The organism is Halopseudomonas salina, from assembly GCF_008641105.1.
Genome location: NZ_VTTI01000004.1, coordinates 223,831 through 281,501, shown reverse-complemented (window position 1 = coordinate 281,501; position 57,671 = coordinate 223,831). Strand labels below are relative to the sequence as shown.

Below are 57,671 nucleotides of genomic sequence, written 5' to 3'. Positions count from 1 at the left end.
TGCTGTCTGAGGGGCAGCTGAACGCGCTTGGCGAGCTGGACGCTATCAGCCTGAGTCGCGGCGCAGATCAGGTTGTATTGGAGCGCGTGGAGGGCGCCTGGGGTGTCGTCAGTCGGGATGGATTTCCTGCTCAGCCGGAACGTGTCGCTGCGCTCCTGCACGCGGTGCGTGGTGCGCGGGTGACCGAGAAGCAAACCGCTGACCCGCAATATCATGCACGCCTTGGCCTGGCTTCAGAGGCGCCCGAGGCGCCGCCCCTCAGGTTGCAGCTGAATGCCGGCGCAGACCAGACGGCCCTATTGTTCGGCAACCCTGTGGGCAGTGGTCAATTGGTCCGTTTTGCAGATGAGGACCAGGTGTGGTTGATCAATCGGCCCTTTGGCATGACATTGAATCCCCAGCAATGGCTGGACCTCAAGGTCGTGCGCATTCCGATGGAATCGGCGGCCACGGCACGCTGGGAACATGCAGATGGCGAGGTCCTGGAACTTGAGAAAGGCAAGGAAGGTGATTACAACTTCCATCTGGCAGGCCTGGATCTGGCAGAGCAGCAGGGGAGCGAGCGGTGGATCAACAGCATGGTTCTCGCTTTGACTGGTCTCAACGCCCAGGATGTGGCGCTGCGTGGCACACTGGAGCTCGAAGCACCTGTATTGCGGATGCAGGTGAGCACCTGGCAGGGGGCCGAAATCGCGGCCAGCCTCTACGACATTGCGGGGCGCTACTGGCTGACCATAGATGATTTTGAACAACCAGAGGATAGCAACCTAGACGTGAATGCTGATAATCGCTGGGCGTTCCAGCTGGGCGTTGCCCAGGTCGAGGACCTGCTCAAACGTCGTTCCGATATCATTCGTGGTGAAACGTCCGAGTAACTGCAACGCTTCCCAAGCAACTGTGACTGCGAAAAAACAAGCCCGCCGCGATTCATATCCGGCGGGCTTGTGCATTTCTGGTCGCTGGGTTCAGCCCAGTTGTTGGTTGACCCACTGGATGAATTGCCCGGGTGGCATGGCACCAGCAACCCGGGCCAGCTCTTTTCCGCCGCGCATGATCAATAAGGTTGGAATACTGCGGATGCCGAAGCGTGACGCCAGTGCTTGCTGCTCTTCGGTGTTGACCTTGGCCAGACGAACCCGTGGCTCAAGTTCGCCGGCTGCCTTGGCGAATGTAGGTGCAAACTGACGGCAGGGGCCACACCATGGGGCCCAGAAATCGACTACCAATGGCAGATCAGAGCCGGCGTGCGAGTTGAAGCTGCCAGAGTCCAGGTCCACAGGCTCACCCATGAAGAGGGCCGCTTTGCAGACTCCGCAACGGGGTGACTCGTCGAGTCTGGCTGCCTCAATTCGGTTTTTGCGGTGGCAATGGGGACAGGCAACGATCATCAGCTGCGACATGGCATGTTCCTCGAAAAAGGGTCTGACTCTGATATGGGGCCTTGGTGCCGGGATTCAACGGCTGTCACTATTTTCCAGATCCTGCCAATGCGTGCGAATTTCTACGAAGGTCAGAGACGCCGTCCAGGTCAGCAGCATGAATCCGACCAGCGATTCGGTGCCGAACAGGAAGCGAATGTGTCCGAGGGGAAAGATATCCCCGTAGCCCACTGTTGTGTAGCTGGCAGCCGAGAGGTAAACATAATCCAGAAATTGGATATGCGGGATCCCGCCAAGGGTGCCGGTGTAATCGAACAGCTTGATTATCACCCAGGCCCCTGCGCCAAATAGCCATATCTGGGCCACGTGGGAGCAGAACAGGCCACTGGTCAAGGTCATGATGCGGGCGCGGCGAGACAGCGACTTGCGGCTTTCAAGGACAAGTCGCAGGTAAAAAGATGCCTCGTAGTGGATCAGCATCGACAGCATGGCCAACGCCAGGGTGCCGCCAATCACGACTAGATGCTCCTGCATCACAGGGTCAGGCCTTGATTTGCCAGGTAAACTCCACCTCACCACTGGCGTTGATCTTGATCCAGCGATCGGCATCAGGATCGTCCTCTTCCTCCGACCAGCCACCCACTGAACAGCGGACTTCTTCCTGCAGCCCCAGATAAACCGCACGGGCGCAGTCCAGATCCGACTCCCAGGGTGTGTGTGCGCTGTCAAACCAGACGCTGGCCCATTTGCCGGCGGCCTTGCGCACTATCATCAGCGGAATCCGGTGTTCACCGCAGGTCAGGGTGCCGCGCCGTACAAGTTCGTTCCAGGGCTTGAGCTCGAGACTGCCGAGCTCCTGCCCCAGCCAGGTGGTCAGTGCATCCAGGTTTTCTTCACGTACGTAGATCTCAATATCGGGTTGGCGCACTTAGTGTCTCCTCAGGAGCGTTGCAGCAGGACCAGTCGCATGGCCACTTCCAGGCCGCCCAGGCCCTTCTCGATTACAGCCCGCTGACGCTCCGGACTGCTGCGAAAACCATGGGGCGTCATGCCAATCAGATTGGCCAGGTCGGCTGATGTCAGATCCAGAGCATAGCGCAGGGTCTGATCGTTGACGATTGCCAACCCCTCGGGCAGGGACTTTATCAGTTCTGGTGTGTGGTGCACGCTGTCATAGAGTGCGGTGCGCAGACTCAGCAGGTGATCGGCATGGGGGCCAACCAGCAGTACCTGGCCCCCGGGCTTGAGACAGCGCAGGCATTCATCCCAGGACCAGGGGCTGAAGACACAGAGGGCCGCATCCAGACTGGCATCGGGTACTGGCAGTCTGGCAGTAGAACCGACCAGCCACTGGATGTCGCGAGAACGGCGACAGGCCTTGATGATCGCATCCTTGCTTATATCCAGGCCGCCGATTGCGCAGCCGGCAATGGCCTGCTTGAGGCGCGCGGTGTAGTAGCCCTCACCGCAACCCATATCCAGCAGGGCGGCAGGATTACCAAGGGCAAGCAATTCATTGATTCGATCGCTCACCGGTTGGTAGTGGCCGGCATCCAGAAAAGCCTGCCGGTAGGCGAGCATGGTTGGCGTATCACCGGGCTGCCGGCTGTTCTTGTATTGCACCAGCAACAGGTTGAGATACCCCTGGCGTGCCTGGTCGTAACTGTGGTTGTTCGAGCATGACCAGCTCTTGTTGTCTGGTTGCAGGGCTTCTTGGCAAAGTGGACAGATTAGCGGGAGCATCAGGTTAGCAGCTGCTCCATGGTGGCCTGGTAAATCTCGGTAAGCGTATCCAGGTCGTTGGCACTGACGTGCTCGTTCAACTGGTGGATGGTTGCATTGATCGGTCCGAGCTCCACGACCTGGGTGCCCATTGTCGCGATAAAGCGTCCGTCGGAAGTTCCGCCGGTGGTGGAGGGTTGCGTCTCACGGCCGGTCACCTTCCGAATTGCCGCGCTGACGCCATCAAGCAGCGCGCCGGGCTCAGTCAGAAAGGGCAGGCCGGAAAGCGTCCAGTCCAGCTCATAGTCCAGCCCATGCTGGTCAAGCAAATCGCGTACACGTTGCTGAAGACCTTCAGCGGTGGACTCGGTGGAAAAACGGAAGTTGATTAGCGCAACCAGTTCGCCGGGGACGACGTTTGTCGCGCCGGTGCCCGCATTGATGTTGGATACCTGGAAGCTGGTCGGTGGAAAAAAGGCATTGCCAGCATCCCAGTTTTCCGCCGCCAGCGCCGCCAACGCAGGTGCTGCCAGATGAATCGGATTGCGTGCCAGATGCGGATAGGCTACGTGCCCCTGCTTGCCCTTGATGGTCAGCCGGGCATTGAGTGAGCCGCGGCGGCCATTTTTGACTACGTCGCCAACCAGCTCGGTGCTGGAGGGCTCACCGACAATGCACCAGTCGACCTTTTCGCCGCGCTCAACCAGGGTTTCCACGACTTTGACCGTGCCTTCAGTGGCCGGCCCTTCTTCGTCGCTGGTGATCAGAAAAGCGATGGAGCCCTTATGGTCTGGAGCGTCAGCAATAAAGCGTTCCACGGCAACAATCATTGCCGCCAGGCTGCCTTTCATGTCAGCTGCGCCGCGCCCGTGGAGCATGCCGTCGCGCACCACCGGCGAGAACGGCGGGTTATCCCAACGCTCTATGGGTCCGGTGGGTACCACGTCGGTGTGGCCGGCAAAGCACAGGACTGGGCCCTCGGTACCCCGACGGGCCCAAAGATTGTCTACCTCACCAAAACGCATGGACTCGAGTTTGAATCCGCATGCAGACAGGCGCTCGCCCATCAGCTGCTGGCAGCCAGCGTCATCGGGCGTGGTCGAGTTGCGGGCGATCAGATCGCAGGCGAGGGTCAGGGTCGGGGAGAGCTCGGTCATGGTGATTTCGCAGTGGCTGAATTACCGCGCCATGATAGCAGACTGGCGTCGGAAACCTCATCTCCAGACGCCTGCTGCTCCGGCCCGGGCAGAGCTTCAAACTTTGTGTGGTTGTGGCCAGCGCGCCTTGCGCCAGGCCCGGCGCTGCTTCTTGTCGAGGAAGGTCCAGGCCAGGAGTCTGCTGTGTTTTTCCCCCTGGGCCATGTCCAGGGCACGGACGTCTGTCGCGCCCAGTTCGCGCAGTTGCTTCTCCAGCGCGGCTACATTGGCAGCCTTGGATACCAGACTGCTGAACCAGAATACCTGCTGCGCCAGTCCGGCGCTTTCGGTGATCATGCGGGCCAGAAATCCGCTTTCTCCACCATTGCAGATCAGCTCGGTGCTCTGTCCGCCGAAATTCAGGCCCGGGTTGTCATCCAGCGCCTTGCCCTTGTTGAGTTTTTGCCATTTTTGCCGATTGGCATCCTTGGCCGCGCCTGCGCTTGGGTGAAATGGCGGATTGCAGAGGGTAAAGTCGAACCGTTCATCCAGCTCGATAACGCCCCGGAAAATGCTGTCGGGATGGGACTGGTGGCGCAGGCTTATATGCGGTTGCACCTTGGGATTATCAGTGAGAATGCGTTTGGCATTGTCCAATGCCTTCTGATCAATGTCGCTGCCGACAAAACGCCACTGATATTCATGCTGACCGATCAGCGGATAGACCAGATTGGCTCCGGTGCCGATGTCCAGTCCCACCAGGGTCGGGCCCGTGGGTATCTGACCGTCGTGGCTGTCGCCCAGCAGGTCGGCCAGGGTGTGCAGGTAATCGGCGCGACCCGGTATCGGTGGGCACAGGTAACCCGCGGGTATGTCCCACTTCTGTATCCCGTACTGGGTAGCCAGCAGCGCCCGGTTGAGTTCAAGGACAGCCTCTGCTTTGCTGAAGTCCAGCGTGCGCTCCCCGGTCTTGCCGGGAATAATCAATGGCTTGAGCGCCGGATTGGCGGCCGCCAGGGTGCCAAGGTTGTAATGCCCCTTGTGCTTGTTGCGGGGGTGGAAGGGCATCAGGCTTTGACTCCAACATAGATGGTATTGGTGGCTTCACCGTTCTGGAACGGATTGAAGAAAGGGACTACATGGGCAGTGCTACTGTGAAATACCGCCTCCATCACCTGCATGAACTCGGCGTCCGGCGGGTCCTGTGACCAGAGTGCAAATACGCCACCGGTTCTCAATTGGCGGCTCATTGCGCGGAGATTGTCGACCGTGTAGAAGCTGGCATTGGAGTGGTGCAGCAAGGCGCGTGGTGAATGGTCGATATCCAGCAGTATCGCATCGAATAGCCTGCCTGGCTGCTGCGGATCGAACCCCGCGCCCGCCTCGACGGCGAGATCGAAGAAGCTGCCGTGCACATAGCGGCTGCGTGGGTCTGCGTTGAGCTCCTTGCCGAGGGGGACCTTCTCCTCCTGGTGCCAGCGGATAACCGTATCCAGATAATCAACGATCAGCAGTTCGCTGACGCGCTTGTCCTGCAGTGCTGCAACAGCGGTATAGCCGAGCCCGAGGCCACCGATGACGACATCCAGATTTGCCCCCGCTAATGCAGCCAGACCCAGATCGGCGAGGGCGATCTCGGCCTCGTAGAACATGCTCGACATCAGAAACTCTTCGCCGAGCTTGACCTCGTAGATGTCCCGGTCGCCGAGTGCCGGTATGCGGCGTCTTCGCAGGGAAATCTCACCGATGGCCGAAGGCTGGATATCGATTTCTTCAAACAACAGGCCCATGGGAGCTCCAGACGAATAGTGGCGGCCGCTATCTTAACACCTGAGGGTCCTGAGGGTTTGAGCCGGGTCGAGTCTGGTGGGTTATAATCTTCCGGTATTTTTTCAGAGGTGCCCATGGCCAAAGATATCGCGATAGCTGACCCGACCACCGACGACCCGCGCTTTGGCGGGATAGCGCGGCTGTATGGGCGTGAGGCGTTCGAGCAACTGCGGCGCACTCATATTGCCGTGGTCGGCATCGGCGGGGTGGGCTCATGGGCTGCTGAGGCATTGGGACGTACGGGGATCGGCCGTATTACCCTGATCGATCTGGACGAGGTTTGCCAGACCAATACCAATCGTCAGCTACCAGCGATGACCGGTCAGATTGGCCGGCCCAAGGTCGAGGTGATGGCCGAGCGCCTCAGGGCGATTAATCCTGATTGTGATGTGCGGGCGGTGATGGATTTTGTCACCGACCGTACGCTGCCTGACTACATCACCGAGGACCTGGACGGGGTCGCCGATTGTATCGATAGCGTGAAGTCCAAGGTGGAATTGATTGCCTGGTGTCGGCGCAGGCGCATCCCCATTGTGACGGCCGGCGGCGCTGCAGGCCAGATCGACCCGACCCAGGTTACCGTATCCGATCTGTCCAGAACCACCAATGACCCGTTGGCTGCCAAGGCGCGCTCCCAGCTGCGGCGCAATCATAATTTCCCCAAAGCGGGCAGCAAACGCAGCTTTGGCGTTCCGTGCGTCTACTCCACCGAACAGCTGCGCTACCCCGCGCCGGATGGCAGCGTATGCCACGAGAAAAGCTTTGCTGGTGACTCGGTCAAACTCGACTGTGAAGGCGGTCTCGGCGCGGTATCGATGGTTACCGGGACTTTCGGGCTGGTGGTTGCGGCGAGGCTGGTTGACCGGATTCTCAGCCGCAAGCGCTGAGCCGCAAGCCGCAAGCTACAAGCCTCAAGCGGCAAGCCACAAGCCACAAGCCACAAGCCAGAAGCTAGACACCAAAGTCAAAAACAAAACCCCCGAGAAAGAGCAGAGTGTTTTTTCATGCACTGAGGGGTTAGGTAACGCGATCAGCTTGTAGCTTGCGGCTTGAGGCTTGCAGCCCTCGAATAAAAAAGCCCGCCCGACAATTCGGAGCGGGTCTTTTCACGGTGCGTGCAGCACACTCGGTCAACTTGCGGCTTGTAGCTTGAAGCTTGCCGCTCTCAGTTATGCGCGTGCAGCATCTCGTTCAACTGGATCGAACTCTTGTTGGTCTTGCACTCGATCGAGCCGGTCTGGGAATTACGGCGGAACAGCAGGTCCGGCTGGCTGGCCAGATCGCGGGCCTTGACGATTTCCACCAGGTTGTCGGCGTCATCCAGTAGTGCAACCTTGATACCGGCGGTGATGTACAGACCTGCCTCGATGGTGCAGCGGTCACCCAGGGGAATACCGATACCGGCGTTGGCACCGATCAGGCAGCCCTCGCCGATGGAAATGACGATATTGCCGCCGCCCGACAGGGTACCCATGGTCGAGCAGCCGCCACCCAGGTCGGAACCCTTGCCAACGAATACGCCAGCGGAGATACGGCCTTCGACCATGCTGGTGCCCGCAGTGCCGGCATTGAAGTTGATAAAGCCTTCATGCATCACCGTTGTACCCTCGCCGACATAGGCGCCTAGACGCACACGTGCGGTATTGGCGATACGTACGCCGGTAGGCACCACGTAGTCCGTCATCGAGGGGAACTTGTCGATGCTCAATACATTGAGCATCTGGCCTGCCATACGAGCGGCGAGTTGACGCTGGGGTAGCTCGTTAATGTCGATGGCGCCCTGGTTGGTCCAGGCGACATTGGGCAGCAACGGGAATATGCCGGCCAGCACTACGCCGTGGGGTTTGACCAGGCGGTGCGACAGCAGATGCAGTTTGAGGTAGGCCTCAGGTGTAGAAACTGGTGCAGCGTCGGTTTCCAGTACGGTGGCAACCAGCGGACGGCTGCTGCCCTCAAGTTGGCTGACCAACGCTCCCGCTTCGGCGAAGTCAGCTTTCTTCAAAGCGTCGGCGAGCGCGCTGCACTGGCTGGCGGTCAGGTCGATGGCCTGATTGCCACCGCTGTAACCAAGCACCTCGGCTACTACCTTGACCATTGCCGGCTCGGGGTTGAGCAGCGGCTGGGGGTAGTAAACCTCGAGCCATTCACCTGCAGTGTTCTGGGTACCGATACCAAAGGCCAGGCTGAAACATTCGCTCATTCGTTATTCCTTGGATTCTGTTGGTGCATGGGTCATTCGAATTCGGCGGCATAGAGGTCGGGCTTGAAACCCACCAGACGCTTCGAACCGATATCGAGTACCGGTCTCTTGATCATTGACGGATTGAGCTGCATCAGGGCGATAGCCTTTTCCGTATCGATATCGCTTTTTTCGTCGTCACTCAGCTTGCGATAGGTTGTACCCTGACGGTTGAGGATGGTCTCCCAACCATGCTCTGCGCACCAGGCGGCCAGCCTTTCAGTGTCGATGCCGTCTTTCTTGTAGTCATGAAACTGATAACTCACGCCCTTTTCATCCAGCCAGGCGCGAGCCTTTTTCATCGTATCGCAGGCCTTGATGCCGTAGAGGGTGATCATTTTTCCAGGTCCTCGATGAACTGACGGATGCGCTGCGCCGCCTCGATACAGTCGGCGAGCGGGGCTACGAGCGCCATGCGAACTCGTCCAGCGCCGGGATTATACCCGTCAATTTCCCGGGAAAGGAAACTGCCGGGTACCACAGCCACATTCTGCTCAGCGAGTAGGCGCCGGGTAAACTCGCAGTCATCGATCAATGTTCGTGGCCAAAGGTAAAAGCCGGCGTCCGGTCGTTCGACGTCCATCACGCCATTCAGTATATCCAGCACTGCATCAAATTTTGCCTGATATTGGCGGCGATTTTCGACCACATGGTCTTCGTCCCCCCAGGCGGCAAGACTGGCCATTTGGCTCTGAATCGGCATTGCGCAGCCGTGATAGGTACGGTATGTCAGATAGGGCCGTAGCAGGTTGGCGTCGCCGGCGACAAAGCCCGAGCGCAGACCTGGCAGGTTGGAGCGCTTTGACAGGCTGTGGAACACCACGCAGCGTGCGTAATCATCCCTGCCCATTGCCGCGCAGGCCTGGAGTAGTCCGACCGGGCCGATTGCCCCGGGGGCATGAATCTCGCTGTAGCATTCATCCGAAGCGATAAAGAAGTCGTGCAGGTCTGCCAGCTTGATCAGTTTCTGCAGCGTGGCGAGTGGCATTACGGCGCCGGTTGGGTTGCCGGGTGTGCAGATGAACAGGACCTGGCAGCGCTGCCAGATCGACTCAGGCACCTTGTCGAAATCGGGTACAAAGCCATTGCCCGCGTCACAGGCAAGGTAATGGGGCTCCACTCCGGCGAGAAAGGCTGCTCCTTCGTAGATCTGGTAGAACGGATTGGGACTGACGACCAGGCCTTCAGGATCGCGCCTGACCATCGCCTGAGTGAAGGAAAACAGCGCCTCGCGGGTGCCGTTGACCGGGATTATCTGTGTTGCAGGGTCTACATGCGTGAGCTGGAAGCGACGCTTGAGCCAGTCGGCAATGCCCTGGCGCAGCTCCGTGATACCCAGAGTTGTTGGGTAGACTGCTGCCTTGTCCAGATTGTCAGCCAGTGTCTGCAGCACAAAGGGCGGTGAGGGATGCTTGGGCTCACCAATCGAGAGCGCAATCGGGCGCAGCCCGGGGTTGGGCGTCACATCTGCGATCAATGCGCGCAGCTTTTCAAAGGGATAAGGCTGCAAGCGGTCCAGATCGGTATTCATTATATGTCTTCCTCAGATCAGGATCTGGCTGGGCATGGAGGGTTGCGCCTGGCCACTGGAGTTGCCGAGCGTTTCCACGATGGTGTTTTGTAGTCGGCGACACAGCTCCGGATCAGACAGGGCCTGATTGTTTGCATCGGTTATCACAAACACGTCATCCACGCGCTCGCCCAGGGTGACGATCTTGGCGTTCTGCACGTTGATGTCAAAGTCCAGCAGAATGCGACCCATTCGTGCGAGCAGTCCCGGCCGGTCCGGTGCGCTGAGCTCGAGAATCGTATGCTGGCGCTCCGGGGCATTGAAGATGGTTACCTCGGGCGCAAAAGAGAAGTGCTTGAGCTGGCGCGGTACCAGGCGCTGGATAATCGAGGGGTAGGCATCTGGGTCGGCCAGGGCCTCGATCAGATCATGCTTGATCTGGCGAATGCGCTCGGGGCTGTCGCCGATCGAGCTGCCATCGGCGTCCAGCACAATGTAGGTGTCCAGGCTGAAGCGGTTGGTCGAGGTAATGATGCGCGCATCCTGAATGCTCAGGTTGAGCTGGTCCATCGCCGCCACGGTCACGGCAAAGAGGTCGTGTTGCTCGGGGGTGTAAATGAATATCTGCGTGGCACCCTCGAACTCGCGCTGGGCAGTTTCCTTGATCAGCACCAACGGCCCGTTACGGTCAGGATGCTGGACAATGGCCTCGGTATGCCAGGCGACGTCGCTGGCGGTGTGGCGCAGGAAGTAATCCTCGCCCAACTGCTCCCAGAGTTCTTCGGCGTCCTCTTCCTCGACGCCACTGCGCACCAGAATGTCGAGGGCCGCATGCTGCGTCTGGCGTACGTGCTCCTCGCGATCCGGTGGGTTTTCCAGGCCGCGGCGCAGGGCGCGCTTGGTTTCGGTATAGAGCTGACGCAGCAGGGATGCACGCCAGGAATTCCATAGCGTCGGGTTGGTCGCATTGATGTCGGCGATAGTCAGTACATACAGGTAGTCCAGCCGCACCTGATTGCCGATGTGCACGGCAAAGTCGTGGATCACCTGCGGGTCGGAAATGTCCTTGCGCTGGGCGGTAGTCGACATGATCAGATGGTTTTCCACCAGCCAGCTGATCAGGTGCGAGTCCCAGGCCGGCAGCTGGTGACGCTGACAGAACGCCATTGCGTCCACCGCGCCGAGTTCCGAGTGATCGCCACCGCGGCCCTTGGCGATATCGTGGTAGAGGCCCGCCATATAGAGCAGGTCAGGTTTAGGCAGCCGACAGAAGATACGCCAGGCCAGGGGGTACTTTTCCTGATACTCGGGCTGATTCAGCTTGCGCAAGTGCTTGATCAGATTGAGTGTATGGGCATCGACGGTGTAGATGTGGAACAGATCATGCTGCATCTGGCCGACAATCTTGCCGAACTCGGGCAGATAGCGGCCGAGAATGCCGTAACGGTTCATGCGGCGCAGATTGCGGTGAATGCCTTCTTTGCAGCGGAAGAGCTCGACGAACAGACTGGTATTGCGAATGTCGGCACGGAAGGCATCGTCGATCAGGCGCCTATGGTCGCGCAGCAGACGAATGCTGTCGGCGCGCACACCGCGGATCTCAGGGTTCTGCGCCATCAACAGGAAAATTTCCAAAAGGGCAAAAGGGGTGCGTTTGAATACCTCGGGGTGCGTTACTTCAATATAGTGGTTGCGTATCTGGAATCGCGAGTTCAATGGTTCGATTTCGGTCGTTTCGGCATCGCGCAGCAGTATCTCCTCGAAATGCTGCATAAGCAGATCGTTGAGTTCTGACAGGGACATTACGATCCGGTAGTACTTCTGCATGAAACGTTCGACTGCTAGCTTGCTGTCGTTATCTTCATAGCCCAGCTGTTTGGCCAGAGTGCGCTGGTAGTCAAATAGCAGCCGGTCTTCCGCCCGCCCAGCCAGATTGTGCAGGGCGAATCGCACCTGCCAGAGAAAAGCCCTGCCTGCCGTGAGAATGCCGTACTCCGGTTCGTTGAGAAATCCCCTGTCGACAAGCTCGCGCAGATCGTTGGTGCCGAAATGCCGCAGTGCCACCCAGCCGATGGTCTGGATGTCGCGCAGGCCGCCGGGTGAGCTTTTAACGTTGGGCTCAAGGTTGTATTCGGTATCGTTGAACTTGGCGTGGCGTCGCTGTTGTTCTGCCCGTTTGGCTCGAAAGAACTCGGCGTCGGTCCACATGTGCTTGGCGCTGAGCGCCTCGATCATCGCCTGGCGCAGGCTTTCGTCTCCAGAGAGGGTGCGTGACTCCATCAGGTTGGTGATCACAGTGATGTCGTTGCGCGCCTCATCCTGGCATTCGCTGATCGAGCGCACACTTTGGCCGACCTCTAGGCCGATGTCCCAGAGCAGCATGAGAAACTGTTCAATCGAATCGCGATAGGCATCGGTATTGCTTTCGCGCAGCAGAATCAGCAGGTCGATATCCGAGTGTGGATGCAGTTCGCCACGTCCATAACCGCCTACCGCCAGCAGCGCAATACCTGGCGTGTCAGTAGTAGCCTGGATCGACCACGCCTTGCGCAATATCTGGTCGGTGAACCAGGCGCGCTCGTGGATCAGTTGGTGAATATCGCGACCGCTTTCAAAGCGTGCCCGCAAAACCGTATCCGCATTGCGAATGACCTTTTTGAATGCGCCTACAGGGCTGCTCTTCAATGCCAGTTCAGCCTGAAACTGGCCCGGGTCGAACAATTCGTTATCCACAGGACTACCCCGATTGTCGTTTACTGGAAGGTCTCTTCCTGGCGACGTGTGAGTACCTCATAACCGTCCGCGGTTACCAGGATGGTGTGTTCCCATTGGGCGGAAAGCTTGCGGTCCTTGGTAATCGCAGTCCAGCCATCGCCGAGCAGGCGGGTTTCGTGCCGGCCCTGATTGATCATTGGCTCGATGGTGAAGGTCATGCCTTCCTTGAGCTCCATCCCGGTACCGGGACGGCCGTAATGCAGCACCTGCGGGTCCTCGTGGAAGACCTTGCCGATGCCATGGCCGCAATATTCGCGGACCACGCTGAAATGATTGGCGTGGGCGTGCTCCTGGATCACGTGGCCGATATCCCCCAGGCGCGCGCCAGGGCGAACCACTTCAATACCCTTGTACATGCATTCCTGGGTCACCCGTGCAAGGCGCTGAACCCATTCGGGTGTTTCGCCGACCAGAAACATCTTGCTGGTGTCGCCGTGATAGCCATCCTTGATGACGGTAACATCGATATTCAGGGCGTCGCCGCTCTTGAGCTGCTTTTCGTTCGGGATGCCGTGACACACTACGTGGTTGATCGAAGTGCAGATCGATTTCGGGAACGGAATGCGGCCGGGTGCGCCGCCGTAGTTGAGTGGAGCCGGGATGGCCTTTTGCACATTGACAATATAGTCGTGGCAGATGCGGTCCAGTTCTTCGGTGGTAACGCCGGGTTTGACATGCTCACCGATCATTTCCAGCACCTCAGCCGCCAGGCGTCCGGCTACGCGCATGCCAGCGATATCTTCCGGGGTCTTGATGGTAACGGTCATTGCGGGATTCTCTCGTTTGGGCGCTGTCGGTTGTCACGCCGGCTGACGCGGTAATCAATCGCGCAGTTTAACAGACATGCTGCGCGCTGTTGAGGGCTGCCGGGCGTGACCGCCGGGCATCTGCGCCTTTATCTGTTTCCGGTTGTATGGTATAAAGCGCCGCGCCTGAACAAAGATCATCAGGCTAAAACTGAAACCACACACGTATCGACACGGTGTCCTGGGTGCCCTCCGGGGTTGGACACTGGGATGCGTGGAGGCTCAACCCGAAATACATTGGAGCTGTCATGACTCAAGTATCTATGCGCGATATGCTGAAGGCCGGTGCGCACTTCGGCCACCAGACCCGTTACTGGAACCCGAAAATGGGCAAGTACATTTTCGGCGCTCGTAACAAGATTCACATCATCAACCTCGAAAAAACCATGCCGATGTTCCACGATGCCCTGACCTTCGTAGAGAAGCTGGCATCCGGCAAGAACAAGGTTCTTTTCGTCGGCACCAAGCGCGCTGCCAGCAAAATCATTGCTGAAGAAGCAACCCGCGCCGGCATGCCCTACGTCGACCATCGCTGGTTGGGCGGCATGCTCACCAACTACAAGACCATCCGCGCCTCTATCAAGCGTCTGCGTGATCTTGAAATCCAGGCTGAAGACGGCACCTTCACCAAGCTGACCAAGAAAGAGGCGCTGATGCGTACTCGCGACCTGGAAAAGCTGGACCGTAGTCTGGGCGGTATCAAGGATATGGGCGGCCTGCCTGACGCGATGTTTGTTATCGATGTCGAGCACGAGCGCATTGCCATCACTGAAGCCAACAAGCTGGGCATCCCGGTTATCGGCATTGTGGATACCAATAGCAGCCCGGACGGCGTCGATTACGTCATCCCCGGCAACGATGACGCGATCCGCGCCATCAAGCTTTACGCTGCTGCCATGGCTGATGCCGTACTGAGTGGCAAGAACAACGGTGGCGCCGGCGACGAGTTTGTCGAAGAGGCCGCTCCGGCCGCTGCCGAGGCTACGCAGGGCTAAGGATGTTTATTGGCCGTTTGACGCCGTAACGAAAAGGGGGCCATGCCCCCTTTTTGCAATATAGTGAAAGCAACATGATACGGCTGCCAGCCAATGAACAGGCAGCCTCAAATCAAGCAAGCTAGAGGAACAACCCATGTCACAGATTTCTGCAGCTATGGTCAAGGAACTGCGCGAGCGCACCGGCCAGGGCATGATGGATTGTAAAAAAGCCCTGGAAGCCGCTGGTGGCGATATCGAAAAAGCGATCGACGACATGCGCTCCGCCGGTGCCATCAAGGCTGCCAAGAAGGCTGGCAACATCGCCGCCGAAGGCGCCATCGCTGCCAAGGTAGCCGATGACGGCAAGAGCGGCGTGATCATCGAAGTCAATTCCCAGACCGACTTTCTGGCTCTGCAGGATGACTTCAAGAACTTTGTTGGCGAGAGTCTGGACAAAGCGATCGCAGCTGGCTATTCCGACGCTGCGCCGCTGATTGCCGATCAGGAAGCTGCCCGCGAGGCATTGATCGCCAAGTGCGGTGAGAACGTCAATATTCGTCGCCTGACCCGCGTTGAAGGCGATGTGATCGGCGCTTATCTGCACGGTCACCGTATTGGTGTACTGGTCACTCTGAAGGGTGGTAACGCAGAGTTGGCCAAGGATATCGCCATGCACGTGGCTGCCAGCAATCCGCAGTTTCTGGATCCGACCCAGGTCTCCGATGACGCCGTAGCCAAGGAAAAGGAAATCTTCCTGGCGCTTAATGCCGAGAAAATTGCCGGCAAGCCGGAGAATATTGTTGAGAACATGGTCAAAGGCCGTATCAACAAGTTTTTGTCCGAAGCCAGCCTGGTCGAGCAGCCCTTCATCAAGGATCCTGACGTCAAGGTCGGTGAGTTGGCGAAGAAGGCCGGCGCCGAGATTATCGACTTCGTACGCTATGAAGTGGGTGAGGGCATCGAGCGCGCTGAAGTCGATTTCGCTTCCGAAGTAGCCGCACAGGTCGCGGCGACCAAACAGTGAACATGCGATTGGAACGGCGCATGACGGGCCACCCGCGAGGTGGCCTGTAATACAGTTTCAAATAGAGGCTTCCCGCGCAGGCGTGAAGCCTCTTTTTTAGGAAACTCTGAACAAGTGGTAACCGGCACCGTCAGAAAATTTGCCAGGTTGTTCCGGTTGTAACTTGTTGAGCGTTTCGCCATTCCCAGCAGGAGAGTCCAGATGGCCCAGGTACCCAGTAGTCGCCAGCCCAAGTACAAACGAATTCTACTCAAGCTAAGCGGTGAGGCCCTGATGGGCACCGAGGGTTTTGGTATCGACCCCAAGGTGCTGGATCGGATGTCACTTGAAATCGGCCAGTTAATCGGTATCGGTGTGCAGATCGGACTGGTCATCGGTGGCGGTAATCTCTTCCGGGGCGCTGCCTTGCACGCGGCGGGCATGGACCGCGTTACCGGCGATCACATGGGTATGCTCGCTACTGTGATGAACGCTCTGGCCATGCGTGACTCGCTGGAGAGATCCAACATTCAGACCCGCGTCATGTCCGCTATTACAATGGAAGGTGTGACCGAGCATTACGACCGCCGCAAGGCGATGCGCTATCTTGCCGGTGGGGACGTGGTAATATTCTCCGCAGGTACGGGCAATCCCTTTTTTACCACGGATACAGCAGCTTGCCTGCGGGGTATCGAGGTTGATGCCGATCTGGTGCTCAAGGCTACCAAAGTGGACGGGGTGTATAACGCCGACCCGATGAAGGACCCCAATGCCGAGCGGTTTGACAGTCTGACCTACGATCAGGTCCTGGACCTCAAGCTTGGCGTAATGGACCTGACCGCGATCTGTCTGATACGCGATCACAAGATGCCCCTGCGGGTATTTAACATGAACAAACCCGGTGCGCTGCTCAATGCGGTGGTAGGTAGCGCCGAAGGGACATTGATCGAGGGTTGATAATGATCAACGAAATCAAGAAAGATGCGCAGGAGCGCATGAAAAAGTCAGTTGAATCCCTGGGCGGCGCCTTCGCCAAGATTCGTACTGGCCGGGCTCACCCGAGTATTCTCGACAGCGTAATGGTGTCCTATTACGGCAGTGACACGCCCCTCAAGCAGGTGGCTAACGTCAACGTCGAGGATTCCCGTACGCTGGCTCTGACGGTGTTTGACAGAAGCATGATCCAGGCCGTAGAGAAGGCCATCATGACCTCCGACCTTGGCCTCAATCCAGCTACTGCGGGAACCACTATTCGTATTCCGATGCCGGCGCTGACAGAGGAAACCCGCAAGGGCTTCACCAAGACTGCGCGATCTGAAGCGGAGAATGCCCGGGTTGCTGTCCGCAATATTCGTCGTGATGCGCTGAGCTCACTCAAGGATCTGCAGAAGGAAAAAGAGATCAGTGAGGACGAGGAGCGCCGCGCAGCGGATGAAGTCCAGAAGCTGACCGACAAATACATCGCCGAGATCGACAAGGCGCTGGAAGCCAAGGAAGTGGATCTCATGGCCATCTGATGGCCGGAGTCCCAAGGTTTATTGATGAATGACAAGACTGCAACAGCGCTCGCTTCAGTGCCCCGTCATGTTGCCATCATCATGGATGGCAACAACCGCTGGGCGCGCAAACGGCTGATGCCCGGCGTGGCTGGCCACAAGGCTGGGGTGGATGCGGTAAAGGCAGCGATTGAAGTCTGTGCGGAAGAGGGCGTAGAGGTGCTCACGCTCTTCGCTTTTTCCAGTGAAAACTGGCGTCGCCCCGAGGATGAGGTTGGCGCGTTGATGGAGCTTTTTCTTGGCGCGCTTCGCCGGGAAGTTCGTCGCTTGCGAGAAAATGACATCCGACTGCGCATAATCGGTGATCGCTCTCGCTTCACGCCAGAATTGCGCAAGGCCATGCACGACGCAGAAGCTCTCACGCAAGGGTGTCAGCGGCTGACCCTGGTTGTCGCTGCGAATTATGGCGGGCAGTGGGATATCGCCCAGGCGGCGCGCCAATTGGCCGTCAGAGTGGCTGAAGGACAGCTGGATGCCGGATCTATTAGTGAAGCGCATCTGCAGGCCTGTCTGAGTACAGCCGAGTGGCCGCTTCCGGATCTGTGCATTCGCACTGGCGGAGAGCGCAGGATCAGTAATTTTCTACTATGGCAGCTGGCATACGCAGAGCTGTATTTCTCCGACCTCTTCTGGCCTGACTTCAAGCAGGACGCTTTGCGCGAAGCCCTTGCGGACTTCGCCCGGCGTCAACGCCGGTTTGGTAAAACCAGTGACCAGATCGTAGGAGTGCAGACCTGATGCTCAAGCAGCGAATTATTACCGCCGTTATTCTCGCTCCACTGGCAATCGCTGGCTTCGTTCTTCTGGAAGGGGCCGCTTTCGCGTTGTTTGTTGGCGCAATTGTGGTTTTGGGGGCCTGGGAATGGGCGCGCCTGGCGGGCGAAGCAGCGCAGAAGGGGCGTATTGTTTACGCGCTGGTTGTGGCGCTTTTCATGTTTGGCCTGTACCGCGATGCCTGGCCGGCTCACTACCTGTTTCTGCCCGCTCTGGCCTGGTGGCTGGTCGCGCTGGTGCTTATCAGCCGTTATCCGAAAGGCCGAGGGCTCTGGGCAGGATCCATGATCAGCCAGCTCTTCGGGCTGTTGATCCTGCTTCCTGCCTGGTATGGCCTTGTCTGGTTGCGGGCTCAGGAAAACGGTTTGTGGCTCATCCTCGGCGTGTTGATTCTGATCTGGGCTGCTGATGTAGGAGCTTACGTAGCGGGCAAGACCTGGGGGCGTCGCAAGCTGCTCCCGCGGGTCAGCCCGGGCAAGACAGTCGAGGGTCTGCTGGGTGGGCTGGTTTTTACTCAGCTACTGACGCTGGGCGTGTTGCTATATCTAGGCTGGGGTGTGACGGCATTGCTTATGGGGCAGGTGACTGCGGCGCTGGTTGTTCTGTTTTCCATTGTTGGTGATCTGACCGAGAGTTTGTTCAAGCGCGAACAGGGGCTTAAAGATAGCAGCAGCCTGCTGCCTGGCCACGGCGGGGTTCTTGATCGTATAGACAGCCTGACCGCAGCCGTGCCAGTCTTCGCCCTGTGCTGGATGCTGATCGGGGAACGTCTGGCGTGAGTGTCTCCTGGGTAACGGTGCTGGGTGCGACCGGGTCTATCGGTGTGAATACGCTTGACGTCATCGCGCGGCATCCCGAGCGTTACGCTTTATTCGCCTTGACCGGCCACAGCCGCATAGACGTGCTGGAGAACCAGTGCCTGACTCATCGCCCGCGGTATGCAGTCGTAGCCAGCGATGAGCAGGCGCTAGCTCTTCAAGCCCGTTTGCTTAATGCGGGATGTCCAACTGCTGTATTGGTCGGCGCAGAATCCCTTGAGCAGGTCGCCTCAGCAGAGGATGTTGACGTCGTAATGGCGGCTATCGTGGGTGCGGCAGGTCTTCGTCCGACCCTGGCAGCAGTCCGCGCCGGCAAGCGTGTTCTGCTGGCCAACAAGGAAGCACTGGTCATGTCTGGTGCTTTGTTCATGCAGGCAGTAAAGGATAGCGGCGCAGTGCTGCTACCGATAGACAGCGAGCACAACGCCATCTTTCAATGCCTGCCGGTGGATTATGCCCGTGGCATGGCCAGTGTAGGTGTGCGCCGAATTCTTCTGACAGCTTCTGGAGGTCCCTTCCGGGACATGAGTGTCGAAGACTTGAAAACGGTTACGCCGAAGCAGGCCTGCGCTCATCCCAACTGGTCCATGGGGCAGAAAATCTCGGTGGATTCGGCCAGCATGATGAACAAGGGGCTCGAATTGATCGAAGCTTCCTGGCTTTTCAATGTCCGTCCAGCGCAGATCGAGGTCGTGATACACCCCCAGAGTGTGGTGCATTCTCTGGTGGATTATATAGACGGGTCGGTCATTGCCCAGTTGGGTAATCCGGACATGCGAACACCTATTGCCCATGCACTAGCCTGGCCTGAACGGCTTGACTCCGGCGTCAGTCCGCTTGATCTGTTATCGGTTGCCCGGCTGGACTTCCGTCCACCCGATCCGAAGATGTTTCCTTGTTTGCGTCTGGCCAGAGAGGCTGCTGAATCGGGTGGCACTTCTTGCGCTGTTCTCAACGCCGCAAATGAAGTCGCAGTAGAGGCTTTCCTGACTGGACGCATTGGTTTTACCGATATCCCTGTTATCATCGAGCACACGCTAGATTGCATGGCCTCCGAATCCGTCCAGGATCTGGATCACATCCTGCTGACCGACCGCCATGCGCGCAAGCATGCTAACGACTGGCTGAGCCGTCACTTCTGACCGGTCCTATTTGAACCAGTACCGCTGATCGACCGATCGGAACGCGGTAACCACTTTCCCTGAGCGAGGCACTGGATGGATCTCTTATTCACCCTGTTGGCGACTGTCGTAGCCTTGGGTCTGCTGGTGACAATTCATGAATATGGTCATTTCTGGGTAGCCAGACGCTGCGGCGTCAAGGTGTTGCGATTTTCTGTGGGTTTTGGTCCTGCGCTCTACAGTTGGCACGACAAGCGCGGCACCGAGTATGCGATTGCTTCGATACCGCTGGGCGGCTACGTCAAGATGCTTGACGAGCGGGAGGGTCCGGTTGACGCAGCAGAGCTTGATCAGGCGTTCAACCGTAAAACCGTACAGCAGCGGATAGCCGTTGTGGCTGCGGGCCCAGTGGCCAATTTTCTGCTTGCCATTGTGGCTTTCTGGCTGATCGCGGTACTGGGTATCACTACGTTGGCCCCGGTGCTCGGGCCTGTTGAAGAGGGTAGCGTGGCAGCCCGTGCCGGCCTGGTAGAAGGGTTGGAAGTGGTCGAGGTCGATGGTACTCCCACTCGTAGCTGGCAGGAGGTCAACCTTCAGCTGATCCGCAGGCTCGGGGAAACCGGGCAAATGCAGATAAAAGCTATTGAAAACGGCAGCAGTGTTCCCCAGAGCTACAGCCTGGTGCTCTCGGACTGGCTGCGCGGGGCCGATCAGCCGGATCCTATCCGGGCTTTGGGGTTGACCACCTGGCAGCCAGATGTTCCTCCTCTGGTTGGCGAGGTCAGTGATGGTGGGGCAGCGCAGGCTGCCGGCCTTCGGTCCGGCGATCTGATAGTCAGCATCAACGGCGATCCCGTGGATAACTGGCTGGAGCAGGTGGTGCCGGCTATTCAGGCTAATGCCGGTCGCCCGCTGGAAATGGGTATTGAACGGGACAGCGTTCGCCAGACATTGACCCTGGTGCCCCAGGGGCGCGAGCACAACGGTGAGGTCTCGGGGTTTGCCGGGCTCGGTGTTGCTGCATTCGACTGGCCAGAGAGTATGATTCGCGAAATCGACTACAATCCGTTGGTCGCTATCCCGGTCGCAGTAGCCAAGACCTGGGATATGACAATTTTGACCCTTGAGTCGCTTAAGAAGATGCTCACGGGCCTGGTGTCGGCAAAAAACTTGAGTGGCCCGATAACCATTGCTAAAGTGGCGGGCGCTTCGGCCAAGTCGGGACCTGAGAGTTTTCTTAACTTTATTGCCTACCTGAGCATCAGTCTGGGCGTGCTTAATCTATTGCCTATCCCGGTATTGGATGGGGGCCATTTGGTTTATTACACGGCTGAGTGGATCAGGGGCAAGCCGTTATCCGAGAGGCTTCAGGCCTGGGGCTTGCAGATTGGGGTGGCATTGATAGCCGGTGTGATGCTGTTTGCCATCTTCAACGACATAAGCCGCCTGGGTAGCTAGTCCGGAATGCACGAATACGAGCTGCCGTACGCGGTGGATAGAATTTAACCAGTCAGCCAGAACGGATTTCATGAAACGTTACTTATTGCCTGCGCTATTGCTGATACTCCTCGCGCCAATGGCCTTCGCCGACGCCTTCCGTATCTCCGACATCCGCATCAACGGATTGCAGAGGGTCTCCGCCGGCAGCGTCTTCGCTGCTCTGCCCCTCAATATCGGTGATGAGGTGGACGATCAAACGCTGGTGGAGGCGAGTCGCTCGCTTTTTCGCACTGGTTTTTTTCAGGATATCCAGCTAGGCCGTGAGAACGACGTTCTGGTGATCACGGTTGTCGAACGGCCCTCCATTGCGGCTATTGAACTTGAAGGCAACAAAGCCATTGAAAGTGACGACTTGCTTGATGGTTTGCGACTGGCCGGTCTTTCCGAGGGAGAGATTTTTCAACAGGCGACCCTCGAGGGGGTGCGTAACGAATTGCTCCGTCAGTACGTGGCCCAGGGGCGTTATTCAGCTGACATCGAAACAGATGTCATAGCCGAGCCACGTAACCGCGTATCGATCAAGATTCAGATCGATGAAGGCTCTGTTGCCTCGATCAAGAACGTAAACGTGGTGGGTAACACCGTGTTCGACACAGAAGAACTGGTCGACATGTTCGAGCTCAAGAGCAGCGGCTGGCTGTCTTTTCTGCGTAGCGACGACAAGTATTCACGCGAGAAGCTATCTGGGGATCTAGAGCGTCTGCGCTCCTGGTACCTGGACCGCGGCTACATCAACATGAACATCGCTTCCACCCAGGTTACCATCACGCCTGACAAGAAGAACGTCTACGTTACAGTCAATATCGACGAAGGTGAGCTCTACACTGTCAGTGACGTGAATTTGTCCGGTGATCTGATTGTTGCTGAAGATGAGGTGCGTCGGCTGCTGCTTGTGGAGCCAGGCCAAGTATTTTCGCGTCAGGTCATGACTGCCACGTCCGAGCTGATTACCCGCCGCCTGGGTAACGAGGGGTATACCTTCGCCAACGTTAATGGTATTCCGGAAATCAACGAAGAGGATCAGAGCGTCGGCGTTACCTTCTTTGTAGACCCCGGCAAGCGCGCCTACGTAAACCGGATCAACTTCCGTGGTAATACCAAGACAGAGGATGAGGTACTGCGCCGCGAAATGCGTCAGATGGAGGGTGGCTGGGCTTCAACCTATCTGATCGACCAGTCCAAGGTTCGCCTTGAGCGTCTTGGCTTTTTCAAGGAAGTCGATGTGGAAACTGTGCCGGTACCCGGCGCGGATGACCTGATCGACGTCAATTATACCGTCGAAGAACAACCTTCCGGTTCGATCACCGCGAGTCTGGGTTTTGCCCAGGGTACCGGCCTGATCCTGGGTGGTTCGATCAGTCAGAACAATTTCTTCGGCACCGGTAACCGGGTCAGCCTCAGCGCCAATCGCTCTGAATACCAGACCGCTCTCTCTTTCGGCTTCCTTGATCCCTATTTCACTGCCGACGGCGTGAGTCTAGGTTATAACGCTTTCTACAGGGCGACCGATTACGACAAGCTGAACGTTGATGTGTCCAGCTACTCTGTGGATTCCTACGGTGGTGGGTTCAATATCGGTTATCCGATCAGTGACACCTCACGACTGTCCTTTGGCCTGAGTGCGCAGCAGGACGACATCCAGACGGGTAGCTTTACTGTCCAGGAGATCGACCAGTTCCTCGATCGTGAAGGCGATAGCTTTACCAACTTCAAGTTCAATGCGGGCTGGTCGCAGTCGACCCTGAATCGAGGTGTCTTTCCCGACCGTGGCTCATCGCAGAGCGTCAACTTCGAGACAACCATTCCTGGCAGTGACCTACAGTTTTACAAGGTCGATTACCGTGCGCAGCGTTACTTTCCGGTCAGCGAAGACTTTACCCTGCGTCTGCATGGCAACCTCGGTTTTGCCCGTCGCTTCGGGTCTACCCAGAGTGTTCCGTTCTACGAACACTATTATGCGGGTGGCATCGGCTCGGTACGTGGCTACCGCGAAAGCTCTCTTGGGCCGCGTAGCACACCGGCAGCGGCTGATCCGGATAAAGACGAACTACCTTTCGGTGGCAACATCAAAGTGGTTGGTGGCGGCGAATTGATCTTCCCGGTGCCTTTCATCAAGGACCAGAGTTCTCTGCGTACCGTGCTCTTTCTGGACGCGGGTAATGTATATGACACCTATTGCAGCAGAGACGTCTTGACCAATGGCGAAGATAACCCCGGGTGTGGTGAGGTGGATCTGGGCAACCTTCGCTACAGCGCAGGTTTGGGCCTCTCATGGTTAACGGCCCTGGGCCCTCTGGGCTTCAGTCTCGCGGTACCGTTGAACAGCCAGTCCGAGGATGATACGCAGGTATTCCAGTTTACCCTGGGTCAGACGTTCTGATCCGGAACACCCTATAAGTTACAGGAGCTTCAGAGTGCGCAAGTTTATTCAGGTTGCATTGATTTCTGCTTTGGCTATGGCCAGTTTTACCGTATCGGCCCAGATGAAAATTGCGGTACTCGATTATCAGATGGCACTGTTGGAATCTGATGCAGCCAAGGCTTATTCAGTCGATGCCGAAAAGAAATTTGGTACCCAGCTACAGCGTTTGCGTAATCTTGAGGCCGAAGCCAAGCGTCTTCAGGAGCGCATGCAGCGTGATGGTGAGAAATTGGGACAGACCGAGCTAGAGAAGCTTGATCTGGAGTTTCGTCAGAAGGCTCGCGACTTCCAGACCGAGTCCAAGCAGTTGAACGAAGCCAAGGCTCGTGCTGACCGTGACATGCTTGAAACCCTCAAGCCACGTTTGGACAAGGCGGTCGAGACTGTTCTGCAAGGTGGCAACTACGACCTGGTGATTGATCGCAGCGCAGTGGTTGAAGTCAAGGCTGAGTATGACATCACGCGCCAGGTTATCGAGCGCCTGAACGCGACGCGTTGAGTCGGCCGGTGAGCTCACCATTGCAATTCTCGCTATCGGCTATCGCCGAAAAAGTCGGTGCACGGCTGGTCGGTAATCCCGACCAGCTCATCGGCGGGCTGGCAACCTTGCAGGATGCTGGCCCCCTTCAGCTCAGCTTTCTGTCGAGCAGTCAATATCGCAAGCACCTAGGCTCTACCGGTGCAGGCGCAGTGCTGCTTACCGAAGCCGACGCTGAGAATTTTTCCGGAAATGCCCTGATTGTCGGCAATCCCTATGTGGCCTACGCGCGTCTTTCGCATCTGTTTGATCCCAAACCGTTAGCAACTCCGGGTATTCACCCCTCGGCTGTTGTAGAGCCGGATGCGGTCATTGATCCAACTGCCAGCATCGGTCCCGGAGCGGTCATTTCATCAGGTGCGCAGGTTGGTGCAGGAACGGTTGTTGGTGCGCAAAGCTTCATAGGCGCCCGCTCGGTAATAGGTTGCGATGGCTGGGTGGGACCTCGAGTAAGCATCTACCATGATGTCCACATCGGCAATCGGGTTGTCATTCAATCTGGAGCCGTCCTGGGTTCGGAAGGTTTCGGTTTCGCCAATGACGGTGGGCGCTGGGAAAAGATCGCACAGATCGGTGGTGTGACAGTGGGAGACGATGCGGAGATCGGTGCCAACACCACTATCGACCGCGGCGCTTTGGCTGACACATGCATCGGCAATGGCGTCAAACTGGATAACCAGATTCACATTGCCCACAACGTGCAGATTGGCGATCACACGGCCATAGCTGCCTGTGTCGGTATTTCGGGCAGCACTCGCATCGGACGGCACTGCACTATCGCCGGAGGGGTGGGTATGGTCGGGCATATCGAGATTTGTGATAACGTCTTCATCACAGGCATGACCATGGTTACACGATCCATCACCGAACCCGGCGCCTATTCATCGGGTACGGCGATGCAGCCTGCGGTTGAATGGCGCAAAAGTGTTGCGCGCTTCCGCCAGCTTGATTCGTTGGCCAAGAAAGTCCAGAAACTCGAAAAAGAGCTCCTGACGGTGACTCAGGACTCTCACGGCTCATCAGAGTCCTGAGCCGCGCCGCCTAGGCGCCTACTACTGCTTATTGCAAGGCCTGCTAATACATGGATATCAAGGAAATAAAAGAATACCTGCCCCACCGTTACCCTTTTTTGTTGGTGGACAGGGTTGTGGAACTGAATCTTGAATCCCGGAATATCCGTGCCTACAAGAACGTCTCGGTCAATGAACCCTTTTTCAACGGCCACTTCCCCGAGCATCCGATCATGCCGGGTGTGTTGATTATCGAAGCAATGGCGCAGGCTGCAGGTTTACTGGGCTTCAAGATGATGGACGTCAAGCCTGCCGACGGAACGCTCTACTATTTCGTTGGGTCCGACAAATTGCGCTTTCGTCAGCCGGTTGTGCCGGGCGACCAGTTGCAGCTCGAAGCGCAGCATTTGAGCAACCGTCGGGGGATCTGGAAGTTTGCCTGCCGTGCAACGGTTGACGGTAAGGAAGCCTGCTCTGGCGAAATCATTTGTGCGGAACACAGAATATGAGCCGGATTCACCCTTTAGCGCTCGTCGATCCGGCCGCGCGCCTGGCCGATGACGTTGAAGTCGGTCCCTGGACCCTGATCGGACCGGATGTGGAAATAGGCGCTGGCACGGTTATCGGTCCGCATGTCGTTGTGCGCGGGCCAACTACCATCGGCAAGCACAATCGTATTTTCCAGTTCTCCTCGGTCGGTGAAGACTGTCAGGACAAGAAATACAACGGCGAGCCCACACAGCTTATCATCGGTGACCACAATATCATCCGTGAAGGCTGCACTCTGCATCGCGGCACGGTACAGGATCAGGGCATCACCCGGATCGGCAGTCACAACCTGCTGATGGCCTACGTGCATGTTGCCCACGACTGCGTGGTAAACGACCACATTATCATGGCCAACAACGCGACCATCGCCGGGCACGTGCACATTGGCGACGGCGCCATTCTTGGTGGATACACCACGGTTCATCAATTCTGCAAGCTGGGCGCCTGGTCCATGAGCGCGGCCAACAGCGCTGTGTTCAAGGATATTCCGGCTTTCGTCATGGTTGGTGGCAACCCTGCCAGTGCCCACGGCATGAACTTTGAAGGCATGCGCCGTCGTGGCTACAGCCCAGAGCTGGTCGCTGCGCTACGCAAGGCATACAAGACGGTCTATCGTCAGGGTCTGACCCTGGTTGAAGCCCTCAAAGAGCTTGAAGAGAGCGCCAGCCTGTACCCCGAGATCGCCCTCTACCGCGACTCCATTATCGCCTCGACCCGCGGCATTACCCGCTAGCCATGTCAGTCCAGAAAGCATCGGGTGAGCGGCCTCTGCGTATCGCGCTGGTGGCTGGCGAAGCGTCAGGCGACACCCTGGGGGCCGGCTTGGTCCGCGCCCTCAAACAGTCCCATCCCCACGCAGAATTTATCGGTATCGGCGGCCCACGCATGCTGGCCGAAGGTATGCAGAGCAGGGTGCCCATGGAGCGGCTGTCAGTCATGGGGCTGGTGGAGGTGCTGGGCCGCCTGCGCGAGTTGTTGCGCATCCGCAAGGAGCTGGTTGCCTGGCTGCTGGAACAACAACCCGATGTCTTCATAGGCATCGACGCGCCGGATTTTACGCTTGGCGTTGAACGCAAACTGCGTGACGCAGGTATTCCTACAGTGCACTACGTCAGCCCGTCGGTCTGGGCCTGGCGTGAGAAGCGTGTTCTGGGTATCCAGAAGTCCACCGACCTGATGCTCACGCTTTTTCCCTTCGAGGAAGAGATTTACCGCAAGCATCAGGTTGCTGTGCGCTGCGTGGGTCATACGCTGGCAGATGAAATACCCTTGCAGCCTGATCACGATGCAGCCAGAGCCGCGTTGGGCATAGCTTCAGAAACGAAGTTGCTCGCCCTGATGCCCGGCAGCCGTAACGGTGAGCTACGCAAGCTTGGTCTGTTATTTCTTCAGACTGCCGCCTGGTGCCAGCAACGCGAGCCAGAATTGCACTTTGTGATGCCCTGTGCCAGCGAAGAGCGAAAGCTGCAAATGCAGGCCATCATTGCTGAAAGTGGTATTGATCTACCCCTGATGTTACTCGATGGACAAGCCCACCAGGCACTGGCTGCATGCGACTCGGTGCTGATCGCATCTGGAACTGCGACCCTGGAAGCCATGCTGTTCAAGCGCCCGATGGTTGTCGCCTACCGCATGGCCGGACTGACGTTCAGGATACTCAAGCGTCTGGTCAAGGTCGGCCACGTAGCGCTGCCCAACCTACTGGCCAAGCGCGAAGTAGTCCCCGAATTCCTGCAGGACGCCGCCACTCCGGAAACCATGGGCGCGGCCCTGATGCAGTTATTGGCACCCACCGCCGAGCGTGCAGAAACCCAGGCAACTTTCATGCATTTGCACGAAATGCTCCGGCGCAATGCGGATCAGGCGGCTGCCGAGGCGGTGCTTGATCTGCTCAGGCAAAAGGGCAGGCTTTAATGGCTCAGATACTGATGGATTGGAATCCACCCGTTGGCGATGAACTTGTTGCGGGTGTCGACGAAGTAGGGCGTGGTCCACTGTGTGGCGCCGTGGTCACCGCTGCAGTAATTCTTGATCCGCTGCGTCCGATCGAAGGCCTGAACGACTCGAAGAAGCTCACCGAAGCCAGACGCGAAGCACTCTTTCCGCTCATTCAGGAGCGCGCCCTTGCCTGGTGCATTGCCCGCGCCGAAGTGAATGAAATCGACCAGCTCAACATCCTTCACGCTACCATGCTGGCGATGCAAAGAGCGGTCGCGGGTCTGTTGGTCCAGCCCGATCGTGTACTGGTTGATGGCAACCGTTGCCCGGTTCTGCCGATGCCAAGCGAGCCTGTGATCAAGGGCGACAGCCGCGTTCCCGCCATTGCCGCCGCATCGATCCTGGCTAAGGTCGCCCGCGATCGGGAGATGAAAGAGCTGGACCTGCTCTACCCAGGCTACGGTATCGCCCAGCATAAGGGCTACCCCACACCAGTACACCTGCTCGCGCTCCGCGAACTCGGCGCCTCGGTGATCCATAGGCGTTCCTTCGCGCCGGTGCGCGAGGCTTTGGCGCTGTTCGAGTTTTCTGAGTCCGAGCGCCGCCAGTCCCAGGCCGAAAATACGTCCCTGTAGGCTCGGCGATCGCATCCCTGCCATCGATGGTCGGCTTGATTTGTTTGTTTCAATCCGGGTAGTGACTCGTTGAGACTGCGCGAAGGTCAAAATGGATTCCCGCGTTCGCGAGAATGACGGGGATTGGGTCAGGCACGAGATTTTTGCTTTTGACCTTGGACAGCAAACCAAGCATCACGCCGATGCCCGTTGAGCGCACAGCCTGGCGGGGTGGAGAAAGTGTCTGAAACATGGACGTTTCTGACAAGCCTCCATGGACGGATTCACGGCGGCTTTCGGAACCCTGCCAGGTTGGGAGCTCACAGACTCCGAGTCTGCTGCCAGCCCATTTCTGCACCACTGAGCCAGACAGACCCAGGCTTGGAGCGGTATGCTCCAATACCCAGGCAGTGATGCTCAGGAAGTGCTGCGCCAGAGCCATCAGGCGGAGAATTAAAAACTACAAGGGACAGCCCGCTGGCCCCCAACTCCACCCACCGTTACAATCCCAACCTTGAAGTAGCCTCCAGAAACAGGAATACCATGACCCACTCCTTCGTCCACTTGCGCGTCCACAGCGAGTATTCACTGGTCGACGGCATCGTCAAGATCAAGCCGCTGATCAAGACCGTGGCAGAGCAGGGGATGCCTGCAGTCGCAGTGACCGACCAGAATAATATGTGCAGTCTGGTCAAATTCTATAAAGCCGCCATGGCCGGCGGAATAAAGCCGATCTCCGGCGTAGACATCTGGCTGGTAGGGGACAACGACGACAACCAGTTGACCCGCCTCAGCCTGCTAGCCATGAACCGCAACGGGTATCGGAACCTGACCGAATTGATTTCCCGCGGTTACACCGAGGGTCAGCGCAACGGCGTTGTGACCATCCGCCGCGAATGGGTCGCCGAATCCAGTGAAGACGTAATTGCACTGTCCGCCGCCCGCGAAGGAGAAATCGGTCAATCGCTGCTGTCCAACAACCCCCAGGAAGCCGACGCACTGCTGCAGTATTGGATGCAAGTCTTCCCAGGGCGCTTCTACCTGGAGCTGCAACGTACCAGCCGCCCCAACGACGAAGAATATCTTCACGCCGCCGTAGACCTCGCCGTCAAGCACGACTGCCCGGTGGTAGCAACCAACGACGTGCGTTTTATCAAGCGCGAAGACTACGAAGCCCACGAAACCCGCGTGTGCATCGGCGAAGGCCGCGCCCTGGATGACCCGCGCCGGGTTCGGCAGTACAGCGAAGAGCAGTATCTGAAAACGCCGGAAGAAATGGCCGAGCTGTTCAGTGACATACCTGAAGCCTTGGCCAACAGCGTCGAGATTGCCAAACGGTGCAGCATTGACGTTCAGTTGGGCAAAAACTTCCTGCCCGCATTCCCCACGCCTGATGGTATGACCGAAGCCGATTTCTTCCGTAAGGTCTCCTTCGAAGGCCTCGAAGAGCGCCTCAAGGTCGTACTGCCTCCTGACTCGGAAAACTACGATCAGCGCCGTCAGGTGTATATCGACCGGCTGAATTTCGAGCTGGATATCATCATCCAGATGGAGTTTCCCGGTTACTTCCTGATCGTGATGGACTTTATCAAATGGGCCAAGAATAACGGCGTTCCAGTAGGTCCGGGTCGTGGCTCCGGGGCAGGCTCACTGGTTGCGTATTCGCTGCTGATTACCGATCTTGATCCCATGCAGTATGACCTGCTGTTCGAGCGCTTCCTCAATCCCGAACGGGTATCGATGCCCGACTTTGACGTCGACTTCTGTATGGAAGGGCGCGACCGGGTGATCGAGTATGTTGCCCAGACATACGGACGTAACGCGGTATCACAGATCATTACCTTCGGCACCATGGCCGCCAAGGCAGTAGTGCGCGACGTCGCGCGGGTGCAGGGTAAATCCTACGGGCTGGCCGACAAGCTGTCGAAGATGATCCCGTTTGAAGTCGGCATGACGCTGGCCAAAGCCTTCGAGCAGGAAGAGATACTCCGCGATTTTCTGGCCAATGACGAAGAGGCCCAGGAAATCTGGGACATGGCCCTCAAGCTTGAGGGTATAACCCGAAACGTCGGCAAGCACGCCGGTGGCGTGGTGATAGCACCGACCAAGCTGACCGACTTTTCGCCACTGTATTGCGACGAAGCGGGCGGCGGCCTGGTGACCCAGTTCGACAAGGATGATGTGGAATCCGCCGGCCTGGTCAAGTTCGACTTTCTCGGCCTGCGCACCTTGACGATCATCGACTGGGCGATGGACACGGTCAATCGCGTGCGCGCCAAGACCGGTGGCGAGCCGCTGGACATCAACTTTATCCCGCTCGACGATCAACCGACCTACAAGATGTTGCAGAAGGCCGAGACCACCGCCGTATTCCAGCTGGAATCGCGGGGTATGAAAGAGCTGATCAAGAAGCTCAAGCCCGATTGCCTGGAGGATCTGATCGCACTGGTGGCCCTGTTCCGGCCCGGCCCGCTGCAGTCGGGGATGGTCGACGATTTTATCAATCGTAAGCACGGCCGCGAGATACTCTCCTACCCGCATCCCAACTATCAGCTGGACAGCCTCAAGCCGGTGCTCGGGCCGACCTACGGCATCATCCTGTACCAGGAACAGGTGATGCAGATCGCACAGGTGATGGCTGGCTATACGCTGGGCGGCGCCGACATGCTGCGCCGGGCGATGGGCAAGAAAAAGCCCGAAGAAATGGCCAAGCAGCGTCAGGTCTTTCTGGAAGGCTGTGAAAACAACAATATTGATGCAGATCTTGCGGGAAACATCTTCGATCTGGTGGAAAAGTTTGCGGGTTACGGCTTCAACAAGTCGCACTCCGCTGCCTATGGTCTGGTGTCATACCAAACCGCGTGGTTGAAAGCGCACTACCCGGCTCCCTTCATGGCTGCGGTGTTGTCAGCGGATATGCACAACACCGACAAGGTGGTGACGCTGATTGAAGAGTGTCGCAGCATGAAGCTGCGCCTCAAATCGCCGAATGTGAATATCTCCGAGTACAAGTTCACTGTCGATGATGAAGGTGACGTGGTGTATGGTCTTGGCGCCATCAAGGGTGTAGGTGAAGGCCCGGTCGAAACCATCGTGGAGAAGCGCCGTGAGGGTGGACCCTTTATTGATTTGTTCGATTTCTGCGCACGGGTAGATCTCAAGCGCATCAACAAGCGGGTCATGGAAGCCTTGATTCGCTCTGGAGCCCTGGACAGCCTGGGCCCCTTTTTCGATACCGATCACCAGGTCTTTCTCAAACAGATTGATCGTAATCGCGCGTCATTGATGGCGGCAATGGAAGAGGCTATCGCTTCGGCCGAGCAGACTGCCAAAAGCGCTGACAGTGGTCATGGCGACCTGTTTGGCGAATTGCTCGGGCCCTCCACCGAGCGTGACGTGTATGAAGCCTATCGTCGGGCGCGGGAATGGTCTTTCAAGGAGCGCCTGCGTGGTGAGAAAGAAACCCTCGGCCTGTATCTGACCGGGCACCCGATTGATGAGTATGAGAAAGAGATACGGCGTTTTGCCCGCCAGCGCATCATTGATCTCAAGCCCTCGCGGGACAGTCAAACCATTGCCGGCCTGGTATTCGATCTGCGGGTGATGAAAAGCAAGCGCGGTGACAAGATGGGCTTCGTTACGCTCGACGACCGTTCTTCCCGTATCGAGGTATCCCTCTATGCAGAGGCCTATCAGTCGTCCCAGGCGTTACTGCAGAAAGATGCATTGCTGGTAGTCGAGGGCGAGGTGTCACAGGACGATTTTTCCGGCGGTCTGCGGATGCGTGTCAAGCGGGTAATGAGTCTCGAAGATGCACGCACCACCTTGCTCGACAGTGTGCGGATCAGTCTGGATACCACCCGCCATGGTCCGGAAAGCCTGGGCCAGATTGCTGGTCTTTTGCAGAAACACCCGGGAAATTGCGCAGTGACCGTGGACCTGCAGCGGCCCGATGCGGCTGCGGAGCTGCGTCTGGGTGAGACCTGGCGGGTTGAGCCAGCGGATGATCTGGTTCAGGGATTGCGTGACCAGTTGGGCAAAGACAGCGTCTCCCTGCACTATAGATAACAAGCCTGAAGGGGTGGCTCGACGCCGGGCCGCCAATCCCTTAAGGTAATGCAAAAATCGTACGCCCTGTCGCAGGGCCCACGTGGATGATGGATGCTTATGAGCAAGAGCCAGAAATACCTGGAGTTCGAACAGCCGATAGCCGATCTGCAGGCCAAGATTGAGGAGCTGCGGCTGGTAGGCAGCGACAACTCCCTGAATATTACTGACGAGATCTCCCGTCTTCAGGACAAAAGCCGTTCGTTGACCGAAAGCATCTTCGGCAACCTGAGCAGCTGGCAGATCGCCCAGATGGCGCGTCATCCCCAGCGCCCCTACACGCTGGATTACATCAGAGAGATTTTTACCGATTTCGAAGAGCTGCATGGCGACCGGCATTTTGCTGATGATGCCGCGATTGTTGGTGGTATTGCGCGACTGGATGGCCGGCCGGTAATGGTGATCGGGCATCAGAAGGGACGCGACGTGAAGGAAAAGGTCCGCCGCAACTTTGGCATGCCCAAGCCTGAAGGCTATCGCAAGGCCTGTCGGTTGATGCAGATGGCCGAGCGCTTCAATATGCCGCTGTTGACCTTTATCGACACGCCGGGTGCTTACCCGGGTATCGACGCCGAGGAGCGTGGGCAGAGTGAAGCTATTGCCTGGAACCTGCAGATCATGGCGCGGTTGAAGACGCCCATTATTGCCACTGTCATTGGTGAAGGTGGATCAGGCGGTGCATTGGCTATCGGTGTATGCGATCGCTTGATGATGCTGCAGTACTCCACTTACGCGGTCATCTCTCCAGAAGGTTGCGCCTCTATACTCTGGAAAAAATCCGAGAAGGCCGCTGACGCCGCCGAGGCCATGGGTATAACTGCCGAGCGCCTGAAAGAGCTCAAGCTGGTCGACAACCTGATTGCCGAGCCTCTGGGTGGTGCACATCGCAAGCCTGAAGAAATGGCAGCCCGCATCAAGGCGCAGTTGCTGGTTGAGCTCGATGCCCTTGAGGCTTTACCGGCCGAAGAGCTGCTCGAGCGCCGTTATGAGCGCCTGATGGCATTTGGTCTGAAGTAGATGTTCTCCACGCAGGAGCTGCTCAGGCAGTTGCTGCCCTGCACGGATGCTCCGACCTGGTGGTTGGGGTTGTCCGGTGGTATGGACTCAATGGTACTGCTCGACGCACTGGTCGATCTGGGCCGCGAGCATCCATTGCCCCCTCTGCGAGCCATTCACGTCCACCACGGCCTGCATCCTGATGCTGATAGCTGGACGGAGCACTGTGTCCGGGAATGCGAGGCCAGGCAGGTACCACTGACTGTCGAGCGGGTTCAACTGGCTGCGGGCGCAAGCATCGAGGCCCAGGCCCGTGACGCCCGCTACGCCGCTTTTGCCCGCCATATGGACACTAGCGACTGCCTTCTGCTTGCCCATCACTGTGAGGATCAGTTGGAAACCTTGTTGTTCAGGATGCTGCGCGGCACTGGTCTGCGCGGTCTGGCGGGTATGCCGGCGAGCCGCATATTGGACAGGGGGAAGCTCATAAGACCCTTGCTCGACCAGCCCCGCAGTGAATTACAGCTATGGGCCAGGGGCCGTGAGCTCACCTGGGTAGAAGATCCGGCCAACCATGATCCTCGTTTTGCCCGCAGCGCGCTGCGGCATAACCTGCTACCGACCCTGCGGCAGGGATGGCCAGCCATCGATAACAGCCTGCTGACCCTCGCCCGACATGTTCGTGAGGCAAACGAGGTGCTTGATGAGCGTGCCGAGGAGGATATGCAGTTGTTGGCTGCCGGCCTTGAAGACCCCTGGTTAGCTGACCGGCCTAGTCTGTCGGTTGCGGGATTGATGGATCTGTCTACTGCGCGGCGTAACAATGTGCTGCGCTACTGGCTAAGGGTTCATGGGTGCAGGCTGTCGCAGCGTCGGCTGCAAGAGCTTGATCAGCAACTCCATGGTGCGAGCGATAGCCAGCCTGTCCTCGAACTGGAAGAGGGGAGGCTATGCCGGTCGTCAGGTCGGTTGTGGCTGTTGCCGGTTTCTGATGCCCCGTACATGGATGGGCAATCGATCCAGTCCAGTGGAAAAGTCTTGCTCACCCCCCGTAACGGTGCGCTTCTGGTTCATCTGCCGGCAGTCACGCCGGATGATCTGGCAGAATGGGTTGTGCGCTATCGCCAGGGCGGTGAAGTGATCCGGCTAGCGGGCAGGCCCACGCAGTCGCTCAAGCATCTGCTGCAAGAGGCCGGTTTGCCGACCTGGTTACGAGCCAGAATTCCCCTGATTTACCACCGCGAGGAGCTGGTTTCTATAGGTGGCCGCTGGAACAATGAAGCCTATCTTCGCCAACACGCGGGCGAGGATTGGAGCATACGCTGGCAGCCAAGCGAGTAGTTCCTGCGCATTGGTGTTAACGCGGCAGAGGAGCAAGTGCAGACTGAGCTGCTGTAAGCGCGGTTCAGCGCACTTTTGGCGGCACTTGCGGATTGAGCAATCCGGGGGTGTCTGGTATCCTGGCTTCCCATCTTGACGAGACTTTGGGAATCAGCAATTGCTTCCCCCGGCCTCCCTTCTATTCCCTGCGGCAAGGCCGCTTAACAGATCAATCAACGGGTTTTTCATGACGCGCTACATCTTCGTCACGGGTGGTGTTGTATCTTCTTTGGGCAAAGGCATTGCCTCTGCGTCCCTGGCCGCCATCCTCGAGGCTCGGGGTCTGAAAGTCACGATGCTCAAGCTCGATCCCTATATCAATGTCGATCCGGGCACCATGAGTCCGTTCCAGCATGGTGAAGTCTTTGTCACCCATGATGGCGCTGAAACCGATCTGGATCTGGGGCATTACGAGCGTTTCATTTCCGCGACCATGGGCCGGGCCAACAACTTCACTACTGGTCGGGTCTACGAGGAAGTGCTGCGCAAGGAGCGCCGCGGTGATTATCTTGGCGCGACTATCCAGGTGATTCCGCACATTACCGATGAGATCAAGAGCCGCATCATCAAGGGTGCCGGCGACGCTGATGTCGCCATGGTCGAGATTGGTGGTACCGTGGGAGATATCGAGTCCCAGCCGTTTCTCGAAGCGATTCGCCAGTTGCGTATCGAAGTCGGCGCCAAGCGTGCGATGCTCATGCATCTGACCCTGGTGCCCTATATTGCCACCGCGGGCGAGACCAAAACCAAGCCGACCCAGCATTCGGTAAAGGAGCTGCGTTCCATTGGTCTGCAGCCCGACGTACTGATTTGCCGTTCCGATCATCCGATCGACCTTTCTTCCAGACGCAAGATTGCGCTGTTCACCAACGTGGAAGAGCGCGCGGTCATTGGTCTGGAAGACGTTGACACCATTTACCGGATTCCTGCGGTGCTGCATGCCCAGGGTCTGGATGATTTCGTTATAGAGCGCTTTGGTATGCAGTGTGGTCCGGCTGATCTCTCCGAATGGGATCGCGTGGTAGCCGGCAAGCTGTACCCCAACAAGGAAGTCACCATTGCCATGGTCGGCAAGTACATGGAGCTGCTCGAGGCCTACAAGTCGCTTATCGAAGCCTTGAGCCATGCGGGTATACAGAGTCAGACCAAGGTCACCATGCGCTATATCGACTCCGAAGAGATCGAGTTCAAGGGCCTTGGTCTGCTGGACGGTGTGGATGCGATTCTGGTGCCGGGCGGCTTTGGTCTGCGCGGCGTGGAAGGCAAGATCGCCGCCGTGCGTCACGCCCGCGAAAACAAGATTCCCTATCTGGGCATCTGTTTAGGTATGCAGGTGGCGGTAATCGAATACGCGCGCAGTGTGCTCGGTTGGGCAGACGCCAACTCGACCGAATTCGACAAGACCACCACCCATCCGGTGGTCGGTCTGATTACCGAGTGGGAGAACGCCGACGGTGATCGTCAGTTGCGCACCGAAGAGTCGGATCTGGGCGGCACCATGCGTCTGGGTGGCCAGGAATGCAGTCTCACGCCGGGTTCCAACGCCCACGCCTGTTATGGCAAGGACGTGATAGTGGAGCGTCACCGTCACCGCTATGAGGTCAACAACAACCTGCTGCCCGAGCTTGAGGCTGGTGGATTGAAAGTGACTGGTCGCTCTGTCGACGGTGCTCTGGTGGAGGTGATCGAGGTTGGTGATCACCCCTGGTTTGTTGCCTGCCAGTTCCACCCGGAATTCACCTCGACGCCGCGTTACGGTCATCCCTTGTTCAGCGGCTTTATCCAGGCGGCACTGGCCCAGCACAAACTCAAGAGCTGAGGTAAGCAGATGCAACACAAGACAATCCAGGTCGGCGCAATCGAAATCGCCAACGACAAACCCTTTGTGCTGTTCGGCGGGATGAACGTGCTCGAGTCCCGGGATATGGCCATGCAGATCTGCGAGGCGTATGTCAGTGTTACCGAGAAGCTGGGCATTCCCTATGTGTTCAAGGCCAGTTTTGACAAGGCCAATCGCTCCTCGATCAATTCCTACCGTGGCCCCGGTCTTGATGAGGGCCTGAAGATCTTTGAAGAGATCAAACAGACATTCAAGGTGCCGATCATTACCGACGTGCACGAGCCCCATCAGGCTGCGCCGGTGGCCGAGGTCTGCGACATCATTCAGCTTCCTGCTTTCCTGTCGCGCCAGACCGATCTGGTGGTAGCGATGGCTAAAACCGGCGCGGTGATCAATATCAAGAAGGCCCAGTTTCTGGCGCCCCAGGAAATGCAGCATATCCTGACCAAATGCGAAGAGGCCGGGAACGATCAATTGATCCTCTGCGAGCGCGGGTCCAGCTTTGGCTATAACAACCTGGTGGTCGACATGCTCGGCTTTGGCATCATGAAGCAGTTCGGCTATCCGGTATTTTTTGACGTGACCCACGCATTGCAGATGCCCGGTGGCCGCAGCGACTCAGCGGGCGGTCGGCGTGCCCAGGTCACTGATCTGGCCAAGGCTGGCATGAGCCAGGGTCTCGGCGGACTTTTCCTTGAAGCGCACCCGGATCCCGATAACGCCAAGTGCGATGGGCCCTGCGCATTGCGGCTGGACCGCCTGGAGCCGTTCCTGACCCAGCTCAAGGCGCTGGATGATCTGGTCAAGGGTTTCCCGGTGCTGGAAACCGCCTGATCATCCGATCCGAATACATACCACAGTCTTTCAGTTAGATGGAGCAAGCAGCAACCATGGCAAAGATCATTGATATCAAGGGTCGTGAAGTTCTCGATTCGCGCGGCAATCCCACTGTCGAAGCCGACGTTACCCTGGATGGTGGCGCGTTTGGCACTGCCTGTGCACCGTCGGGCGCCTCCACCGGTTCGCGCGAAGCGCTGGAGCTGCGTGACGGCGACAAGAGCCGCTACATGGGTAAGGGTGTGCTCAAGGCAGTGGCCAATATCAATGGGCCGATTCGTGAGTTGCTGGTGGGCCGTGATGCAACCGACCAGGCCGGTCTGGACCGGGCGATGATCGATCTCGACGGTACCGAGAACAAGGCTACCCTGGGCGCCAACGCGATTCTTGCGGTATCCCTGGCCGCCGCCAAGGCCGCTGCCCAGGCCAAGGGTATTCCCCTCTACGCGCATATTGCTGACTTGAACGGCACACCCGGCGAGTACTCCATGCCGGTCCCCATGATGAATATCATCAACGGTGGCGAGCATGCTGACAATAACGTCGATATTCAGGAGTTCATGGTCCAGCCGGTTGGCGCCAAGAGTTTCGCCGATGCATTGCGCATGGGTGCCGAGATATTCCACCACCTCAAAGCAGTGCTCAAGGCCCGTGGGTTGAGCACCTCGGTAGGCGATGAGGGCGGCTTCGCGCCGAATCTGGCCTCCAACGAAGACGCCCTGGCGGCGATCTCCGAAGCCGTTGCCAATGCCGGGTACACCCTGGGTGATGACGTCACTCTGGCGCTGGATTGTGCTTCGAGCGAATTCTACAAGGATGGCAAGTACGATCTGGCTGGAGAGGGGCAGGTATTCGATGCTGCCGGTTTTGCCGACTACCTTGCCGGCCTGACCGAGCGATTCCCGATCATCTCCATTGAAGACGGCATGGACGAGTCCGACTGGGCTGGCTGGAAGATTCTGACCCAGAAGATCGGCGACAAGGTGCAACTGGTGGGTGACGATCTGTTCGTGACTAACACCAAGATCCTCAAGCGCGGTATCGATGAGTCCATTGGTAACTCCATCCTGATCAAGTTCAACCAGATCGGTTCATTGACCGAAACGCTGGAAGCCATCCAGATGGCCAAGGCTGCCGGTTTTACTGCGGTGATTTCGCATCGCTCGGGCGAAACCGAAGACAGCACTATTGCCGACCTGGCGGTGGGCACCTCGGCTGGCCAGATCAAGACCGGCTCGCTATGCCGTTCCGACCGCGTGGCCAAGTACAACCAGTTGTTGCGTATTGAAGAGCAGCTTCAGGGCAAGGCCAAGTACAACGGTCGTGCCGAGTTCCGTAGCTGAGTGATGCTGCCCATGGCCGCTATCACAGCGCAACTCGCCAGTTGCATACCGGAGGCAGCCCTGGCTGGGCTGTCACGGCTGAGTGCTGACTGTGGGGGGCACCTTCTGTGAAGTGGCTATGGGTAGTCGCGTTGCTGTTGCTCGCCGGGCTGCAATATCGTCTCTGGGTAGGCGAGGGCAGTCTCGCCCATGTCACCCAGCTCAAGCAGGAAATTGCCGAGCAGTCGCGGGTCAATGAACAACTGCTCGAACGTAACCGGGTCCTGACAGCCGAAGTCAGAGAGCTGAAACAGGGGCTGGAAACCGTTGAAGAGCGTGCCCGGCACGAGTTGGGCATGATCCGTGAGGGTGAGACACTTTTTCAGCTGAGCACCGACTGATGACCTCGTCAGTGACTTACTGGGTGGTCATTCCCGCAGCGGGTATCGGCTCGCGTATGCGGGCCGATCGGCCCAAACAATATCTGCCACTTGGCGATCGCGCTCTGATCGAACATACCCTTGATTGTTTTCTGGACCGGCCTGGTCTCAAGGGGCTGGTTGTCTGTTTATCGGCTGTCGATCGCTGGTGGGATGATCTGGCCTGTGCCAGCGACACGCGAATCCAGCATGTTGTTGGCGGCCGCGACCGTGCCGACTCGGTTCTCGCCGGGCTGCTGGCGCTTTTGCAGCAAGGTGCAGACAGGGAAGACTGGGTGCTGGTGCATGATGCAGCCCGTCCCAATCTGTCGGCGACGGACTTGCACAATCTGCTCAACACCCTGGCTGATGATCCTGTTGGCGGGCTCCTGGCGGTACCAGTGCGCGATACGCTGAAATGCGCCGGGCCTGATGGCAGGGTTGCTTCCACTCCAGACCGTTCCCTGTTCTGGCAGGCTTACACGCCACAGATGTTTCGTCTTGGCGCCTTGCACGATGCCCTTTTCCGAGCGCTGGCTGCCGGCGTGTCGATCACCGATGAGGCCTCGGCCATGGAGCATGCCGGCCAGGCGCCCCGTCTGGTCGAGGGCCGCTCGGACAATATCAAGGTTACCCGTCCCGAAGATCTTGAGTGGCTGGCACGCTTGCGCGGCTAGCACAACAGCTCTCGTTCCCGGCTCTGGCTTGGCACGCTTTCCAGCAGGGTCATCAATTGTCCTCTCTGTATTTTTTCTTCTGACCGGAGTTGTCGGGCCATCCGTCTGCCCAGTACAAAATCCCGTTGACCGAGTTTTTGCCGGTGATATGCTGTATGTATATACAGTAATCGTGGGGTAGGGATCATGGGTGCCGTTGTCGCTCTGGACACCTTGTTGCAGCAGCGTCAGGTTTGGAAAGGCCAGCCTACGGGTTTGCCTGCCCATATTCAGCCTACCGGGCATGCGGCTCTGGATGCGGCATTACCCGCCGGTGGCTGGCCAGATACAGCTTTGAGCGAGATCCTTTATGCCCGCGATGGCATGGGCGAACTACAATTGCTCTGGCCCACCCTGGCGCGTTTGAGCCAGGCAGGTGAGCGCATCATGCTGGTCGCGCCGCCCTTCATCCCCTATGTTCCGGCCTGGCAGGCTGCGGGGATCGATCAGCGGCAACTGGTGATGGTTGATGCTGCGGGGGATCAGGCTCTGTGGGCCGCAGAGCAATGCCTGCGATCGGGCTGTTTTGGCGCGGTAATCTGTTGGCCTCAGCGCGCTGGTGATCGAGCACTGCGGCGGATCCAGGTCGCCGCGGAAACTGGCGAAACTCTGGCTTTTGCCTATCGGCCGCTGGCTGAATCAGCAAATCCGTCACCCGCGGCGTTGCGCCTGGTGATCGATGATGCGGCAGGCCAGGTCAGGGTGCTCAAGTGCCGTGGCGGTCGCCCCTCGGCTAATGCGATAAGCATTCGAGCAGGGCGCTAAAGCTATGCGTTGGGCCTGCATACTCTTTCCCCAGTTAGCTCTTGATGGCGTGCTGCGACATCGTGAAGACCCCAAGGCAGCGCTGGCTCTTATTGCTGGTCCAGCTCAGCGGCGGATGCTGCAGACGGTTACTCCTGCCGCACGCGAGCTCGGCCTGCGACCCGGCATGACGCTTACCGCGGCCAGGGCATTGACCGATGAGTTTGTTATCGCTGAATACGACGAAAAGCAGATCGAGCACTGGCATCATCTTCTGGCTGCCTGGGCCTATCGTTTCAGCTCCCACGTGAGTCTGCATTATCCTCGGGCTTTACTTCTGGAAGTACAGTCGAGCATGGGGCTGTTCGGTCCCTGGTTGCATTTCGAACAACGGCTGCGCAATGAGCTGGATGCCATGGGCTTCCGCCATCGCATTGCCCTGGCGCCCAATCCCGCTGCTGCCCGGATGCTGGCCAATAGTCATGACGGCATTGCCGTTCCTGACCGGCATGCACTGCGAGAAACGTTAGGTAGGATGTCTGTTGAGCGTATTGGCCTGGCTGGTGAGACGGCGACTGCCTTTTCGCGGATGGGGCTGCGGCGCTTGCATCAGGTGCTCGCGCTGCCCCGCGATACCCTGGCCCGGCGTTTCCCGGAACAGGTTCTGCGGCATATCGACACCTTGCTCGGGGACCGCCCCCTGGTGCTTGATTGTTTCGCACCGCCGGATTTTTTCGATGTGCGCATCGAGCTCAATTTTGATGTGGAGTCCAATCAGACGTTATTTTTTCCCGTCAAAAGGTTGGTGTCCGACCTGGCAGCCTTTCTTGCAGGTCGCGATAGCGGAGTGCAGCGTTTTATCCTGCATCTGGAGCACCGCAATCTGGAGGATACCCGGCTCACAGTCGGCCTGTTGGCGGCTGAACGCGAGTCCGAGATGCTCTTCGAATTGACCCGCGGACGACTCGAAACCCTGCAGATACCCGCTCCGGTCCAGGCCGTGCGCCTGGTTGCCAGGGACCTGCCACGTTTTGTGCCCGAATCATCCCAGCTGTTCGAAGATCGGCCGCAGCAGAAGCTGCCCTGGGAGCAGTTACGTGAACGGCTGCGCGCCCGCCTGGGCGATGATGCTGTGCTTGATATATGCAGCCATCCGGATCATCGACCCGAACACGCCTGGCGCCAACAGGCAGCAGGCAAACCTGACCTGGCGGTTGCCCTGCCGTTGCGGCCTGGCTGGCTGGTGTCCGAACCTGTCGCGCTGGGGGACGATGCCGGACAGATACTGGCGGGCCCGGAAAGGATCGAGTCCGGTTGGTGGGATGGCGCAGACGTTCGTCGAGATTATTACCTGATCAGAACTGAACATGGTCAGCTGGCCTGGGCATTTCGCCAAGTCGGTCAGGCCGGACCATTCTGGCTGCACGGCTGGTTTGCATGACGGATTATGCCGAGCTGCATTGTCTATCGAATTTTTCTTTTCAGCGTGGCGCATCAAGCGCCGCTGAATTGTTCGAGCGCGCAGCTCGGCATGGTTACCAGGCCCTGGCAGTCACGGATGAATGCACCATGGCTGGCATAGTCCGCGCCTGGCAGGCGTCACAGGAAAATCAGTTGCGGTTGATAGTCGGCAGTGAAATGCAGATACAAGGCGGGCCCAAGGTGGTGCTGCTGGCGGAAGATCTGACCGGTTATCAGGTGCTCTGCGATCTGATTACCCGGTCCCGTCGCCGGGCGGAGAAGGGTGATTATTGCCTGCTCGCCGAGGATTTTGATCAGCCGTTACGGGGTTTGCTGGCGCTGTGGATTCCTGAATCTGGAATAGATGATGAACAGGGCCGCTGGCTTAAACAACGATTTAACGAGTGTCTCTGGATAGCTGTCGAGCTGCACTGTGGCCCTGACGATGCTGCGCGATTACAGGAGCTGCTGGCCTGTGCAGAGCGGTTGCAGATCAGGCCGGTGGCGGCCGGGGATGTGCATATGCATGCCCGTGGCCGCCGGGCCTTGCAGGATACAATGACCGCAATTCGTCATCACTGCACCGTCGCCGAAGCTGGCCTGAGGCTGTTTCCCAACGGTGAACGCCATTTGCGCAGTCCGCAGTTGTTGGCAGAGATTTATCCTGAGTTTCTGCTGGCAGAAACACGTACGATCGCCGATCGCTGCCAGTTCGACCTGGGTCAGTTGCGCTATCAGTATCCGCGGGAACTGGTGCCTGAGGGTCATACCGCCAGCCAATGGTTAAGACATCTGACGGAGAAGGGCATTGCCTGGCGCTGGCCAGAGGGTATTACTGCCAAGGTACGTCAACAAGTCGACAGCGAGCTGGAGCTGATCGAAGAGCTGGAGTACGAAAGCTACTTCCTCACAGTGCATGACATAGTCCGTTTTGCCCGCAGTCGACATATCCTCTGCCAGGGGCGCGGTTCGGCAGCCAATTCTGCCGTGTGTTTCGTGTTGGGCGTGACCGAAATTGATCCGGCACGGATGAATATGCTGTTCGAACGCTTTCTATCCCGGGAACGCAATGAGCCGCCGGACATCGACGTGGATTTCGAGCATGATCGGCGCGAAGAAGTCATCCAGTATGTGTTTCAGCGCTATGGGCGCAACCGCGCTGCCTTGACTGCGGTAGCCAGTTCCTACCGCGGTGCTGGCGCCCTGCGTGATGTTGCCCGGTCCCTGGGGTTGCCGCCGGATCAGGTCAGTGCCCTGGCCGAGTGCTGTGGCCGTTGGAGCAGCAGGATTCCCAGCCATGAACGATTGCGCGAAGCCGGATTTGATCCGGATAATTTGATATTGCATCGGGTACTGACGTTGACCGAACAGCTTATCGGTTTTCCCCGTCACCTGTCGCAACATCCGGGCGGCTTCGTTATCTCCGAACACCCTCTGCAGACCCTGGTGCCGGTAGAAAATGCGGCAATGGATGATCGCACCATCATCCAGTGGGACAAGGATGACCTGGACATGGTCGGTCTGCTCAAGGTGGATATTCTCGCACTGGGAATGCTCAGCGCCCTGCGTCGCAGCTTCGATCTGCTACGCGACTATCGCAACCTTGATCTTACCCTGGCGACCATACCCGCTGAGGACAGTGCCACCTACGACATGCTGGGCCGTGCCGATACCGTGGGTGTATTCCAGATTGAATCCCGGGCGCAAATGGCGATGCTACCCCGGTTAAAACCCAGAACCTTCTACGATCTGGTGATCGAGGTGGCCATAGTGCGCCCGGGTCCTATCCAGGGCGATATGGTGCATCCCTATCTGCGGCGGCGCAACGGCGAGGAGCCGGTGGTCTACCCATCAGAGGCCCTGAAAGCTGTTTTCGAACGTACCCTGGGCGTACCGTTGTTCCAGGAGCAGGTGATGGAAATGGCCATCGTCGCTGCGGGCTATTCTGCCGGGGAGGCCGACCAGTTACGTCGTTCTATGGCCGCCTGGAAGCGGCGGGGCGGCCTTGAGCCTCATAAGGAACGGCTGGCCAAGGGCATGCTGGAGCGTGGCTATACCGCCGAGTTTGCCGCGCAGATATTCGAACAGATCAAGGGTTTTGGCAGCTATGGTTTTCCCGAATCCCATGCGGCCAGTTTCGCCCTGCTGACCTATGCCAGCAGTTGGCTCAAATGCCATGAACCCGCTGCCTTCGCCTGCGCCCTGATCAATAGCTGGCCAATGGGTTTCTATAGCCCCGACCAGATTCTGCAGGATGCACGCAGGCACCGGATCGAGACGTTGCCCGTCGATGTGCAGTGCAGTGACTGGGATTGCTCCCTTGAGCCCACAACCGATATGCCTGTCCAAACGGAGCAGCCAGCTATTCGGTTAGGTCTGCGCATGGTCCGGGGGCTGCATGAGGAAGTGGGCCTACGCATTGCCCAAGCCAGACAGAAAAAAACCTTCGATGATGTGAGCGATCTCAGCGTGCGTGCCGGATTGAGCCATCGAGATCGCGAATTGCTGGCTGATGCCGGCGCACTGCTGGGGCTGGCCGGTGACCGGCACAAGGCACGCTGGGCGGTGGCCGGGGTTGAGCCTCAGCTGCCCCTGTTTGCCGGCCAGTCTTCAGGTCAGGAAAAGCAGGTGCTGCTACCGGCGCCTACGGTCGCTGAAAACCTGTTTGCGGACTATGCCGCAGTGGGTACCACGCTGGGACCGCATCCGTTGAAACTGTTGCGCGAAGAACTCAAGCGTTGCCGTTGTCGCAGCTCTCGGGATCTACTGGTGGCCGAAAGTGGACGGCTCATATCGGTCGCCGGGCTGGTCACCGGTCGCCAGCGACCCGGCACGGCCAACGGCGTTACTTTCGTCACCCTTGAGGACGAGTTTGGCATGATCAATGTGATCGTCTGGCAGGATCTGGGCGAGCGGCATCGCAGGGAGCTGGTGGGTTCGCAACTGCTGCGCGTGGATGGGCGGTTCGAATCAGAGAAGGGCGTCAGGCATGTCATTGCCGGGCGACTGCAGGATCTGACCCCCATGCTGGCGGGCCTGGATGTGCGCAGCCGGGATTTCCACTAACAGCTGCACATATCCGGCCTGACTCGCTACAGGCTGTAGTGTCTCAGTTCCCTGGCGATCAACAACCGCTGGATCTCGCTGGTCCCCTCATAAATCTGGGTAATGCGCGCATCCCGGTAAAGCCGCTCAACTGAATAGTCCTCCAGATAGCCATAGCCACCGTGGATCTGGATTGCTTTGGAGCAGACATCCTCGGCCATTTCACTGGCAAACAGCTTAGCCTGGGAGGCTTCTGACAGGCAGGGCTGGCCTGCGGTACGCAAGCGCGCTGCATGCAAGATCAGCAAGCGTGTTGCATTGAGCTTCATATGCATGTCGGCCAGCATGTTGGCGATGCTTTGATGTTCGGTCAGCGCCTGGCCAAACTGGGTGCGGTCACGGGCATAGATCAGAGCCGCCTCGAACGCTGCCCGGGCAATGCCCAACGCCTGCGCGGCGATACCGATACGGCCGCCTTCCAGATTGGATAGCGCTATCGACAGACCCTTGCCGCGAACCCCAAGCAGGCTGCTTTCCGGAATCCGGCAATTATCCAGGGTGATGGCGCAGGTGTCGGAGCCGCGGATACCCAGCTTGTGTTCCATGCGGTCGACGCGAAACCCCGGGTTATCCGTAGGAACCAGGAAGGCCGACAGGCCTCTCTTGCCCAGTTCCGGGTCAGTGATCGCAAACACCACGGCCAGGCTGGCGCGTTTGCCGTTCGTCACGAACTGCTTGGCGCCGTTGATGACCCACTCGCCATTCTCAAGTACCGCGCGGGTACGCAAGTTGTGCGCCTCGGATCCCGCATGGGGTTCGGTGAGACAGAAGCAACCAATCGCCCGACCGGTGGCCAGCTTTTCCAGCCAGGTGTCCTGTTGTTCAGCTGAGCCGTAGTTGAGAACCGGCCCGCAGCCAACCGAGTTATGCACGCTCATCAGAGCGCCTGTTGCCCCGCAACCTGCGGATATTTCTTCTACCGCCAATGCGTAAGCGCTGTAGTCGGTAAAACTACCGCCTTTTTCCTCAGGGACGACCATGCCGAGCAGCCCCAGCTCACCCATCTGCTGGACGACGGCATCGTCGATCCAGCCATCACGATCAAATTGCGCTGCCCTGGGTGCCAGCTCGGCGCGCGCAAACTCTCGCGCCATATCGCGCACCATGCGCTGGTCTTCGCTGAACTCAAGATCGTTCATTTACAGCCCCTTGAAGAAAGAATCGACCCTCTTGGGGTCCAGTTTCGAGATGGAGGAGGGGTTCCACTGTGGGCTCTTGTCCTTGTCGACGAGCAGGGCGCGAACGCCTTCAACGATGTCGCCATGCTCGAACCACTGACGATCCAAATGCAGCTCCATGGCAAAGCATTCCGGCAGGCTGAGCTTGCGGCCGCGGCGCAACAGTTCGAGGGTGACAGCCAGGGCCAGAGGCGAGCGTTTATCCAGGATTTCCACGGTTTTCTGCGCCCATTCCTTGAATTCACTGCGGTGTTCACTCAGCAGTGACTGGCGGATAGCGGGTATGTCATGTTCGACAAAGTGATGGTCAATGGCGGGCTGCAACTTGGCTAGGTCACTGCCGGGCAGTTCAGTCAACGCAATATCACGCAGCATCTGTTCCGGCGTTTTCAGCGACCAATCCAGTTGGTCGAAATGCTGATCCAGTTTCGACATGCGTTCGCTGGGCAGATGGACGTCGGCTAGGCCCGCGTACAGTGCGTCTGCGGCGCCTATATGATTGCCAGTGAGGCCCAGATAAGCCCCCAGCTCGCCAGGCAGGCGGGGCAAAAAATAACTGCCGCCTACATCGGGAAAATAACCGATGCCGGTTTCGGGCATGCCCAGTCGCGCGCGTTCGCTGACCAGCCGTAGGCTGCAACCCTGCGCCAGGCCCATGCCTCCACCCAGAACAAAGCCATCCAACAGCGCAATTACGGGTTTGGCATAATCATGAATATATTGATCAAGCATGTACTCATGGCGGAAAAACTCCTCGATACCCTGCTTGCGTGCCTTGTGCAGCTCATAGAGTCCTCTTATGTCGCCGCCTGCGCAGAAGGCGCGATCGCCGGCGCCACGCAACACAACGGCCTTGACGGATTCATCGCTGGACCATGCCTTGAGTTGGGCATGCATCAGTCGCACCATTTCCAGCGTCAGCGCGTTGAGGCCCTCCGGACGGTTCAGCGTCAGATAGCCTATGTGGTTGCGCGTTTCGGCCAGAATAACCGCTTGCGACTCTGTCATTGATCCTCTCCTGAATACAGTTTGATAATGGCGGAAAAGTCCATAGCTCCGTGGCCCTGGCTACTGAACATCTGATAGAGCTGCTGGGCTAGTGCGCCAAGTATGATGGGTTGCTTTTGCTGTTTTGCCGCTTCGGTTGCCAGGCCCAGATCCTTGAGCATCAGGTCGGTGCCAAAGCCCCCTGTGTAGTTCCTCGAGGCGGGTGCGCCCTCGATCACCCCCGGATAGGGGTTATAGGTATCAGAACTCCAGCAGCGCCCGCTCGAGGTGTTAATCACACCAGCCAGTACTTTCGGATCCATTCCCAGAGACACCCCGAGATTCATGGCTTCCGCTACGCCTATCATGGAGATGGCCAGCAACATATTGTTGGCCACTTTGGCGGCCTGACCGTTGCCCGCGGGGCCACAATGCACGACATTTTTCCCCATGGACTGCAAAACTGACAAGGCGCCATCGTAATCCGTATTGTCTCCACCGACCATAAAAGTCAGGGTCCCGGCTTCTGCCCCTCCTGTGCCACCCGAAACCGGAGCGTCGAGCATCGGATTACCCTGCTGCAATGCAGCGGCAGCTACGTCACGGGCGGTCATTGGATCGATGGTTGAGCTGTCAATCAGACGCACCCCCGGGGCTACGCCGGACAACAGGCCCTGTTCGCCGAGGTAGACCTCTCTGACATGGGATGCTGCCGGTAGCATGGTGATGATCAGTTCCACATCGCTTTGTGCGATGTCGATAATCGAAGGAGCGGCAGTTGCCCCTGTGTTAACCAGACTTGCAACAGCCGCGGCTGCCAGGTCAAAAACAGTTAGCCGGTAACCTGCGCGGAGCAGATTGCGCGCCATCGGCGCGCCCATGTTGCCCAGGCCAATAAAACCAATATGCATGTTGGCAGCTCCGTGGTCTTCTGATTGGTGTTATCCAGTCATGGTAGTCGGCAAGCAGCGGTTGATACAGGGGGATACCGGACGCGGGCAGGACTTCGGGTCAGTGGCTGCTATTGGGCGGCAACTGAAGTGAGTTACGAAACATCTCATCCAATTCGCCGTTGGCACGCATCTCTTCCAGCGCGGCGCGTACCAATGGTACGTGAGCTGCGGTGCGGCTGCCGTGGGATACATACAGGTAGGCTTCATGGCCGCGGGTGAGCACCTGGGCACGGAAAATGCCGGGGTCGAGCTGCGCTTGCCTGAGGCTGTGATGCAGTAAAATGTCGCTGGTTATCAGAGCGTCCAGACGCCCCAGCTGCAGCATGCGTAATGCCTGATCAAGGCTCGATACCGGCAGCTTGACGATGCGCTGGTCAGCGTGGAAATCCTCGCCATAATAGGTGCCGCCAATATAACCCAGCGTCTTGCCAGCCAGAGCGCCGAGGGTCAGGTTTAGCCGCGACTCGCGATGGGTCATCAACATAATGTCGCTCACCTGTACCATGGCGACCCGCTCGGCAAAACTGTCCACCTCAGGGTTTTGAAACAGCATCGTGTAATCGCCATCGCTTCGGCTGAAGTCAGCCAAAACCCGTTGGTGGGGCAAAACCCGGTAGTTCATTTCAATACCGGCTTGTTCGGAAAGCCGCGAGGCAAATCTCTTTATAATGCCTGCCGGTTGATTGTCCTTGTCGAAATAGCCCCATGGCCAGACTTCGGCAATCAGAAAGGTCGGTGTTGCGGGTGGTTGAGTCACCGGAGCGCCCACTGCACTGCATGAGGTGATCAGTAGGGATAGCAGTAACAGTCGAGGTGAAAACATAAACGGGCCTGGGTATTATGGCTGGATGTCGCCGACAGTATAGGGCTGTCAATCCTGTCCGCAATATTCCTCTGGGTCGAAATTCAGGCAAAAAAAACCGCCGAAGGAGAGTATCCGTTCGACGGTTTTTCAGATTGGTTGCGGGGGCAGGATTTGAACCTACGACCTTCGGGTTATGAGCCCGACGAGCTACCAGACTGCTCCACCCCGCGTCTGAGGGCTGCATTCTACGCATTGGCGCTGCGCTGTCAAGCGATTGAACAGAAAAGATTTTTTTGTCTCGCCGGCGTCGGGTTGATGATGGCTGCCGGCTTTAAGATTAGCGCCTCGGCAGGCCCCGGATTCCATGACATGCGTCACAATGCCACTATGGATACTTGGCTTTGTTACATTCTCAGGCGTATGCTTGACAGGCTGATGAATGAAAATAATAAAAAATCGCCCCCTCGTGGCGGTGGAGTCCAAAGTGACCGATGAACCCAAGCGTTACTCCCTGTCTACCTGGCGCGGTGAATTTCTTCATACGGATACCGAGCTTGCCTATCGGGAGCATGTCAAGGAAGAAACAGCCAGACACTTGATTGTAGCCTTGCGGGTGTGGGCTTTCCTGCTGCTGGCGTTTGGCTGGCTCGACTATATCGCCCTGGGCATGAGTGAGGGTTTTTACCACCTGATGGGCATGCGGGTGTTGTCGGCAACGCTGGTGCTGATATTCTCCGTTGCAGTCAAATTCAAGCCCCGGCTTGCCAGAGACGGCATTGGCGTCACGGTCATCGAGGTCATTGGCTTCTTTCTGTTTTTCCTCATCTATTTCGTGCGACCGGACATTATCAGCTGGAACATTGGCGTTACCGTCATCCTGCTGATCAGTATCTACATTTTTGTACCCAATCGGATCATAAACTCCAACCTTGTAGCCTTGTTCGGTATATTCGGTTCCCTTTATTGCATCTACTTGCTCAATGTTGCGCCGCCACTTCTGGTGGGGATTTTCTTCATCCTCTGCCTGCCGACCATCATTGGTTATTTTGCCGGGGTGCGGCTGAATTTGGGTAAGCGCCATCAATACGCACTGTTCATTGAAACGGTGCAGATCAATCAGTCCCTTCAGGCCGAGATAAAACGTCGGGAGGAGCTGGAGGTTGAGCTGAAGCTGCAGGCCACTACTGACCCGCTTACAGGGCTGCTGAATCGCAGGCAGTATGAAACCCTGTTTCGCCGCGAGCAGGAGCGGGTACGCAGGCATGGCAGCAAGTTGACTTTGTGTGTTACCGATCTGGACCACTTCAAAAAGATCAACGATCAGTATGGGCACGATGCCGGCGACCAGGTGCTCAAACACATCTCTGATCTGTTTGTTGCCACGCTAAGGCACACCGACATCGTGGGGCGTTTCGGTGGGGAGGAGTTCATTCTTTTGTTGCCTGACACCGACCTGGAAAACGCCATGATTGTCATTAACCGCTTGCGGGAAAAATTGCAGGCGAGCTCGGTCAAGTCCGATGATCTGGAGATTCGCATAACAGCTACCTTTGCGGTTACAGAGGTCAGCCAGGACGATGCAACTATCGAAGATGTGATTCGCCGCGCTGACAAGGCCTTGTACCAGGGCAAGGAAGCGGGCAGAAATCAGGTGGTTGCCAGTTAGCTTTCTCTGACCGGATGACCTTCGGTGATCCGGGTTCGCTTGACTGATCAGGTACAATAGGATGCTCCTATGGTCCCTATTGGATTTTCCGAGTCAGCCTGCCGTGCGCAAAATCATCCATGTCGACTGTGACTGTTTTTATGCTGCAATTGAAATGCGTGACGACCCACGCCTGCGCGGGCGCCCACTGGCTGTGGGTGGTGATGCTGACAAGCGTGGGGTCGTGGCGACCTGCAATTATGAAGCACGTGCATTCGGTGTGCGCTCGGCAATGGCCTCGGCCTACGCACGCAAGCTGTGCCCTGATCTGCTGATCGTGCCGCCGCGCATGGCGGCCTACCGTGAGGCATCTCAGGCTATTCAAGCGATCTTTACCCAGTTTACCCAGCTGATTCAGCCGCTTTCGCTGGATGAAGCCTATCTGGACGTGACAGCCAGTGAATCCTGTCACGGTAGTGCAACCTTGATGGCCCGCGAGATACGGCGGTTGGTACAGGCCGACCAGGGCATTACTGTGTCAGCTGGCGTGGCGCCCAACAAGTTCCTGGCCAAGATCGCCAGTGACTGGAACAAGCCCGATGGGCTGAAAGTCATCTTGCCTGAGGAGGTAGAGGAGTTCGTCAGAAGGCTTCCGGTTGAACGGCTGCATGGCGTTGGACGAGTAACGGCTGCGCGCTTGAAGAGCCTGGGTGTTGATGTGTGCGCTGAGCTCCTGCCTTGGCGCAAACAGGATCTTGCCAGGGAGTTCGGGAGTTTTGGCGAGCGACTGTGGCAACTGGCCAGGGGGATCGATGACCGACCCTTGGTTGTAGAAAGTAAACGGCAGTCGGTGAGCGTCGAAAACACCTATGATCAGGACCTGCCCGATCTTCAGGCCTGTCTCAACGCCCTGGCACCCCTGTTGGAGAAACTGGCTCAGAGATTGGGTCGGCTCGAAGGTGAGTATCGGGTGAGCAAGCCCTTCATCAAACTCAAGTTCCATGATTTTACCCAGACTACGCTTGAGCAGGCTGGCGCCCCGGTGACTCCGGAGGGTTATCGCGAGTTATGCATCCAGGCCTTTGCCCGTGGTGGCCGTCCAGTGCGCCTGATCGGTGTAGGTGTGCGTCTGGATCATGCACATAGCTTGCTCGGTGAGCAGCTCAATCTGTTCTGAGAAAATCAGGATTTCTGCTTGGCGCAGGCCGGGCATAGATGATTGTCGCCCTTGGGCGCCCAACCCATTTCACCAATCCGGACCACCGCTTTTTCTGTGCGTGCCTGCAGGTTGTCCTTGTCAAGCACAAGAAATTCGAACGCCTGCTCTTTTTCGCAGTTGCCGCATCGTATGGACCAGCCAAGCACTGAATGCCCGCGCAGATCAGGACCCCTGGCTGTGGCAGTCCATTGTCCCGGTGGGTTGATCAGATAACGCACCTTGTCGACCAGCAAGGACATTGGCAGGTCGCGGCTGCCCTTTATGGTGCAGACCAGCGTATCCCCCGGTTGGACACCGCCTCCCTGCCCGGTCACCTGAAAAAGGCCGGCTGCCAGGGTGCGGCACTCGATCAAAGTGTGTGCCGGGTTTAGAAGGCTGTGTCTGAAGTCGTGTTGAGCCATGGGAGTCACCGCAAATAGGGGACGGGTATGATAACACCCGAGCTTGGTGGTATATCACCCGGATCACTGATGGTCGGTTGAAAACCGGCGAGCAGTTATGATGTAGATACAACTGAATGCACTCACATCAAAAGAGGGATGTCTAATGAGCGTCAAGCAACTGTTCGATCTGACTGGCAAGGTCGCCCTGATTACCGGCGGAACCAAGGGTCTCGGCCTGCAGATGGCCGAAGCGCTGGGTGAACAGGGTGCGAAGGTATTCATCAGCGCGCGCAACAGTGCCGAAGTCGATGAGGTCGTCGCCCAACTCAATGCCCAGGGCGTGGAAGCCGGCGGCATCGCCTGTGACCTGGGAAAACTGGACACACAGCCGGTCAAGACCCTGGTTGACGCGGTCGAGGCCAAGTTTGGAACCGTCGATATTCTGATCAACAATGCCGGAACCAGTTGGGGTCAGCCTGCCGCGGAACATAGTTATGAGGGCTGGCAGAAAGTGATGACTCTGAACGTCGACGTGTGTTTCCTGATGGCTCAGGAAGTGGGTCGCCGGTTCATGATTCCAAGACGCTCCGGCAAAATCATCAACATTGCCTCGATTGCTGGCTTCAAGGGCAACCGTGCCAACTCCGGTATCCATACCGTGGCCTACAACACCAGCAAGGCGGCCGCAATCAACCTGACCCGCGCACTGGCAGGTGAATGGGGTGCCTACAATATCAATGTGAACGCCATATGCCCGGGCTACTTCCCCACCAAGATGGCCCAGGGCCTGGCGAAAGTGACCGAGATGATCAAGGAAGGCACTCCGCTGGGTCGCATCGGCGGCGAAGAGGACATCAAGGGGCCGGCAGTATTCCTGGCTTCCGAGGCCTCGCGCCATGTGACTGGTCAGGCCATCGCAGTGGACGGTGGTAATTCGGTAGTCTGAATAAGGTTTTGCCGGGTAAGACGCCCGGTATTTTGGCAGCGTTCGCGTTCAATCGAATCAGCGGGCGCTTGCCAGTCCTTTGCTCAATTGCGCCGCAGCTTCCTCAAGGCGTGATTTGTGATTCACCTCGATATCCGCCATCTCCGCCTCAAGGATCCTGCGCTCATCGCGTGGCAAGTCCTTCCATGCCTGGTGAGTAGGTATGTGCGCTGTGGCGTCATAAACCGTCTCGAATACGGTCAGGTCGAGGCTTTCGCGGCGTGGTCCTGTGTAATTGTCGAGCAGCACCTTGATCCGGATGGCGCCCTCGATCGCCGGTAACTGACCGCTAGTCAGGCTCTTTGCCAGAAACTCGATGTCGGTTGCCAGGCGCTCTTCGCGTTCGCGCTGCAGTGCCTGCTGCGCATCGCTTTTGCGTCGCACCTGGCGCCACAGAACAGCGGCATAAACAGCCAGTGCCAGAATGATTGTCACTCCAGCGAGGATTAACAAGTTCGATAACGGCATAATTTCAGAAACTCAGATCGGCGGGATTCAGCGTGCCTTTTTCGCGAAGATTAAGTCTAGGCGAGAAGAGCAGGCCGGTTCGGATATGACCTTCTATCCGATAATCCACGGGTTGTTGATTCTCGATCAGTTTGACGATGTCGCCCACATGTCGCCACAGATTGGACCGTACATTCAATTCAAAATATTCCGAGCCATAAGCCGGCACGTCAAAAATCTGATCGCTGACGCCAGTGGCCAGACGGGCATCATTCAGATAAATCTGGTATTGCATGCCCCGTATGGGCAGGCTTCGATCATTCGGGTTGTCCACTCGTAGCTTTAACCGGAACGACTGTTCCCACAAATTGGCCTTGAGCATCTCGACATTGGCCAGCGCAATATCCGGCTTGGTGTAGGAGGGGCTGAACAATGCGCACCCGGTCAGCAGTGACAGACCCGCTACCAACGCTATTACCGAAATGGTTCTGAACATGCGTACCCTCCAGGTATGGGGCAAGGCGCCTTTTTTATCGAGTTGCCGGACTGCCTGCGTCTGTCCATACTAATCAAATGCCGCTAATGGTGCAGGACTAATCATTACGAGGGAGAGACAAGATGCCTCTTTTCGAAATTGCTTTTCAGGGACAGGTGCGCTCCGGTGTGACGCAGGACCAGGCTCGGGCGCGGATCGGGCAGCTTTTTCAGGTGGGTGGAGAGCAGCTCGACGTGCTGTTCTCGGGGCGCCGGGTAGTGATCAAGCAGGGGCTGGATGAGTCTGCAGCCGAAAAGTACCGGCAAGCTATCGAGCGTGCGGGGGCATTGTGCAGCATTGATCCGATGGACGCTGCTGCGGAACCGGTGCGGCCCCATTCGCAGGCTGAGCAGGCTACCGTCCAGTCGCAGAGCTCTCACGTCGAGCCTCGAGATGCCTATATGGCCGCCTTCAGGAACGTAGAAGCCCCCGATTTCGGTATCGCACCGGCAGGAGCCGACATGCAGGACGATTATGACACCTTCACCCCGTTGCCTATCGATCTCTCGGCCTTGAGCCTGGCGCCGCCCGGTGCCGATCTGGATCAACTCAAACCCGCGATTGACGCCAGAGTACCTGATACCGATCACCTCAAGCTCGAGGACTGAGACGTTTGCGAGCCAATAACGGAGTCTTCAGGCTCAGGGGGCGCAACAGCGCTTGAATTTTTTACCCGATCCGCAAGGGCAGGGCGCATTACGTCCGGTATCTGGCCGGTAATTTGGGTCCACGAAATACCATTTGTTTGCCTTGCGGATAAATTCCGAACACTCGCGGTGCTTATGCTGACTCCCATCAGGATCCGTCCAGTGCGCAACAAAAGTCACCTGAGCGCGATCGCTGCCATCGTCCGTCGTGTTCTCTACCTCGAGCCCGAGCCAGGTGCTTTCGTGGCTCCACCTGGTCATCGCAGACACATCGAGCCGAGCCTGCTGGCTCGGTAGTGTCGTCGTTACCAGGTAATCGATCAGACCCAGGCAGTAGGCGCTGTAACGTGAACGCATCAGGGTTTGTGCATTGCTCGCGGGCGCTCCCGCGTGCATCGGCCCACAGCAGTCATCATAGGAACGATTGCTGCAGCACGGACAGGGGGTCTTCGAGTTGGAAGTCACTACCACCAGTACCGGTCAAAGTTTTCCGGGTTGGCCCAGTACTTGGAATTCAGCCAGTCGGGTACCGTCTTGTACTCTGCCAGATCATAGCTAAACAGGGTGAGGCAACGATCGTCCTTTTCAAACCGGGCGTCGCGCTGCATGGCCAAGCCATAGAAATCGTTCGACTCCCATTCCGTCGCATCCGCAAGCTCCACCAGGACCGCCATGCGGCTGACCGACAGGTTGCGCAGGCCGGCAAGCAGTTCGATGCCCTGGCGTTTATCCAGGCGCTCCAGTTGATCGGCAATGATCGCCAGGTCATAGCGCTGGTTAGCCAGGTCGTCTGGCAGAGGCACCTGGCTTGTTTCGATCAGTTCGCATTCCGGATGCTCATTGATGTATGCCGATACGGCGGGAATCGGATCACTGCTTATGCACAGCAGGCGCTCGGGCTGATACTGATCGAGAATGCCCAGCAGGGCATGAGTAGGTGTAGCGGACATGGAGATTCCGGTTGGTATATTCAGAGTATCGGCTATTCGGGATGCCCAGATTCCGGTCTGTTGCCGTTTCTGGCAAGCGAAAACTGCAACTAGAGGTTACCTGCCGGCCGATCCCTGCAGCAAGCCCGCAGGGGCGCGAAGTGATATGATGCCGCCCTTGCCTGGAGCCCGCATGCTGAACGATGAACTGAAAGGCCAGATCCAGACGGCCTACCGCACCTTCCTCGAAAACAAGTCCCTGAAGCCGCGCTATGGCCAGCGGGTGATGATTGCCGAGGTGGCCAAGCTGTTTGGCGGCATTAAGCTGGATGACGAAGGTCGTCGGGACGGCGATCCGGCGGTGGCCGTGGTGGAAGCGGGGACCGGTACGGGCAAGACGGTAGCCTATTGTCTCGCGGCTATCCCTATTGCCCGGCACCTGGGCAAGCCGTTGGTAATCTCCACTGCCACAGTAGCGCTCCAGGAACAGATCGTGCTCAAGGATCTGCCGGATATTCAGCGCAACGCGGGGCTGAATTTCCAGTTTTCCCTGGCCAAGGGGCGAGGACGCTATGTCTGCCTGTCCAAGCTTGACCAGTTGCTCAGCGATAATCAGTCGCTAGCCAGCCGCCAGCAGGGCTTTGCCGATGAGGGCTTCAATCTCGAAGTGGACGAGGCAGGGCTCAAGCTCTACACCAGCATGGTCGATGCCCTGGGTACCAGTAAATGGGACGGTGAGCGCGATTCCTGGCCTGCAGCCTTGCCTGACCAGGACTGGGCCCGACTGACCACCGATCATATCCAGTGCACCAACCGCCGTTGTGGCCACTTCAATCAGTGTGTGTTCTACAAGGCTCGTGAGGGGGTGCAGAAGGTTGATGTGATCGTTACCAACCACGATCTGGTCCTTGCCGACCTGGCGCTTGGTGGCGGGGCGATTCTGCCGGATCCGCGTGACTGCCTGTATATCTTCGACGAAGGGCATCATCTGCCTGACAAGGCCATTGCCCACTTCGCACATCATACGCGGATGGCAGCCACAGCTGACTGGCTTGAGCAGCTGGACAAGAATCTGACCAAGCTGCTGGCACAGAATCCGCTGCCCGGGGACTTCGGCCGGACGCTGGAGCAGGTACCGCAGGTTGCCAGGGATCTCAAACCGCACCAGCAGTTCATGGCCCAGGCCCTGACCGAAGTATCGGATTTTGCCAATGCCGAGGATCTCAGCGGTCAGGTTCGCCCCCAGCACCGCTTCAAGGACGGCGTCATTCCTGAGCATCTGTGCGACATGGGTGTCGAGCTCAAGGCGGGTTTTGGTCGTATAACCGACCTCTTGCAGCGCCTGGTGGATCAGCTCAAGGACGCTATGGATGGTGAGGCGGTGGGCGTGACCTCGCATCAGGCCGAAGAGTGGTATCCCCTGTTTGGCGCCTTGCTGGCTCGGTCTGAAGGCAACTGGACGTTATGGACCCAGTTCTGCTTGCTCGATCCGCCGGAAAAGCCCCCCACCGCCCGTTGGTTGACGCTTACCGAGCAGAACGATATTGAAGTGCACGTCAGTCCGATCCTGGCTGCCGATACCCTGCGCCAATTCCTCTGGCACAGCGCCTTTGGCTGTCTGGTCACCTCTGCGACGCTGACTGCCCTGGGACGTTTTGACCGTTTCAGCCAGCGGGCGGGCCTGCCCAGAAGTGCGGTGTGCACCATGGCGCCAAGCCCGTTCAATTACCCGGAAAAGGGCTTGCTGCGCATTCCTGATCTGGGCGCCGATCCGCGTGATAGCGCTGGCCATAGTGCTGCGATTATTCAACATC

54 protein-coding genes and 1 tRNA gene (2 of these 55 only partly in view) are annotated in these 57,671 nt (G+C 57.9%); 33 read left to right on the top strand and 22 right to left on the bottom strand.

The annotated features are described in order from the left end of the window. Positions 1–875, top strand: the 3' portion of a protein-coding gene (locus FZF01_RS08720) for a DUF4340 domain-containing protein (RefSeq protein WP_150277760.1). Its footprint begins 109 nt before the window's first position; the window shows 875 of its 984 coding nt (coding positions 110–984); its start codon lies beyond the left edge, outside the window; the stop codon is at positions 873–875. A 90-nt stretch (positions 876–965) separates the two neighbouring features. Here FZF01_RS08720 and trxC read toward each other — a convergent pair whose 3' ends face one another. The 7 genes from trxC to FZF01_RS08685 all read right to left on the bottom strand — a co-directional run bounded on the left by trxC (position 966) and on the right by FZF01_RS08685 (position 6,027). After that, a complete protein-coding gene (trxC, locus tag FZF01_RS08715; RefSeq protein WP_150277759.1) occupies positions 966–1,400 on the bottom strand; it encodes a thioredoxin TrxC in 435 nt (144 codons plus the stop codon). A 54-nt stretch (positions 1,401–1,454) separates the two neighbouring features. Then, positions 1,455–1,913 carry an ion channel gene (locus tag FZF01_RS08710; protein ID WP_150277758.1) on the bottom strand — a complete coding sequence of 153 codons (459 nt, stop codon included), beginning with the start codon at positions 1,911–1,913 and terminating at the stop codon, positions 1,455–1,457. A gap of 7 nt (positions 1,914–1,920) precedes the next feature. After that, entirely contained in the window at positions 1,921–2,307 is a 387-nt protein-coding gene (locus tag FZF01_RS08705; RefSeq protein WP_150277757.1) for a hypothetical protein, read from the bottom strand. Between the two features lie 11 nt (positions 2,308–2,318). Continuing rightward, entirely contained in the window at positions 2,319–3,122 is an 804-nt protein-coding gene (locus FZF01_RS08700; protein ID WP_150277756.1) for a putative RNA methyltransferase, read from the bottom strand. Continuing rightward, positions 3,122–4,258 (bottom strand): succinyl-diaminopimelate desuccinylase, encoded by a 1,137-nt coding sequence (gene dapE / locus FZF01_RS08695; protein ID WP_150277755.1) that lies wholly within the window; start codon positions 4,256–4,258, stop codon positions 3,122–3,124. The genes FZF01_RS08700 and dapE overlap by 1 nt, the downstream gene beginning before the upstream one ends. 96 nt (positions 4,259–4,354) lie before the next feature. Further along, positions 4,355–5,305: a 23S rRNA (adenine(1618)-N(6))-methyltransferase RlmF gene (gene rlmF / locus FZF01_RS08690; RefSeq protein ID WP_150277754.1), complete on the bottom strand. Its 951-nt coding sequence runs from the start codon at positions 5,303–5,305 to the stop codon at positions 4,355–4,357. After that, positions 5,305–6,027 (bottom strand): spermidine synthase, encoded by a 723-nt coding sequence (locus FZF01_RS08685; protein ID WP_150277753.1) that lies wholly within the window; start codon positions 6,025–6,027, stop codon positions 5,305–5,307. Before FZF01_RS08685 ends, rlmF begins: the two co-directional genes overlap by 1 nt. A 114-nt stretch (positions 6,028–6,141) precedes the next feature. Here FZF01_RS08685 and tcdA point away from each other — a divergent pair, with 114 nt between their 5' ends. Then, complete coding sequence (gene tcdA / locus FZF01_RS08680; protein WP_150277752.1) at positions 6,142–6,954, top strand: tRNA cyclic N6-threonylcarbamoyladenosine(37) synthase TcdA; 813 nt, start codon at positions 6,142–6,144, stop codon at positions 6,952–6,954. Positions 6,955–7,232: 278 nt separating this feature from the next. Here the strand turns inward: tcdA and dapD are convergent, their stop codons facing one another. From dapD to map, 5 genes are read right to left on the bottom strand one after another with little or no spacing between them, the layout of a single operon-like run. Beyond that, positions 7,233–8,267: a 2,3,4,5-tetrahydropyridine-2,6-dicarboxylate N-succinyltransferase gene (gene dapD / locus FZF01_RS08675; RefSeq protein WP_150277751.1), complete on the bottom strand. Its 1,035-nt coding sequence runs from the start codon at positions 8,265–8,267 to the stop codon at positions 7,233–7,235. 32 nt (positions 8,268–8,299) lie between these two features. Further along, positions 8,300–8,644 carry an ArsC family reductase gene (locus FZF01_RS08670; protein ID WP_150277750.1) on the bottom strand — a complete coding sequence of 115 codons (345 nt, stop codon included), beginning with the start codon at positions 8,642–8,644 and terminating at the stop codon, positions 8,300–8,302. Continuing rightward, positions 8,641–9,837, bottom strand: coding sequence for a succinyldiaminopimelate transaminase (gene dapC, locus FZF01_RS08665; protein WP_150277749.1), 1,197 nt, complete (start codon positions 9,835–9,837; stop codon positions 8,641–8,643). The genes FZF01_RS08670 and dapC overlap by 4 nt, the downstream gene beginning before the upstream one ends. Positions 9,838–9,849: 12 nt before the next feature. Beyond that, the gene (locus tag FZF01_RS08660) at positions 9,850–12,549 is read right to left on the bottom strand and encodes a [protein-PII] uridylyltransferase (RefSeq protein WP_150277748.1); all 2,700 of its coding nucleotides are present in this window, start codon (positions 12,547–12,549) and stop codon (positions 9,850–9,852) included. 20 nt (positions 12,550–12,569) lie between these two features. Beyond that, positions 12,570–13,358 (bottom strand): type I methionyl aminopeptidase, encoded by a 789-nt coding sequence (gene map / locus FZF01_RS08655; RefSeq protein ID WP_150277747.1) that lies wholly within the window; start codon positions 13,356–13,358, stop codon positions 12,570–12,572. 287 nt (positions 13,359–13,645) lie between these two features. Here map and rpsB point away from each other — a divergent pair, with 287 nt between their 5' ends. The 26 genes from rpsB (at position 13,646) to FZF01_RS08525 (ending at position 45,105) form a co-directional block, all read left to right on the top strand. Further along, the gene (gene rpsB, locus FZF01_RS08650; protein WP_150277746.1) at positions 13,646–14,392 is read left to right on the top strand and encodes a 30S ribosomal protein S2; all 747 of its coding nucleotides are present in this window, start codon (positions 13,646–13,648) and stop codon (positions 14,390–14,392) included. A 136-nt stretch (positions 14,393–14,528) separates the two neighbouring features. Continuing rightward, entirely contained in the window at positions 14,529–15,398 is an 870-nt protein-coding gene (gene tsf / locus FZF01_RS08645) for a translation elongation factor Ts (RefSeq protein ID WP_150277745.1), read from the top strand. A 201-nt stretch (positions 15,399–15,599) separates the two neighbouring features. After that, positions 15,600–16,334, top strand: a complete 735-nt coding sequence (gene pyrH / locus FZF01_RS08640) for a UMP kinase (protein WP_150277744.1) — start codon at positions 15,600–15,602, stop codon at positions 16,332–16,334. A gap of 2 nt (positions 16,335–16,336) precedes the next feature. Next, the gene (gene frr, locus FZF01_RS08635; protein WP_150277743.1) at positions 16,337–16,894 is read left to right on the top strand and encodes a ribosome recycling factor; all 558 of its coding nucleotides are present in this window, start codon (positions 16,337–16,339) and stop codon (positions 16,892–16,894) included. A gap of 24 nt (positions 16,895–16,918) precedes the next feature. Next, on the top strand, positions 16,919–17,671 hold the full coding sequence (uppS, locus tag FZF01_RS08630; protein ID WP_150277742.1) for a polyprenyl diphosphate synthase: 753 nt from the start codon (positions 16,919–16,921) through the stop codon (positions 17,669–17,671). Further along, entirely contained in the window at positions 17,671–18,486 is an 816-nt protein-coding gene (locus tag FZF01_RS08625; RefSeq protein WP_150277741.1) for a phosphatidate cytidylyltransferase, read from the top strand. Before uppS ends, FZF01_RS08625 begins: the two co-directional genes overlap by 1 nt. Then, positions 18,483–19,667, top strand: coding sequence for a 1-deoxy-D-xylulose-5-phosphate reductoisomerase (gene ispC, locus FZF01_RS08620; RefSeq protein WP_150277740.1), 1,185 nt, complete (start codon positions 18,483–18,485; stop codon positions 19,665–19,667). The genes FZF01_RS08625 and ispC overlap by 4 nt, the downstream gene beginning before the upstream one ends. A 75-nt stretch (positions 19,668–19,742) precedes the next feature. Next, positions 19,743–21,104 carry an RIP metalloprotease RseP gene (gene rseP / locus FZF01_RS08615; protein WP_150277739.1) on the top strand — a complete coding sequence of 454 codons (1,362 nt, stop codon included), beginning with the start codon at positions 19,743–19,745 and terminating at the stop codon, positions 21,102–21,104. 70 nt (positions 21,105–21,174) lie between these two features. After that, on the top strand, positions 21,175–23,526 hold the full coding sequence (gene bamA / locus FZF01_RS08610) for an outer membrane protein assembly factor BamA (protein WP_150277738.1): 2,352 nt from the start codon (positions 21,175–21,177) through the stop codon (positions 23,524–23,526). A 34-nt stretch (positions 23,527–23,560) separates the two neighbouring features. Next, positions 23,561–24,067, top strand: coding sequence for an OmpH family outer membrane protein (locus tag FZF01_RS08605; RefSeq protein ID WP_150277737.1), 507 nt, complete (start codon positions 23,561–23,563; stop codon positions 24,065–24,067). Positions 24,068–24,075: 8 nt separating this feature from the next. Then, positions 24,076–25,137, top strand: a complete 1,062-nt coding sequence (gene lpxD, locus FZF01_RS08600) for a UDP-3-O-(3-hydroxymyristoyl)glucosamine N-acyltransferase (protein WP_150277736.1) — start codon at positions 24,076–24,078, stop codon at positions 25,135–25,137. A gap of 50 nt (positions 25,138–25,187) precedes the next feature. Next, positions 25,188–25,625 carry a 3-hydroxyacyl-ACP dehydratase FabZ gene (gene fabZ / locus FZF01_RS08595; protein WP_150277735.1) on the top strand — a complete coding sequence of 146 codons (438 nt, stop codon included), beginning with the start codon at positions 25,188–25,190 and terminating at the stop codon, positions 25,623–25,625. Further along, positions 25,622–26,398, top strand: a complete 777-nt coding sequence (lpxA, locus tag FZF01_RS08590; RefSeq protein ID WP_150277734.1) for an acyl-ACP--UDP-N-acetylglucosamine O-acyltransferase — start codon at positions 25,622–25,624, stop codon at positions 26,396–26,398. The genes fabZ and lpxA overlap by 4 nt, the downstream gene beginning before the upstream one ends. A gap of 2 nt (positions 26,399–26,400) precedes the next feature. Then, a complete protein-coding gene (gene lpxB / locus FZF01_RS08585) occupies positions 26,401–27,579 on the top strand; it encodes a lipid-A-disaccharide synthase (protein ID WP_150277733.1) in 1,179 nt (392 codons plus the stop codon). Between the two features lie 14 nt (positions 27,580–27,593). Then, complete coding sequence (gene rnhB, locus FZF01_RS08580; protein WP_373286414.1) at positions 27,594–28,238, top strand: ribonuclease HII; 645 nt, start codon at positions 27,594–27,596, stop codon at positions 28,236–28,238. 522 nt (positions 28,239–28,760) lie between these two features. Next, positions 28,761–32,285 carry a DNA polymerase III subunit alpha gene (dnaE, locus tag FZF01_RS08575; RefSeq protein WP_150277731.1) on the top strand — a complete coding sequence of 1,175 codons (3,525 nt, stop codon included), beginning with the start codon at positions 28,761–28,763 and terminating at the stop codon, positions 32,283–32,285. Positions 32,286–32,384: 99 nt separating this feature from the next. Continuing rightward, entirely contained in the window at positions 32,385–33,341 is a 957-nt protein-coding gene (gene accA, locus FZF01_RS08570; RefSeq protein ID WP_150277889.1) for an acetyl-CoA carboxylase carboxyl transferase subunit alpha, read from the top strand. Continuing rightward, complete coding sequence (gene tilS / locus FZF01_RS08565) at positions 33,342–34,661, top strand: tRNA lysidine(34) synthetase TilS (protein ID WP_150277730.1); 1,320 nt, start codon at positions 33,342–33,344, stop codon at positions 34,659–34,661. It begins immediately after the preceding gene. Between the two features lie 226 nt (positions 34,662–34,887). Continuing rightward, positions 34,888–36,519: a CTP synthase gene (locus FZF01_RS08560; protein ID WP_150277729.1), complete on the top strand. Its 1,632-nt coding sequence runs from the start codon at positions 34,888–34,890 to the stop codon at positions 36,517–36,519. A gap of 9 nt (positions 36,520–36,528) precedes the next feature. Continuing rightward, positions 36,529–37,374 (top strand): 3-deoxy-8-phosphooctulonate synthase, encoded by an 846-nt coding sequence (gene kdsA, locus FZF01_RS08555; protein ID WP_150277728.1) that lies wholly within the window; start codon positions 36,529–36,531, stop codon positions 37,372–37,374. A gap of 56 nt (positions 37,375–37,430) precedes the next feature. Continuing rightward, positions 37,431–38,720: a phosphopyruvate hydratase gene (gene eno, locus FZF01_RS08550; RefSeq protein WP_150277727.1), complete on the top strand. Its 1,290-nt coding sequence runs from the start codon at positions 37,431–37,433 to the stop codon at positions 38,718–38,720. 89 nt (positions 38,721–38,809) lie between these two features. Then, positions 38,810–39,100, top strand: coding sequence for a septum formation initiator family protein (locus tag FZF01_RS08545; protein WP_373286415.1), 291 nt, complete (start codon positions 38,810–38,812; stop codon positions 39,098–39,100). Next, the gene (gene ispD / locus FZF01_RS08540; protein WP_150277725.1) at positions 39,100–39,795 is read left to right on the top strand and encodes a 2-C-methyl-D-erythritol 4-phosphate cytidylyltransferase; all 696 of its coding nucleotides are present in this window, start codon (positions 39,100–39,102) and stop codon (positions 39,793–39,795) included. Before FZF01_RS08545 ends, ispD begins: the two co-directional genes overlap by 1 nt. Before the next feature lie 186 nt (positions 39,796–39,981). Then, positions 39,982–40,599, top strand: a complete 618-nt coding sequence (imuA, locus tag FZF01_RS08535) for a translesion DNA synthesis-associated protein ImuA (RefSeq protein ID WP_150277724.1) — start codon at positions 39,982–39,984, stop codon at positions 40,597–40,599. 4 nt (positions 40,600–40,603) lie between these two features. Further along, on the top strand, positions 40,604–42,019 hold the full coding sequence (locus FZF01_RS08530) for a Y-family DNA polymerase (RefSeq protein ID WP_150277723.1): 1,416 nt from the start codon (positions 40,604–40,606) through the stop codon (positions 42,017–42,019). Continuing rightward, on the top strand, positions 41,995–45,105 hold the full coding sequence (locus FZF01_RS08525; protein WP_195809119.1) for an error-prone DNA polymerase: 3,111 nt from the start codon (positions 41,995–41,997) through the stop codon (positions 45,103–45,105). The genes FZF01_RS08530 and FZF01_RS08525 overlap by 25 nt, the downstream gene beginning before the upstream one ends. A gap of 26 nt (positions 45,106–45,131) precedes the next feature. Here the strand turns inward: FZF01_RS08525 and FZF01_RS08520 are convergent, their stop codons facing one another. The 5 genes from FZF01_RS08520 to FZF01_RS08500 form a co-directional block, all read right to left on the bottom strand. Further along, positions 45,132–46,283 carry an acyl-CoA dehydrogenase family protein gene (locus FZF01_RS08520; protein ID WP_150277721.1) on the bottom strand — a complete coding sequence of 384 codons (1,152 nt, stop codon included), beginning with the start codon at positions 46,281–46,283 and terminating at the stop codon, positions 45,132–45,134. Next, complete coding sequence (locus FZF01_RS08515; protein ID WP_150277720.1) at positions 46,284–47,330, bottom strand: enoyl-CoA hydratase/isomerase family protein; 1,047 nt, start codon at positions 47,328–47,330, stop codon at positions 46,284–46,286. Next, positions 47,327–48,220: a 3-hydroxyisobutyrate dehydrogenase gene (gene mmsB, locus FZF01_RS08510; protein WP_150277719.1), complete on the bottom strand. Its 894-nt coding sequence runs from the start codon at positions 48,218–48,220 to the stop codon at positions 47,327–47,329. The genes FZF01_RS08515 and mmsB overlap by 4 nt, the downstream gene beginning before the upstream one ends. Before the next feature lie 100 nt (positions 48,221–48,320). Beyond that, positions 48,321–49,085 (bottom strand): substrate-binding periplasmic protein, encoded by a 765-nt coding sequence (locus tag FZF01_RS08505; RefSeq protein WP_150277718.1) that lies wholly within the window; start codon positions 49,083–49,085, stop codon positions 48,321–48,323. Positions 49,086–49,220: 135 nt separating this feature from the next. Next, positions 49,221–49,297 (bottom strand) — tRNA-Met (locus FZF01_RS08500). Positions 49,298–49,506: 209 nt separating this feature from the next. Between FZF01_RS08500 and FZF01_RS08495 the strand changes: the two genes are divergently transcribed. Continuing rightward, on the top strand, positions 49,507–50,733 hold the full coding sequence (locus FZF01_RS08495) for a GGDEF domain-containing protein (protein ID WP_150277717.1): 1,227 nt from the start codon (positions 49,507–49,509) through the stop codon (positions 50,731–50,733). A 61-nt stretch (positions 50,734–50,794) separates the two neighbouring features. Further along, the gene (gene dinB, locus FZF01_RS08490; protein ID WP_150277716.1) at positions 50,795–51,889 is read left to right on the top strand and encodes a DNA polymerase IV; all 1,095 of its coding nucleotides are present in this window, start codon (positions 50,795–50,797) and stop codon (positions 51,887–51,889) included. A 5-nt stretch (positions 51,890–51,894) separates the two neighbouring features. On the opposite strand, the gene FZF01_RS08485 is transcribed toward dinB, so the two are convergent. After that, entirely contained in the window at positions 51,895–52,332 is a 438-nt protein-coding gene (locus FZF01_RS08485) for a hypothetical protein (protein ID WP_150277715.1), read from the bottom strand. A 145-nt stretch (positions 52,333–52,477) separates the two neighbouring features. On the opposite strand from FZF01_RS08485, the gene FZF01_RS08480 reads away from it, so the two are divergent. After that, on the top strand, positions 52,478–53,260 hold the full coding sequence (locus FZF01_RS08480; RefSeq protein WP_150277714.1) for an SDR family oxidoreductase: 783 nt from the start codon (positions 52,478–52,480) through the stop codon (positions 53,258–53,260). Between the two features lie 57 nt (positions 53,261–53,317). On the opposite strand, the gene FZF01_RS08475 is transcribed toward FZF01_RS08480, so the two are convergent. Further along, positions 53,318–53,767 carry a DUF2489 domain-containing protein gene (locus tag FZF01_RS08475; RefSeq protein ID WP_150277713.1) on the bottom strand — a complete coding sequence of 150 codons (450 nt, stop codon included), beginning with the start codon at positions 53,765–53,767 and terminating at the stop codon, positions 53,318–53,320. A gap of 4 nt (positions 53,768–53,771) precedes the next feature. Beyond that, complete coding sequence (locus FZF01_RS08470) at positions 53,772–54,242, bottom strand: LEA type 2 family protein (RefSeq protein ID WP_150277712.1); 471 nt, start codon at positions 54,240–54,242, stop codon at positions 53,772–53,774. A gap of 122 nt (positions 54,243–54,364) precedes the next feature. Between FZF01_RS08470 and FZF01_RS08465 the strand changes: the two genes are divergently transcribed. Continuing rightward, on the top strand, positions 54,365–54,889 hold the full coding sequence (locus FZF01_RS08465; RefSeq protein WP_150277711.1) for a hypothetical protein: 525 nt from the start codon (positions 54,365–54,367) through the stop codon (positions 54,887–54,889). Positions 54,890–54,922: 33 nt separating this feature from the next. Here FZF01_RS08465 and FZF01_RS08460 read toward each other — a convergent pair whose 3' ends face one another. Both FZF01_RS08460 and FZF01_RS08455 read right to left on the bottom strand, forming a co-directional pair. Then, on the bottom strand, positions 54,923–55,393 hold the full coding sequence (locus tag FZF01_RS08460; RefSeq protein ID WP_150277710.1) for a YchJ family protein: 471 nt from the start codon (positions 55,391–55,393) through the stop codon (positions 54,923–54,925). After that, positions 55,393–55,878 (bottom strand): DUF6231 family protein, encoded by a 486-nt coding sequence (locus tag FZF01_RS08455; RefSeq protein WP_150277709.1) that lies wholly within the window; start codon positions 55,876–55,878, stop codon positions 55,393–55,395. The genes FZF01_RS08460 and FZF01_RS08455 overlap by 1 nt, the downstream gene beginning before the upstream one ends. A 172-nt stretch (positions 55,879–56,050) precedes the next feature. Here FZF01_RS08455 and dinG point away from each other — a divergent pair, with 172 nt between their 5' ends. After that, positions 56,051–57,671 carry the 5' portion of an ATP-dependent DNA helicase DinG gene (gene dinG, locus FZF01_RS08450; RefSeq protein ID WP_150277708.1) on the top strand. Its footprint extends 512 nt past the window's final position, so 1,621 of the gene's 2,133 nt are visible here — the first part of the coding sequence; the start codon lies at positions 56,051–56,053; the stop codon falls past the right edge of the window.

Bases quoted from the DNA above. Each gene is read 5' to 3' on its own strand.
- trxC (WP_150277759.1), bottom strand. From the start codon at position 1,400: ATGTCGCAGCTGATGATCGTTGCCTGTCCCCATTGCCACCGCAAAAAC.
- FZF01_RS08710 (WP_150277758.1), bottom strand. From the start codon at position 1,913: ATGCAGGAGCATCTAGTCGTGATTGGCGGCACCCTGGCGTTGGCCATG.
- FZF01_RS08700 (WP_150277756.1), bottom strand. From the start codon at position 3,122: ATGCTCCCGCTAATCTGTCCACTTTGCCAAGAAGCCCTGCAACCAGAC.
- dapE (WP_150277755.1), bottom strand. From the start codon at position 4,258: ATGACCGAGCTCTCCCCGACCCTGACCCTCGCCTGCGATCTGATCGCC.
- rlmF (WP_150277754.1), bottom strand. From the start codon at position 5,305: ATGCCCTTCCACCCCCGCAACAAGCACAAGGGGCATTACAACCTTGGC.
- FZF01_RS08685 (WP_150277753.1), bottom strand. From the start codon at position 6,027: ATGGGCCTGTTGTTTGAAGAAATCGATATCCAGCCTTCGGCCATCGGT.
- tcdA (WP_150277752.1), top strand. From the start codon at position 6,142: ATGGCCAAAGATATCGCGATAGCTGACCCGACCACCGACGACCCGCGC.
- dapD (WP_150277751.1), bottom strand. From the start codon at position 8,267: ATGAGCGAATGTTTCAGCCTGGCCTTTGGTATCGGTACCCAGAACACT.
- FZF01_RS08670 (WP_150277750.1), bottom strand. From the start codon at position 8,644: ATGATCACCCTCTACGGCATCAAGGCCTGCGATACGATGAAAAAGGCT.
- dapC (WP_150277749.1), bottom strand. From the start codon at position 9,837: ATGAATACCGATCTGGACCGCTTGCAGCCTTATCCCTTTGAAAAGCTG.
- map (WP_150277747.1), bottom strand. From the start codon at position 13,358: ATGACCGTTACCATCAAGACCCCGGAAGATATCGCTGGCATGCGCGTA.
- rpsB (WP_150277746.1), top strand. From the start codon at position 13,646: ATGACTCAAGTATCTATGCGCGATATGCTGAAGGCCGGTGCGCACTTC.
- tsf (WP_150277745.1), top strand. From the start codon at position 14,529: ATGTCACAGATTTCTGCAGCTATGGTCAAGGAACTGCGCGAGCGCACC.
- pyrH (WP_150277744.1), top strand. From the start codon at position 15,600: ATGGCCCAGGTACCCAGTAGTCGCCAGCCCAAGTACAAACGAATTCTA.
- frr (WP_150277743.1), top strand. From the start codon at position 16,337: ATGATCAACGAAATCAAGAAAGATGCGCAGGAGCGCATGAAAAAGTCA.
- uppS (WP_150277742.1), top strand. From the start codon at position 16,919: ATGAATGACAAGACTGCAACAGCGCTCGCTTCAGTGCCCCGTCATGTT.
- FZF01_RS08625 (WP_150277741.1), top strand. From the start codon at position 17,671: ATGCTCAAGCAGCGAATTATTACCGCCGTTATTCTCGCTCCACTGGCA.
- rseP (WP_150277739.1), top strand. From the start codon at position 19,743: ATGGATCTCTTATTCACCCTGTTGGCGACTGTCGTAGCCTTGGGTCTG.
- bamA (WP_150277738.1), top strand. From the start codon at position 21,175: ATGAAACGTTACTTATTGCCTGCGCTATTGCTGATACTCCTCGCGCCA.
- fabZ (WP_150277735.1), top strand. From the start codon at position 25,188: ATGGATATCAAGGAAATAAAAGAATACCTGCCCCACCGTTACCCTTTT.
- lpxA (WP_150277734.1), top strand. From the start codon at position 25,622: ATGAGCCGGATTCACCCTTTAGCGCTCGTCGATCCGGCCGCGCGCCTG.
- lpxB (WP_150277733.1), top strand. From the start codon at position 26,401: ATGTCAGTCCAGAAAGCATCGGGTGAGCGGCCTCTGCGTATCGCGCTG.
- rnhB (WP_373286414.1), top strand. From the start codon at position 27,594: ATGGATTGGAATCCACCCGTTGGCGATGAACTTGTTGCGGGTGTCGAC.
- dnaE (WP_150277731.1), top strand. From the start codon at position 28,761: ATGACCCACTCCTTCGTCCACTTGCGCGTCCACAGCGAGTATTCACTG.
- accA (WP_150277889.1), top strand. From the start codon at position 32,385: ATGAGCAAGAGCCAGAAATACCTGGAGTTCGAACAGCCGATAGCCGAT.
- tilS (WP_150277730.1), top strand. From the start codon at position 33,342: ATGTTCTCCACGCAGGAGCTGCTCAGGCAGTTGCTGCCCTGCACGGAT.
- FZF01_RS08560 (WP_150277729.1), top strand. From the start codon at position 34,888: ATGACGCGCTACATCTTCGTCACGGGTGGTGTTGTATCTTCTTTGGGC.
- kdsA (WP_150277728.1), top strand. From the start codon at position 36,529: ATGCAACACAAGACAATCCAGGTCGGCGCAATCGAAATCGCCAACGAC.
- eno (WP_150277727.1), top strand. From the start codon at position 37,431: ATGGCAAAGATCATTGATATCAAGGGTCGTGAAGTTCTCGATTCGCGC.
- ispD (WP_150277725.1), top strand. From the start codon at position 39,100: ATGACCTCGTCAGTGACTTACTGGGTGGTCATTCCCGCAGCGGGTATC.
- imuA (WP_150277724.1), top strand. From the start codon at position 39,982: ATGGGTGCCGTTGTCGCTCTGGACACCTTGTTGCAGCAGCGTCAGGTT.
- FZF01_RS08530 (WP_150277723.1), top strand. From the start codon at position 40,604: ATGCGTTGGGCCTGCATACTCTTTCCCCAGTTAGCTCTTGATGGCGTG.
- FZF01_RS08520 (WP_150277721.1), bottom strand. From the start codon at position 46,283: ATGAACGATCTTGAGTTCAGCGAAGACCAGCGCATGGTGCGCGATATG.
- FZF01_RS08515 (WP_150277720.1), bottom strand. From the start codon at position 47,330: ATGACAGAGTCGCAAGCGGTTATTCTGGCCGAAACGCGCAACCACATA.
- mmsB (WP_150277719.1), bottom strand. From the start codon at position 48,220: ATGCATATTGGTTTTATTGGCCTGGGCAACATGGGCGCGCCGATGGCG.
- FZF01_RS08505 (WP_150277718.1), bottom strand. From the start codon at position 49,085: ATGTTTTCACCTCGACTGTTACTGCTATCCCTACTGATCACCTCATGC.
- FZF01_RS08495 (WP_150277717.1), top strand. From the start codon at position 49,507: ATGAAAATAATAAAAAATCGCCCCCTCGTGGCGGTGGAGTCCAAAGTG.
- dinB (WP_150277716.1), top strand. From the start codon at position 50,795: ATGCTCCTATGGTCCCTATTGGATTTTCCGAGTCAGCCTGCCGTGCGC.
- FZF01_RS08485 (WP_150277715.1), bottom strand. From the start codon at position 52,332: ATGGCTCAACACGACTTCAGACACAGCCTTCTAAACCCGGCACACACT.
- FZF01_RS08480 (WP_150277714.1), top strand. From the start codon at position 52,478: ATGAGCGTCAAGCAACTGTTCGATCTGACTGGCAAGGTCGCCCTGATT.
- FZF01_RS08475 (WP_150277713.1), bottom strand. From the start codon at position 53,767: ATGCCGTTATCGAACTTGTTAATCCTCGCTGGAGTGACAATCATTCTG.
- FZF01_RS08470 (WP_150277712.1), bottom strand. From the start codon at position 54,242: ATGTTCAGAACCATTTCGGTAATAGCGTTGGTAGCGGGTCTGTCACTG.
- FZF01_RS08465 (WP_150277711.1), top strand. From the start codon at position 54,365: ATGCCTCTTTTCGAAATTGCTTTTCAGGGACAGGTGCGCTCCGGTGTG.
- FZF01_RS08455 (WP_150277709.1), bottom strand. From the start codon at position 55,878: ATGTCCGCTACACCTACTCATGCCCTGCTGGGCATTCTCGATCAGTAT.